Source organism: Bordetella sp. (assembly GCF_051960075.1).
In the GTDB taxonomy this organism is placed as follows: Bacteria; Pseudomonadota; Gammaproteobacteria; order Burkholderiales; family Burkholderiaceae_B; genus Bordetella.
The window spans coordinates 1-56062 of record NZ_JBQCER010000053.1; the positions used below are offsets into that span (position 1 = coordinate 1).

Consider the following 56062-nt stretch of genomic DNA (forward strand, 5'->3'; position numbering starts at 1 on the left):
GCCGCGCCGCGGCGGGGTCGCCGGCCGGCAGCGCCACGGCGCATGGTGCCTGGCCTATCCAGTGCACGTCCAGGCCTCGGTGTTCCAGCGGCAGGCTGGCCGCGCCCAATTGCACCGCGCCTGTCAGCACGGCATGCACCACGCGCTCGGGCGTCATGCCGAGGATCTGCGTGCTGCCCGGGCCGGTCCGCGCCTCGACGCGGCGCACCGCGTCGGGTATCAAGCCGACCGCCAGGGCCGACGTGGCGGCCACGCGCAGAGGCCGGCCCGCATCGCGGGCGATGTCTTGGGCGCGGCTGCGGATCTCGCGCAGGCTGGCCAGCGCGCGTTCGACGTCTTCGTAAAGCAGAAAGCCCTGGTCGGTGGGCGTGACGCGCGGCCCGCTGCGCTTGAAGAGGGCATAGCCGATCTCGTCTTCCAGTTCTTGGAGAAGGCGGCTGATGGCCGGCTGGGAACGGCCCAGCAGCCTGCCGGCGGCCGTGACGCTGCCGGTGGACATGACTGCCGCGAAGGCTTCGAGCTGGCGTAGTTCCATGGACGAGATGCGGGGATGTTTATCCGAAATTCGTATTCTTAATGCTTCATCATGCTTGGTTCAAATGATTAAAGGGGATATGCACAGATCAAGCAATCGGGTTTTCCCTTGCTGGGACGCAAGGGTTTCTCCTAGTCGAAGCAATATGATTTGGTCTCATTTTTGATACTAATATCAAAATTTGAACAAACCTCTCATTCCCAAGGAGAAATCGACGTGGATGCGAAAGTAACGAGCTATGGGTGGAAAACCCTGGCCGGGTCGGCCATCGGCTACGCGATGGATGGCTTCGATCTGCTGATTCTGGGCTTCATGCTGCACCTGATCTCCGTCGACCTGCATCTGACCGGCGGGCAGGCCGGCGCGCTGGTGACGTGGACGCTGATCGGCGCCGTCGCCGGCGGCATACTCTTTGGCGCCCTGAGCGACCATTTCGGCCGCGTCCGCGTGCTGACCTGGACCATCGTGATGTTCGCCGTGTTCACGGGGCTGTGCGCTTTTGCGCGCGGCTACGAAGACCTGCTCATCTACCGTACGCTTGCCGGGGTCGGCCTGGGCGGCGAGTTCGGCATCGGCATGGCCCTGGCCGCCGAGGCCTGGCCCGCCAAGCTGCGCGCGCGCGTATCGTCCCACGTCGCGCTGGGCTGGCAGATCGGCGTGCTCCTGGCGGCCTTGCTGACTCCCGTGCTGCTGCCTCACATCGGCTGGCGCGGCATGTTCCTGGTTGGCGTGATCCCCGCGCTGATCGCCTGGGTCATCCGCAGCAAGCTGCACGAGCCCGAAGTGTTCGTGCGCCGTGCCAAGGAACGCGGTACGCGAGGCAATGCCTTCAAGCTTCTCGTCAAGGACGGCCGCACGACGCGGACCAGCCTGGGCCTGGTGATCCTGTGCGGCGTGCAGAACTTCGGCTACTACGGAATCATGATCTGGATGCCCAGCTTCCTGTCGCACAAGCTCGGCTTCACCCTGACCAAGTCCGCGTTCTGGACCTCGGTAGCCATCGTCGGCATGATGATCGGCATTTGGGTCTTCGGCCAACTGGCCGACCGCATCGGCCGCAAGCCCACGTTTCTTCTATTCCAGGCCGGCGCGGTGGTCATGGTACTGACGTATTCGCGGCTCTCCGATCCGATCACGATGCTCTGGGCCGGGGCCGTCATGGGCATGTTCGTCAACGGCATGCTGGGCGGCTACGGCGCGCTGATGTCCGAAGCCTATCCCACCGAGGCCCGCGCCACGGCGCAGAACGTGCTGTTCAACATCGGCCGTGCCATCGGCGGTTTCGGGCCGGTTGTCGTGGGCTCGCTGGCCACGACCTATTCTTTCCACGTGGCCATCGCGCTGCTGGCGGTCATCTATGTCATCGACATGCTGGCGACGATTTTCCTGATCCCTGAACTGAAGGGTGTCGAGCTCGACTGACGAGCTACGATCGAGATTGTGGAGAACGCCATGGAGCGCACCATTCAGCCCCTCGGCTGCTTTCGGCGAAACGCCGACGCGGTTGCCTCGCACCGCTGCAAGGTCGAGGAGCACCGCTGGGTCAACGACCGCTACAAATACCTGCGCCTGAGTGCCGACGCCGATCTGGCCGGCACGACACGCCCTGGGCAGTTCTATCAGCTCAAGTGCCCGGCCACCAACGATCTGCAGCCTTTTCTGCTGCGGCCCATGAGCGTCTATGGGGTGGGTCCGCAGGCCGGCGCCATCGAGTTTCTCTACAACGTGGCCGGCGTCGGCACGCGCGCCCTGTCCGATCTGCCGGTGGGCGGGCAGATGGACATCGTCGGGCCGCTGGGCAACACGTTCGCGTTCGAGTCCGCCTTCACCCGCGTCATGGTGGTCGCGCGCGGCGTGGGTCTGGCCACCATGGCCCCTCTTCTGCAGCAGGCCGCCAAGGCAGGCGTGCAGATTACGGCCGTCATGTCGGCGCGTACGCCCAAAGACCTCATGCGCGACGAGTTTCTGCGCGGCGCGCAGGCCGATGTGCACTGTGTCTACGACAGCGACGGCACGTCCGCCGTGCCCGCCGTGGACGCCCTGGTTCGCGGCCTGCTCGACGCGCGGCATCACGATGCGGTGTATACCTGCGGCTCGCATCGCATTTTGATGATGCTGCAGGAGCTGCTGCGCGACTATCCCCAGACGCGCGGCGAAGTCGCCATGGAGCAGCGCATGGCGTGCGGCATGGGCGTGTGTCTGTCGTGCGTGCGTCTGTTCGACCAGAACGGCGACAAGCATTTCCTTCGCGTCTGCCGCGAAGGCCCTGTGTTTCCCATACGCGACGTCGTCGGGGAGGTGGAGTTTGGCTAATCTTTCCGTCAGGGTCGGCGACACCTGCCTGCGCAATCCCGTCATGCCCGCCTCGGGCTGCTTCGCGATCGAATACGCCGAGGCGCTGGATTTCAATCACCTCGGCGCGCTGGTGATCAAGAGCGTTTCGCCCAAGAGCCGCGCGGGCAATCCCACGCCGCGCGTGGCCGAGACGCACGGCGGCATGCTCAATTCCATCGGCATCCCGAGCAAGGGCCTGGACTACTATCGCCGCGAAGTGCTGCCCGCCTACACGCAATACGACACGCCCGTGGTGGTGTCGATCTCGGCGGACACCGTCGACGAGTTCGCCGACGCCGTGGCCGAGATGTCATTGCCCGAGGTGGCGGTGATCGAAGCCAATATTTCCTGCCCCAACCTGGAAGCGGACGGCATGGCCTTTGCCATGACGCCCGAGACCACCTACAAGGTGGTCAGCGCCATACGCCGCAAAACGCGCCATCCGTTCTGGGCCAAGCTCACGCCCAACGCCTCGCAGATCGCGGCGGTCGCCCGGGCCGCGGAAGAAGCCGGCGCCGATGCGCTGGTGATGGGCAATACCGTGCTGGGCATGTCCATCGACGTGCGCACGCGCAAGCCCAAGCTGGGCAATGTCATGGGCGGCTTGTCCGGCCCCGCGATCAAGCCCATCGCCGTGCGCATGGTGCACCAATGCTATCGCAGCGTGCGCATTCCCATCATCGGCTGCGGCGGCATCGCCAATGCCGAAGACGTGGTGGAGTTCATGCTGGCCGGCGCCAGCGCCGTTCAGGTGGGCACGGCATCGTTCATCGATCCGGGCGCGATGCAGAAAATCATCGACGGGCTCCACGCCTACTGCCTGGAAACAGGCGTGGAAGACATCCGCAGCCTGACTGGCAAAATGAAGATCGACCGGCAGCTTTCGGATCGCTGGCTGCGCTTTGCCCAGCAGTCGGGTTGAGCGCATGCGATTGCGCTCGGTCGTCCGCATTGGAGGCTTTATCTTATGGACTTGATCAAACTGCAGCCGGTGGCGCAGAAGATCTTCGACGATATCCGCGAACTGACCTTCGACGGCGTCGGCGTCACGCGTGAAAGCTATGGCCGGGGCGAGTCTGTCGCTGCCGAGTACCTCAAAGCCTACGCCGAGTCCGAGGGCCTGCTCGCCCGAACCGACCTGGCGGCCAATCTGGTTTTTAGCCAACCCGGCTCGGCGCCGGACGCGCCGGCCATCTGGACGGGCAGCCATATCGATTCCGTGCCCCAGGGAGGCAATTTCGACGGCCTGGCGGGCGTGCTCGCGGGTCTGCTGTGCCTGACGGCGCGGCAGCGGGAAAAGCGCCAGGCGCGGCTGCCGCTCGAAGTCATCGCTTTTCGCGGTGAAGAAAGCGCCTGGTTCGGCAAGGCCTATATGGGATCGGGGGCGCTGTTCGGCAAGCTGACCGAGGCCGACCTGGAACTGAGGCAGCGCGCCACCGGCCAGACCATGGCCGAATGCATGCGCGATGCCGGCGCCGACGTCGACGCCATTCGCGCCGGGCAGACGCTGTTCGACAAATCCCGCGTCAAGGCCTATCTCGAACTGCACATCGAGCAGGGGCCGGTAATGGTTGCACGCCATCTGCCGCTTGCCGTGGTGTCCGGTATACGCGGCAATGTGCGGCACAACCGCATCGTGTGCCACGGCGACGCCCAGCACTCCGGCGTGGTGCCGCGCTGGCTGCGCCACGACGCCATGTTCGCGGTCGCCGACCTGATCATGCGCCTGGACGAGCATTGGCGCGTCCTGCTCGAGCGCGGCACCGATCTGGTGGTCACCGCGGGCATCGTCGGCACCGACCCCGACGAGCACTCCATTTCGCGCATTCCCGGCAAGGTGCATTTCAGTTTCGAAGCGCGCAGCAAGAGCGAGGACACGATCGAGGCTTTTTATCAGCTCATGCGCGCCGAGTGTCGAGCCATCGAGCGCGAGCGCGGCGTGCGGTTCGAGTTCGACCGGCGCCTGTTGAGCGAGGCCGCCACCATGGATGCGCAGATATGCGACGTGCTGGCGCAAGCCTGCCAGAACGTCGGCGCCACTTTCGAGGTGATTCCCAGCGGGGCGGGGCACGACGCCTCGCTGTTCGCCAACGCGGGCATCCCGTCCGGCATGCTGTTCGTGCGCAATCAGAACGGTTCGCACAACCCGCACGAGGCCATGGAAATAGATGATTTCATGCTCGGCGTGCAAGCGATGAGCGACGCTTTCGACAAACTGGATATGCTGTGAAGAAATCGGCAGAAGCGTTTCAGTCTTCGATCGACTACGCATCGCTGGGCGACAGGCTGCGCGCCTATCGCATCGGCGCTTCGCTGCTCGCCGAAGACGTCGCCGAGCGGCTGGGCATCTCGCGCGCGGCGGTCTACCGCATGGAAAAGGGAGAGATCGTCAAGATCGAGACCCTCGAGAGACTGGCGCACCTGCTCGGCACCTCGGTCGCCTCGCTGCTGGGCGTCGAGGTCGAGTACTACGGATCGGCGCTGGCTTTGTTCGAACGCATGAGGCAGCTCGAGGCATCGTCGGATCGCATTCTTGCGCACTTCGAGCCCATCTCGGTGCTGCTGACGTCCGACGACTATCTGCATTTTTTGCGCGAGATGTTGAGAGAGGCATCGCCCCGCGAACCGGGCAAACGGGCCAAGGCATCCGACATCGACAAGATCGTGCAGATCATGATCGAGCGCAAGGCGTTCTTCGAGAAGCGCAAGCCGCATATCGTCAGTCTCATCGGGTTGCGTGAGATCGAGCGGTTCGTCCATATTGGCCTGGTCGGGCGCGTCGATCTGCCCGAGAAGATCCGCAAGGAGCGCGTCCAGGCGGCAAGGCGGGAGGTAAGCCGCATCGCCGACCTGCTGGAAAGCGAGCCGATGCATGTGCAGGTCGGCCTCATCGACGACGCCATGCCCGCGTCGACCTTCCAGGTTTTCTCGGGGGGCGAACGCTCGGCCCTGGTCGTCAGTCCTTTCCGTTTGGGCGAGTTGCCCAATGTGCACAACGGCATCGCGACCGTGACCGCCTCTGCCGAAGCGGTATGCATGCACCAAGAGATGGCCGCCCATTTATGGCAAGGGGCGTATAAAGGCGCCAAAGGGGCGCAAATCATACGCAAGCTTTTGTCGCGCATACACTGATCATCGAGGCTATATGAAGACGCATACCCCCGAACCCCATGAACGCCGCCTGGCGGCCCAGGCGCTGATCGACAGCGGCTGCGTCTCGGTGCGCACCGACGAGCCATTTCGTCTGCCCTCGGGTTGGGCCAGCCCGGTCTACATGGACTGCCGGCGTCTGATCTCTTACCCGGCTGCCCGCAAGGCGCTGCTGGCGCAGGGGCTTGCGCTGTTGCGCCAGTCCGGCGCGCTCGACGGCGTGGACGGTGTCGCAGGCGCGGAGTCAAGCGGCATCGCGCTGGCCGCCTGGCTCGCCGACGCGCTCGATGTGCCGATGCAGTACGTGCGCAAACGGGCTGCCGGCCATCGGATCATCGAAGGCGTCGTGCCGGAAAACGGCAAAGTCCTTCTGGTTGACGATATGATGGCGGTGGGTCAGTCGAAAGTGCGTTTTCGCCATGCCTTGTCCGATGCCGGCGCGCGGGTCGACAGCATTTTTGTCTTCTTCGCGTACGACACTTTTCCCGTCGCGGCAGAACTCGATGCCTCCGATGTGAACGTGTATGCGCTCGCGACATGGCAGGACGTGCTGGCGGCGGCGCGCGAGCTCGGCGAATTCCCCGACCAGGCGATCGCCGAACTGGAGGGATTCTTGCAGGATCCCGTCGGATGGTCCCAGATTCACGGGGGGCTGAACCCCGGGCATGGCGCCCGCTCCCTTACCTAGGAACGAATATGAGCTTTACTGATATTGCAAAACGTTTTGGCGACGCCAGCCCCGGAACCGACACATTCAAGGCTTTCTACAAAGACGCCTTCCAGCTGATGAAAACCGACGTGGACAACGCCGGCCTGTATTTCATCGTGGGCATCGTCGCCCAGTCCTTCGTGCGCAACTACGAAGACCAGGGCCTTACGCCCGAATTCGTCAATGCCGCCAAGGCGATCCTGGTGAGCTACAACGCAAAGGTCTGCCAGGCACTCGTAGCCCAGCCGGCCGAGCGCCTGCGCCTGATCGGCGAAGTCGCCTGCGACTACGAGTGGAACGTGCACGACTTCTGATCGGGCGCCATCGCGTCGGGCGTCGCTGCGCTCGGCGGCCGATGCTGCCATGAAAACAGGCCGCTCTTGCAAGCGGCCTCGTTGTTTTCTTCGCCCAGGCCTCAGGCCTTGAGCAGCAGCGCATTCATGCGTTTGACGAAAGCGGCGGGGTCGGCGATTTGCGCGCCCTCGGCCAGCATGGCCTGATCCAGCAGCAGCCGGGCCCAATCGCCGAACTCGTCGTCGGACGCCTTGCCGATGCGGCCGATCAGCGCGTGCTCGGGGTTGATCTCGAGCACTGGCTTCACATCGGGAGCATCCTGGCCCGCGGCCTTGAGCATGCGCAGCAGATGCGGGCTGAGCTCGTTCTGGCCGACCACCACGCAGGCGGGCGAATCCACCAGGCGCAGGGTGACGCGCACTTCTTTGACCTGCTCTTTCAGGGACTCTTGCAGGCGCTCGACCAGCGGCTTGAATTCCTCGGCTACCTCGGTCTGGCGCTTCTTTTCTTCCTCGTCGGCCAGATCGGCCAGGTCCAGGCCGCCCTTGGCCACCGATACCAGCGACTTGCCTTCGAACTCGCGCAGATACGACAGCATCCACTCGTCCACGCGGTCCGAGAGCAGCAGCACCTCGATGCCTTTCTTGCGGAAGATCTCCAGGTGCGGGCTGCTGGCGGCAGCGGCGTGGGTGTCGGCCGTGACGTAATAGATCTTGTCCTGGCCTTCTTTGGCGCGCGACAGATAGTCGGCCAGCGACACGGACTGCGCCGCGTCGCCCGTGTGCGTCGAGGCAAAGCGCAGCAGCGTGGCGATGCGTTCGCGGTTGGCCGGGTCTTCGCCGGTGCCCTCCTTGAGCACCTGGCCGAACTCGGTCCAGAAGGCCGCGTATTCGTCTTTCTTGTTCTCGGCCAGGTCTTCCAGCAGCGACAGGATGCGCTTGGCCGAACCCTCGCGGATGGCGCGCACGTCGCGGCTTTCCTGCAGAATCTCGCGCGAGACGTTCAGCGGCAGGTCGGCCGAATCGATCACCCCGCGCACAAAGCGCAGGTACGAGGGCAGCAGCTGCTCGGCGTCGTCCATGATGAACACGCGCTTGACATAGAGCTTGACGCCGCGGCGCGCGTCGCGGTCCCACAGGTCGAAGGGCGCGTGCTTGGGCAGGTAGAGCAGCTGGGTGTATTCGCTGCGGCCTTCCACGCGGTTGTGCGTCCAGGCCAGCGGATCGTCGAAGTCGTGCGAGATGGTCTTGTAGAACTCGCGGTACTGCTCGTCGGTAATGTCGGATTTGCCGCGCGTCCACAGCGCGCTGGCCTGGTTCACGGCTTCCCAGTCGTCTTTTTTCACCTGCTCGTTCTTTTCGGCGTCCCACTCTTCCTTGGCCATGCGGATGGGCAGCGAAATGTGGTCGGAATAGCGGCGCAGGATCTCGCGCAGCTTCCAGCCGTTGAGCAGCTCGTCTTCGTCGGCGCGCAGATGCAGCGTCACGTCCGTGCCGCGGCTGGCGCGCTCGGCCTCGCCGATGGTGAACTCGCCCTGTCCGTCGGACTCCCAGCGAATGGCGCTGTCCGAGCCCGCGCGGCGGCTCACCACCGTGACCTTGTCGGCCACGATGAATGAAGAATAGAAACCCACGCCGAACTGGCCGATGAGCTGGGCGTCTTTTTGCTTGTCGCCGGTGAGCTGCGAGAAAAACTCGCGCGTGCCCGAGCGGGCGATGGTACCCAGGTTGGCGACGGCCTCGTCGCGCGACAGGCCGATGCCGTTATCGGAAATGGTGAGGGTGCGCGCCGCCTTGTCGTAGGACACGCGAATGGCCAGCTCGCTGTCGCCGGCCAGCAGTTCCGGGTGGTCGATGGCCTCGAAGCGCAGCTTGTCGCAGGCATCGGATGCATTGGAGACCAGCTCGCGCAGGAAGATTTCCTTGTTGCTGTAGAGCGAGTGGATCATCAAGTGCAGCAATTGCTTCACTTCGGCCTGGAAACCCAGGGTTTCGGAGGGGGAGGCGGTCTGGCTCATGGTGCGAGATGTCGAATTTGCGTGAAATTACAGGGAAATCAAGCTTGCCTGCCCAAATGAGGGCGGTCGGCCCGATTTCAAGGGTCATATACTGAACAAGCTATCCATTTCGTACAAGCCGCCGATCCAAGCTCCCATGTCCGCCATACCTCTGCCCGCCGACGCGCCCCGCCCGTTCGCCAAATCCCTGCTCGCCATGCTGGGCATCTGCTGCGTCATGATGCTGGTCGGCCTGGATCAGACCGTGGTGGGCACGGCGCTGCCCACCATCATCGCCGAGCTGCACGGATTCGACCTGTATGCCTGGGTCGCCACGTCCTACCTGCTCACGTCGGTCATCACCGTGCCGGTATTCGGCCGTCTGGGCGACTACTACGGGCGCAAATCCTTCGTCGTGGCAGCCATCATTGTGTTCACGCTGGCGTCGGTGCTGTGCGGCCTGTCCACCAGCATGACCTTCCTGGTGCTGGCCCGGGCGCTGCAGGGGGTGGGCGGCGGCATGCTGGTAGGCACGGCCTTCGCGAGTGTGCCCGATCTGTTCCCGGACCCGCGCGTACGCCTGCGCTGGCAAATAATGATCACGTCGGCCTTCGGTCTGGCCAGCGCGATCGGCCCCACGCTGGGCGGTGTGCTGACCGAGCAATACGGCTGGCGTTCGGTGTTCTACGTGAACGCGCCGGTGGGCCTGCTGGGGGTGTATTTCGTGGCCTGGCACATGCCCACCATCCGCCATCACAAAGACGCCAAGATCCAGCTCGACTGGCTGGGCGCGCTGTTGATCGCACTGGCGCTGGGCAGCCTGCAGCTCCTGGTGGAGCTGCTGCCCGGACACAAATCGAGTGCGATGCTGCCGTGGCTGGGCGCCGGCAGCGCGCTGGCCTTCGCCGCGCTCTTCTTTTGGGAGCGGCGCTGCACGTATTCGCTTCTGCCCTTCGAGATGTTCCGCAATCGCACCATCTCGGTGTTGTTCCTGCTGGCTTTTCTCATGGGCACGGCCTCTTTCTCGGTCATGTTCTATGTGCCGCTGATGCTGCAGGGCGGCTTCGGCATGTCGCCGCAGGACGCCGGCCTGCTGGTCACGCCCATGATGGTCGGCATCCCCGTCGCCAGCCTGATCAATGGCCGCGTCATCCCGCGCCTGAAGCGCCCGCTGATCATGCTGTACATCGGCTTCGCCGCGCTGGCGCTGTCTTCGCTGGGTGTGATCGTCACGCAAGCCGATACGCCGCACTGGCTGTTCGGCGTCTACATGGCCCTGAGCGGCATGGGCGTGGGTTTCGTCATGCCCAACCTGACGATTTTCGGGCAACTAGCCGCGCCGCCGCATCATCTGGGCATCGCCACGGCCACCACCCAGTCGCTGCGCATGGTGGGCGGCATGATAGGCACGGCGCTGGTGGGCACCGTGGTGGGCCATGCCTATCAATCCCAGATGACCTTCGTGCTAAAGACCATGGCCGCCACGGACTGGCTGGATCGCCTGCGCAACCCGCAAGTGCTGCTCGACCAGGAAGGGCAAAAGCAGGTCATGGCGCAGCTCGCGGCGCAAGGGCACAACCCCCAGGCCCTGTTCGAAGGGATTCACGCGGTACTGGTGAACGCCATCCACAGCAGTCAGTACGTAGGCCTGGGCGTTTCGCTGCTGGGCCTGCTGCTGGTGCGGCGCGTGCCGCCGCTCAAGCTCAAGCAGCGCCAGCACGAGCCGGCCGAGCCGATCGAGCCGATCGAGCCGGCGGCATAGGCGGACAGGCCCGGCGAACCGCCCATTGCGCCCGATTCGCTCGGGGAACGAGGCGGCCTATCGGAGCCATATATAATGGTGGTCTGCATTCGTGCCCGAGTGGTGAAATTGGTAGACGCAGGGGACTCAAAATCCCCCGCCGCAAGGCGTGCCGGTTCGATTCCGGCCTCGGGCACCATCACGAAGTCTATAGCAGTCCAGGTTAGTCCCAAGACCCGCAGAAAACAACGATCTGCGGGTTTTTTGTTGTCTAAGGTTGTCCAATATGGGCTCTTGTCATCTACCGTCACCGGACGGTAGATTTGACGGTAGGCTGGCGAATTACCAAGCCAGCGCCAGCAAATACCGTCACGACATCCCATCCATGCCCAGCAACACTGAAATAGCGTCCGCGCCAACCAGCCGTGCCGCCCTGAAAACCGACCTGCAAGCTCGGCAGGCCAAGCCGGAAGCCAAGCCCTATAAGCTGCGTGTAGAGGGCAGTGGGCTAGCCCCTGGCATGTACTTCCTGGTCAACCCCGATGGCGGCAAATATTGGCGCTGGGACTACCGCTGCGCTGGCAAGCGAAAAACCCTAGCGTTGGGGGCCTATCCCAAAACCGGACTGGCTGTGGCCCGCCGCCTGTACGAGCAAGCACGGGAAAAGCTGGCGTCTGGCGTCGATCCTAGCGAGGCAAAGAAAGCCGATAGGCGGGCAGCTAAGCTAGCCGCCTCAAACTCCTTCGAAGCGGTGGCTCGGTCTTGGATGGGTGAGCGCAAAGAAACCGTCGCGCCCGACCAGCACATCAAGACCTTGGCCCGCATGGAGAACGATACGTTCCCCTGGTTAGGCATGCGCCCCATTGCTGAAATCGACGCACCCGAAGTTTTGGAAGTATTGGAACGGGTTGATAAACGTGGCGCACGCTATACCGCTCATCGCCTACGCAGCGAGATCAGTCGGGTTTTCCGTTTTGGCATCAAGAAGGGATACTGCAAATCCGATCCTGCCCGTGACCTGATCGGTGCTATTCCTGCCCCAGTAGAAACACACTTCGCTGCGATCATCGAGCCAGCCAAGGTTGGCGAAATGTTGCGGGCCTTCGACGGCTTTGCAGGAACTTTCATTGTGCAGTGCGCCCTTAAGCTCGCCCCTATATTGTTTTGTCGGCCTGGCGAACTGCGCACGGCAGAATGGGCTCACATCGACTTGGATCGAGCTGAGTGGCGGTACCGCGTTGGCAAAACCGGCACTGACCATCTGGTGCCTCTATCCATCCAGGCGCTAGCAATCCTGCGCGAAGTGCAGGCGCTAACTGGGCATGGCCGATATGTATTTCCCGGTGCACGTGACCATGCCCGCCCGATGTCCGGTGCGACCATAAACGCGGCGTTACGCAGACTAGGTTACGACACACGAGAAGAGATCACTGGGCACGGTTTTCGAGCGATGGCCCGAACCATCTTGCATGAAGAACTGGAGCAAGACCCAGTAGTCATCGAACACCAACTCGCCCACTCTGTATCTGATAACTTAGGAACAGCCTACAACCGGACCAAGTTCATCAAACAACGCCAAAAGATGATGCAAATATGGGCCGATTACCTAGACGTGTTGAAAGTTGGTGCCAAAATTTTGCCTTTGACCAACAAAGCCTGACCGCACAGCGTCTTGAATAGACGAGAGGAAGTCAATGATGAAAGACGAATACCTAGAAGAAAATGAATGGATCGAACAGTTCCAAAAAGTACGACAGGAATTAAAGGAAGAAATGCTTACCGAAGATCAATTGCTCGACAGGTTGGCTTGGTACAAAGTCGAAATGTCTGAGGTTTTGAAGGACGCGGTAAAGCACGTAAAAGATAAAGCTAGACGTATCGCCGGGGCACAAGCGAGATGGGGAAAAAGCCCTATATCAAGGATAAAAAATCAAATAAAAAGCGAATGGTTAATTTGGCAGAAAAATCCTACAGGTAGGCAGGCGGGTTTCATTGGAGATATGCTTGAAAAATACCGAGAGGAGGTAAAAGACCAGAAAACAGTTGAGCGATGGTGTAGGGAATGGAAAAAAGAAATCGCCTCGATTCAAGATTAGAAAATTAACTGGCTAGGGTAGCGGCATGTTGTCACCTGCCCGAAGCGATTTCATCATGAGCACGGGCCGTGTTATAGCGGATGGACTTTTCAACAGCAGATAAGACCTGCTTCCGACTCCAAGTGGTCAGTTAGAATTCCAGAAAGTGATCGTTCGGTGATGGGCGTGCATTCCAGAATTAAGATCAAATGCTGCTCCAGAAAATGGCGTCGTGCAAGGCGAGGGAGATGATGGCGTTATCAAGTGGTCTTAGACAGCACTTAACCCGATCTGGCCGGCATTCTGATCCATGGGGGCGGTACTACACATCGCCTGACGTGAGCCGTTCACTGATCGAGCGCATTGAAGTGCACAAGCCCACTCTAGTGGTCGAATTGGGTTCTGGCTCGGGATCTCTATGTTCGGCCGCTGCCGACCGATGGCATGACGCCCAACTCGTCACAGTGGATGTTGATCACCGAGCCTCCAATCGACTGGATGCGAAACGTGCTGGCCCAAGGGTGAGGCACAGCCACTATGTTCATGACGCACTTGATGCAGCGCTCTCCGAGAAGATCGGGTTGCGCCTGGGCACAGTGGATGTTGCCGTCTGTAACCCTCCTTATATCCGGCCGCGATGGCGCTCTGACTTTGGCAAGATTCTGGAGGATGCTGGTCTTTCCGGTGTTCTCACCTCAATTCATGACGCAGGAGCCGACCTGCTCTTCTTGGCCCAAAATCTACGCCTGTTGCGCCGCAACGGCAAACTTGGCTTGATATTGCCTGACGGCCTAATTGCGGCCGAATGCTACCGTGGGGTACGCCAAGCGCTGATGCGCCAGCACATGGTCGAGCAAGTTGTGCAACTACCGCGCCGTGTGTTCAAAGGCACGGAAGCTCAAACCTACCTTGCTGTGCTTTCCAAGATGGCCGGCGAGACCCATCAGGTGAAGCTGCGGCAGATGGGAAATGACGGAAGTCTGAGCGAAATTATCGAAGTTCCCCAGGACCTGGCAGCTAAACGGCTCGACTACAGCTTTCACGCGCGCACGGGCCTCCAAGAACGCCGAGGCACCTATCAACCGATCTCTGTAGGCATGGCGGTAAAGGAGATCGTCCGTGGGACGATTTGTTCATCAGCGATTGCAGCGTTCCCTGCGCCGATATTCCATCTTGGTGATTTTGTGGCGCCTGCTGGCGAGCAGGCCGTCCGCATCGTCTCAAAACGCTTCGCCCTCGGTGAGCGTGCAGCCAGGATAGCAGTGCGCGATGCGCGCCTGGCGCTACCAGGCGATATCTTGCTGGCGCGGGTAGGCCGGGGGCTTGAGAATCGGCTCGCACTCGTGGTCCACGGGCCATGCGTTATTAGTGACTGCATCTTCGCCCTGCGCACCACCGATGAGTACCGAGAGAGGCTCTACCGGTTTTTTGAAAGCGAAGCGGGTCGGCATGCCAGAGCAACATCAGCCCACGGCGTTGCAGCCCGGTTCCTGTCGAAAACCAATCTTTCTGAAATTCAGTTCTGAACGGGCCGGGCGATGTCGCAGATTCCCCAGATCGGAGGTTTTGATCAACTTGGCGTGGAACGAGCTGTACATGCACTCAGCCGTTCGAACGTGCGCGCCCCACTGTCCATCGAGCGCATCAAGGTGTGGGTCAAGCAATTCCGGGGAGACGAAGAAAAGACATTGGCCTGGCTGATTCTGCGCAACCTGATTTTCCGAACCAATGAGCAGCTTCAGTCGTCAATGCGACAGGCTTTGAAGCAGGCCACACTGCATTTCCTTGACGAGATCGGTCAGCGGAGGACAGTTGCTTGGACGGATGCCCTGAAGGGCGCCGCTGGTCTTGAGTTCTGCTGTGGACCGCCGTCGCTCGTGCAGTATGGCATGGGACAGCCCGGTAAAAGTGGTGACCTGATCGCGCGGGCGATCAATCAGAGGTACGGCATCAAGAAGGAGTTTCCGTCAGGCATTAACGTGCTAAGCGAAAAGGAGCGGTTCATCGTCGTAGACGACGGCACCTACACCGGCGTGCAGCTCGAAACCTTCCTTCGCAATTGGGACTTGGACTATTCCAGCGGTCGCGTGGCCATCGCTGTTGGCATGGCGCACCAGACAGCTTGTGGTTACCTGCACACCCAATTTCCCCAGGTTCGGTTATTTCACGGTGAGCTGCTGACGCCAGAGATTTGCTTCGCTGCGCTTTCTCAAAAGTGGGTCGACACCAAGCAGTGGCAATACGACAAGACGCCAATCGAGGTCTACGCTGAAGTCCACAAACGCGCCCAGCCATTCAATGGGGGTAACGAAGGTAATGGCTTCGGCGGCATCGGGGCATTGGTTGCGTTTAGCCACGGCGTCCCAGATGACTCGATTCAATTGCTATGGGGTGTTTCCGAAACTTGGAAACCTCTGGTAGAACGGTAGGCCTAATTATGCATATTGATGCTTCGATGCTTGCGCGAACTCGCGCAGAGGAACACAGCGCTGACGTATGGGGCGAATTTTTCATTCCTCCCTACTTCGATCGGTTGGAGCTGACGTCGGCCACACGCTCGGTTTACATCACCGGTAAGCGTGGGTGCGGTAAGACCATGTTGCTGAAGTACTTCGACTACCACACCGCGTTCTCCACTCGTCGTAAGGAGATCCCGCCCGATGCCATCAATCATGTCGGCATCTACTGGCGCGTCGACACACAGTTCTGCAGCTCGCTAAAGCACCGAGGCATCGAGGACAACGAATGGAGCGTGGTGTTTGAGAGCTACTTCGGCTTAGTGATCGCCACAGAGCTGCTGCATTCCGTAGAGACCATTGCCGAGAGCGCTTTCCCCGGGTTCAACCGTGAGGATCTGGCGGCCCTGTGCTTGTCCAGCGCAACGGACTACTTGACAGAGGCGCCCACTGGCGTGCGCGAGCTTGCTAAATACCTCGAATCGCTGCGCCGCAGGTTCACGACTTGGGTGTCCAACGTAAAGGCCATGAATTGTCCAACTCTGCCACCGGGGCGCGAGTTCATCCTGTCCTTGATCGAGGATCTGCAGGCCAATGTGGCGCTTTCGACGCTCGCCGTGTTTGTATACGTCGACGAGATCGAAAACCTTGTGCCCTATCAGCGCCACGTATTGAACTCATTTTTGAAGCACAGCCAACGTCCTCTTATCGTCAGCTTTACGTCGAAAGAACATCCTTCTAATAACGATACGACAGGAGCCGAATCGATCAGTGCGACCCACGATTACCGACTGTTGGACCTAGATTACCTCTTGACCCTTAGCGAGGCTGCGATGCCTTTTTTTGCGGAGGTGTTCCTCGGCAACCTAGACATCGCCGCTGGCCGATCGGAGAGTGAGCGATTAGAGATCGTCAGATCGCACGCCCGATTGGCTGAGCGCCAGACCCCGGCATATCAAAAGGCGGTGCTAGCGGACATGCGCCAGCGTTTCCCAAACATGACGGACAAAGAGGTTGCCATTCACGCGTTGCAGCAAACACCTCTGCGCAAGGGCATCTATGACCGGATTAGCAAAGCCCTGAAAGACCGTAGAAGCAGCCTGACCGTTGATGATTTTTTGTTTGAAGGTGCACCCGCAGAAGCCATCGTGACGCTGCCCGCGCTGCTTAACCGGGAAACACTTCACCCCGACAAGGTATTAGCTGAATTAAAGAGCTTTGCCGTTGATCAGAAAGGCCAATTCAGTAGCAGCTGGGTGCACAACAACTTGTTTGGAGCCTTGCTAGAGTTATATCGGCCATTTGGGCGCGAATGTCCGTTGTATAGCGGCTTCGAAACCCTGTGCACGATGTCGAACAACAACCTTCGTAATTTCCTGATCCTCTGCTACAAAACACTTGAGGTCGCAGAATTGCGAGATCAATCGGATTCGCCCTATGCTGTTGAAATCCAATGTCGTGCGGCCTATGACGCCTCCGAACAGTTGATCAAAGAGATTCGAACCTTCGGACGTTTCGGAGAGCCACTGCGCATGTTCGTGTTGAGGCTGGGTAATATTTTTCGAGCGCTGCAGGCTAGCCCGCCCATGAGCGAACCCGAGCAAAACCAGTTCACGATTAACTCTGGCGACCGCTCGCTCAATAAAGAGGAGTCGGATTTCATCGCGGAGGCATTGCGTTACGGCATCCTGGTTGAGCAGTTAGAGACCAAATCAAAGGCCGGTGTTGGTCAGGATATTGTCGACTATCAGTTGAATCCGATCTACGCGCCTTATTTTCAGATCAGCTACAGGCGTAAACGTAAGATTGAAATCTCGGTGGAGCAGTTCCACACCCTCGTGATGGGCAACGAGAATGAATACAAGGAGCTGGCACGTGGGCTCGCGCGGCAACTATCGGATATCGATGCGCAGCAGTTGGGCCTCCAATTGTCATGAGAGTCAAGTTTTTCTCAGCCTTAGGAAAGAGTGCGGCGGATCTCCATTTGCCGGAGGACATAATTCTGCTGCACGGCGAGGAACTGGATGATCGAGGTGAATCAGCCTGTCGGAGCGCGCCGGACACTGCCCGGGTCCTACTCAGCTTCGATGCGGATGATATGTCGTTGACCGTAGGCGCGCAGAAGAAATCCAGCGACTCGGCTATAGAGCTACTGGGAAGATACGACTGGCGAAAGGTCGTGCTAGAAGCTACCACACTTGGTTTCGCCGAGCTATTCTGCGCCACCAACGCGCTGCTGGCCAGCGGTGCTACGTCGATTAATATCCTCTACGTGGAACCGGCTGAGTACACGCGTGAGGGCAAAGGCGCCGACCTGTTCGCACTATCCGAGCCGACGCGCGGCTACGCGGCTATCCCGAACGCTATCGTGGATCTAGCTAGCCAGGAGGTCGAAGCAGGTGTCTTTTTTCTTGGCTTCGAGCCAGAGCGGCTCGACCGTGCGCTCGAGGAATATCAGATGATTGCGTCCAAGTACGTAAAAGTAGTATTTGGAATCCCGGCATATCACCCCGGTTGGGAGCTCGACGCTATCATCCCGCACCTTACGGCCTTAGAAGCACACAAGCTCCAGCCCGATTACTGTTCGGCCAACGATCCTGAGGCGGCATTTGAATGTCTCGAACGCACGCGAGACACACTCGGCGTTGACAAGCGGATGTTCGTCGCGCCTATCGGTCCGAAGCCCTGCGGTATCGCAGCGGCGATTTTTGCAAGTGTCTATCCTGAGCAGGTTGGTTTGCTGTTCGACCACCCGCGTCGAAAGAAGAAGCGGTCCTCTGGCGTCGACCTTTGGCACCTGTTCACGGTGACAGTCGAGCGCAGTGACGAGTCAATGGCCGTGGCGCCTACTGCAACTTCCTGAGGTGATTTAGGCCTTGGTGATGGCAGCTTGCAGTAGTTCCTTGATTTTAGGCTCGGGTTTCCAGTAGTTCGGTCCCTTAAGAAACTTGCCGTTTCCGTCATAAATAGGCTTGCCATCTGCGCCGAGCTTGCTCTCGTTGCTGTCCATGATGATTGCCAAAACCTCTTCTAGCGGGATGCCGTACTTTAGTGCTTCGGAGCGGCAATAGACGATCACGTCGCCGAGAAGATCGGCTATCGCCACAAGGATATCCAAGGGTTCAGCGTGTCGTTCGACGGCAGTGACGATCTCATCGATCTCATTGACCTCATCGAGTAGGGTCGCTTTGAACTTTCGCAACCTGTCAGCAGGCTCGGCAGGCAGTACAGGGCTCGGCTGCGCCGGCAGTTTGTACATCGCGTTCATCGCGGCGATGCGCATGGCAAAGGTCGGGTCGCTCATCTTTCTCTCCAACAACGATTCAGCCATCAGCGTACCAGCAATATCCGGCGAGAACCGCAACGCGAATGGGCCGAAGGTTCTCGCGTGTTCAGGCAGCTCTGCCGCACCCAAGTCGGTGAAGCACGTCCGCCGTTACCTACTCTGCTAGCACAACGCCTTCTCTGCTAGCACGGCGGTATTGTTGCTTCCACTAGTCTGTCAAAGTGACTTCACCTTGTTAAAAAAGTGAGGTTGCACAATGTCGTTCGGTAGCACCAAATCGAAGTCTGTTCCTGCTTGCCCGGCTCGCAATGCGTCGGTTGCGGTTACCCCTAAAGCCGCTAGCAAGCGCAAGGATAAGTCTCCTTCTCTCACTGTAGGGCAGTCCCAGGATAGCCCGTACGAAAATCCACCAAGATTTCTGCGGCCTGCTGAAGTGGCGATGCTTTGTGGCATCGGGAAGAGCACCTTATGGCGATGGCTAAAGGTCCCGGAATTGGGCTTTCCCCAGCCGACCAAGCTGTCCACCCGCATTACGGTATGGACGATGGAGTCCATCCGCCAATGGCAGGCTGCCCGGTCGAGAAAATCTGGCACTTGACCTTACGGCTTATCTGATTGGGGGGGCGGGCCGGTATTGCTTGCGCCCGTACCTACCACTAGGTAACTACCCACCACTAGGTAAACGTTTTGGGTTTGCAGGGGGGGGCCAAACGGCCTTGTGGGTTAACAACTTAATTAGATATGGCAATACTGTGTGGGGTTCCCCCATGGCATTGCAGTGAAAAATATAGGAACTAGAATGGGAATCAAAATCTCAACCGATGCATGGGTGTCAGTGGATACCGTGAAGGTGGTTGCACCGCTGGGTGATCTATTGTCTGATCCATTTCCGGATTTTTCATATGGGCAGAAAACAAGCAACAAAATAACAATAGCTGTCTTCGGCATGCGAAATAAAGTAGAGGGAAGATACCTGCTACATAACCTTGCTATTAAGCACGATCCTGTCAAAAATGTTTTGATTGTTGAGGGATCTCCAGCAGGAATTCTACTAGGCCAAAATGTTTTTGGTGAAAGAAATCCAATGGTAGCTGGTTATGCCATGTTGAGGTATGCGTGCGAAAAGCTGAAGCTTCCCATCTCGGATCAGCTATACAGTCGATGGGCTGGTGGGGACTTTAAGTTGGAACGTGTCGATCTTGCTGTCAATTTCAGGCTAAGCAACCGGGAAAAGGTAACAGCGATATTGAAGCAAATGGGTCTTCAACTGGTGGTGCAAAATGTATTCATGCGAAAAGCCCGGACTGGCATCTATTACGCCCCAGGTAAAGGAGCGCCGTATTCTATCGTTTGCTATGAAAAGGGGGCAGAAATGCAACATAGACTGCGCTCAGTCCTAGCCCGGGGTGGGGCAATAGATCGCCCCTATCAGCGACTTGCCGCTAGATGTAGAAACGTGCTTCGGATAGAGCTCCGCTTGCAGCGGCAAGAACTTAAAAAGCTGGAACTAATCGAGGCAAATGCATGGGATGACGATATTGCGCATGAAGTATTCAAAGAATACGTCGAAAAAATGCCAGTCCATAAGGTACTTCGCGTCGTAGAAAGGAAGGAAATCTGGGCAAACGCCAAGACGGCTGGGAAACTTTTTATGATTGCACATCAATACTATCCCGGCCCCATGACCGATATTTACAGAGGAGACAGCTATAAAACCCTTCGATCCCGCTATGGGAAGAGTTGGGGCGTTGATTTAAAGGTTAGGCCGACTGCGTTGCCATCCTTCATTCCATCGCTCCAAATTTCGGATGTTCAAGGGAATGAAGCATATCCATTTTCATTCCGATGGGTAAATGCTATTGGATGGGATCGGTTGCCTACTCCACCGGATACAATTGTCGAAGGCGTTACCTTTAATATTTAGGTTACGTTTTGCTAAACATAAGTATTCCAATGGAATGGAAAAAACTCAAAACCATGATGCACGGGTTTTACCTAAATCGTCTCAAAATGCGTGTGTCGTGATCTTGCCTGTCGATGGCCAGTCCTGGGATCTCAGGCAAGTCCATTAAAATCCAGGAATAATCCATTCTTGCCCGCCCTGTGTCCAAGTCCTACGTGTTCCAAATTTCATGGCGAAAATGGATCCAAATTATTCAGGCAGGATCATGACTCCAGCCTTTCCAGGACAAGAGAGAGGGGGGGCTAAATTTTGTGTCTTGCCCCATACGAGTCGGTAAATCTCGCTATAGAAGAAAACCCTGTCCGACGTCTGGTTGGACAGGGTTTTCATTTATCGCTATTACAGGGCTGATAGGGCGTGCCAAGCTTAAACCTTGGTTACCCCTTCCAGCCAGCGTTTGTGAGATAAAAAGCAGCAAAAGCAGGATGAAGGCAACTCCTAATATCCATCTAGCCAACCATCCCAGAAAGGCTGCAATCCCAATCAAGACCAATATTATTAACAATATTGCTGCCATTTTTAAAAGCCAGAAAATAGGTTAGTTTATATTTAGATATTCCATTATCTCTTTTGGTGCAGATCCGGATTCCAAAACAAATTTTCCATGAACAGAGTGCCATATTGCTTTGAAAATCTGAATTCTACCGTCCGCCTTGCGTGTATAGGTAACGGGTACTCGATCGTTTTGGAGCCTTTTGAGATCGAACTTCCCATTGATAGAAATTATCTTCCTAGGGTCATCCGTTGTGCCACTGTTGTCCCACTCCGTTGGAATATACCCAAGAGACGCGATGCCGCCATTAACAAAAGTATAAAAAGACGAATGCTCCTCCCCAAAGCCCTGGCCGGAGGAACCCCCTTTGACCATCATGCCGTCATCGGACCCAAGTCGAACTGCTGTGATATTTCCTGTGCCACCCCCGCTCATTTCACCAGTGCCAAAATTACGATCGATACCGACGAATCTAAATGCGCCGCCCTCGTATCGCAAAATATATGCGGACAAATAGGAATCAGCACCACGCGGTTGAAATCCACCATCGGTATGCGAAGTAACAAGTACTTCAGCTCCGTCATATCGCAGCAGAGCCGCCAACGTTTGACATGGCGGCGCATCGTCTGCATCCGATTCGGTAGTTGATAGATATTTAGCATTGGGACCAAATACGGTAAGAATAGCCATTTCCACATCCAGGCTTCCCATCTGCCGCTTGACGCTGGCGCACAAGGGTATGGTTGAATTCCCCTCTGCTGCGAATGCCGAGGGTAAACAGAAAACCCATATCGATGCTAGTAACGCAGCTATGAAAGCCTTATGCAAAAATCCTCGGTTAGCTAATTGCAGCAGCGGAAGCTTCCATTTGGTTTTTTGGTTTGAAATAATCATGTGCATATCCCAAAAGGTGAAATTTTTATTATTGGAGTTCTTGAATGGCCCGATAGCAATTTGCCATTCCCCCTCCACCCATGACGGCGGCCATCATGTTGTTTTCTACCTTGGCAATTTGCTGCTTTCCCCAATCGCCAGCACAAATATTCGCTGCTTTGGTTTGAGCGGCGGTGACGGATAGGCCCTGATTTTTAGCCCATTGTCTAAAGGCTTTGGGGGTAGACGATTCTTTAATTTGATTAACTGTTTGACGAACAGTTGGCACGCCTTGTGGATAATGATATTGCATGGCATCAGCTGTATCATTGCCGCAGATTATTTGTAATCGATAAATCTGCATACAGGCAGGTGGCCATCCTTGTGCCAACGCGACGGTTTGCCCAATAAACGTTAGTAGGAGCGCACAAGCAATATTTATTGCTGGCCGCCTTTTAATAAAAGTAGATTTATCTGCCATACCCAAACTCCTTCGCGCAATGGTGAGCCCGCCACCCAATTAAAAGTTAAAAGTCATTAATTCCAACTATAGTTGGAAGACAATATTACAGCGCTCCTATGGAATTTCCAACAATAGTTGGAGAACTCATTGGACATTGCTACAGCTTTTGGGCGTGTTCTGCGCCAGTTGCGAAAAAAAGCAGGCCTAACCCAAGAGCAGCTAGGGTTCGAGGCCCACTTGGAGAGGAATTACATCAGCATGCTTGAACGAGGAGAGCGCCAGCCAAGCCTGTCGACCGTCTTCAAGCTCGCAAAGCCCCTTCATGTCGAACCCGAAAAAATCGTCGAATTGGTTGGGGCAATTTTGTTGGGGCATGCTGGTGAGACCGTTAAGGACGAGGCTGCAACTTCTGGCGATAGTTGACCTGTCAGCGTCGCTGTCTTGACGGTATTTTTGACGGTACCTATAGATCTAAAGGCACTTATTCCCTTTTTTTATGCGGCTTCTAGGCCACAATTTTGTGCCGGCCTCGGCACCATCAAAAATCTTCCAATAATTCAAACAAATAGAAGATTTCTCGACGTCGGGCTCACGCCGGGGCGTTCGCCAGAATTCAAGCTGGGCACCGTTTCGGTACAGTGATGGCTTGCCGTCTCACTTTCGCAGCCACATCATGCCCCCTGCCGCCATAGCGCCCGTGCGTCGAAACGTCGTTTTTCTCATCGTCGTTTCGGCGCTGCTCATGATGTCGCTCGATTCGACTATCGTCGCCACCGCGCTGGATGCCATTCAGCAAGGTCTGCATACCTCGATCAACCTGGCTGGATGGACGCTCACAGCCTATTCCTTCGGCTTCGTGCTGATGCTGCCCGTCAGCGGCAAGCTGGCCGAACGCTATGGGCGGCGCCAGGTCTTTCTGGCTTCGGTCGTCGTCTTTACGCTGGCCTCGCTCGGGTGCGCGATGGCCGGCAACATCTATGCCTTGATTCTGCTTCGCGCGTTGCAGGCCGGCGGCGGGGCGGGGTTTACGCCCACGGTTACGGGCATCATCGTGGAGCACTTTGGCGACGCGCGCGACCGCTACGTCAGCCTTTTCGGCAGCATCTTTCCGATCGGCGCGATGATCGGCCCGATCTTCGGCGGCTATTTCGTCGGCTATTGGTCCTGGCGCGACATCTTCTACGTCAATCTGCCTATCGGCCTGGTCATCGTCCTGCTCGCCTGGCGCTTCGTGCCGCACGACCCCGAGCGAGCCCGCGACAGCGCGGATCGCATGGACCTCGGCGGCGTGGCGCTGCTGGGCAGCGGCCTGCTTGCCGGCATGCTGGCGGTCGGCACGCTGGGGGCAAGGCATTCGTCGGAGGCGGTGTGGCCGTCCCTGGCCCTGCTGATTTTCGCGATCGGCATGGTTGCACTCTTCCTGCGCCACATCCGGCGCGCACAGGCGCCTTTCATTGCCCCGCGACTGATTTACGGCCGCGATTTCGGGGCGGTGAACCTCGTGAACATGACCTACAGCGGCATCGTCATCGGCGCGATGGCGCTGATTCCGCTGTATGCCATCAACCGGTACGACATCGGCGTGCTGCAGTCGGGCACGCTGCTCACCGCGCAGGGGCTGGCGGCGCTGATCTGCTCGCTGATCGCGGTGGCGCTGCTGCGCCGCACCGGCTACCGCATGCCGCTGTATCTGGGCAGCGTTCTCACCGTGATCGGGTTCGTGCTGCTGGCACTGCCGCCCGTGCCGGGCAGCTCCGCGTATGTGTGGCTGGCCTGCGCGGCGTGCTTCCTGGGCGCCGGCAACGGCGCCATCAATCCGGCGACGCGCAATGCGGGGCTGCAGCTCGCACCCGAGTCATCTTCGATGCTGGCGGCGCTGCGCACGCTGTCGCTGCAGATCGGGTCGATCGGCACGATCTCCATCGTGACGGCCGTCGTGTCGCACAACGGCGACACGGGCCGCACGCTGGCCTGGGTCTTCGCCTTTCTGGCGGCGTTCCGGGTGCTGGTCATGCCGCTGGCAAGACGCGTGCCGGAGCAGCGCGGCGCCTGGTAGCGCCGGCTTGCCCCAAGGCCTGCCGGCACGCCCTAGCCCTTGCCGTCGAAGTCGCTGGCGTCGTGGCGCTCGCGCACTTGCTCGGCCGGCTCGCCGCGTACACGGTTTACCATGCGCCCGCGTTTGACGGCCGGTCGTGCATAGACGGCCTCGGCCCAGCGCTGGACGTTCTTGTAGTCTTGAACCGACAGAAATTCGGCCGCATCGTACTGCCATCCCTTTATCAGGCCGCCATACCAGGGAAACACCGCGATGTCGGCGATGGTGTAGTCGTCGCCGGCGAGGTATGCGCTCTCGGCCAGGCGCCGGTCCAGCACGTCGAGTTGTCGCTTCACTTCCATGGCGAAGCGATCGATCGCGTATTCGATCTTGGTCGGCGCATAGGAATAGAAGTGGCCGAACCCGCCGCCCAGGTAGGGCGCGCTGCCCATTTGCCAAAACAGCCAGTTCAGCGCTTCGGTGCGGCCCGCGATGTCCTCGGGCAGGAAGGCGCCGAATTTTTCCGCGAGATACAGCAGGATCGAGCCGGACTCGAACACCCGGATCGGCTCGGGTCCGCTGCGGTCCAGCAGCGCCGGGATCTTCGAGTTCGGATTGATCGCAACGAAGCCGCTGCCGAACTGATCTCCCTCGCCGATGTTGATCAGCCAGGCGTCGTATTCGGCGCCGGTGTGACCCAGGGCCAGCAGTTCCTCGAGCATGACGGTGACCTTGATGCCGTTGGGCGTGCCCAGCGAATAGAGCTGGAGCGGGTGCCGGCCGACCGGCAGCGCCTTGTCGTGCGTGGGGCCGGCGATCGGCCGGTTGATGCTGGCGAAGTGGCCGCCGCTGGGCTTGGCCCAGGTCCAGACCTTGGGCGGTACATAGTCGATCGTATCGGTCATGCTGATCTCTGCGATGGGGAAATAAGGCCGGTTTACGCGGCCGCGGGATAGTTGGACGGGAAGAGCGCGCGCTTCGTTTCTTCGTCGTTGACTTTCTTGAACTCGTGATCCTTGCCCACCGCGCGTGCGCGGGCAACTGCCGGCCTTGCATCGACCGTCTCGAACAGGCGCTTGAGGTTCGGATACGGGCCGAGCGGATCTTCCTCGCCCTTGCGCACGCGCGAGGCTCTATCGAGCCAGCCCCAGGCCGAGATGTCGGCGATGGTGTAGGTGTCGCCGACCAGGTATGTGCGCCCTGCGAGATGATCGTCCAGAACCTGATAGTGGCGCTCCGCCTCGCGCCGATAGCGGTTCACGGCATAGTCCAGGCCCTGCGGCGCGGAGAACTGGAAGTGGACCGCCTGGCCCGAGAACGGCCCGAGCCCCGAGGCCAGGAACATCATCCAGGAGAGCAGTTCGGGCCGGTCCTGGGCCGATCCCAGCAGCTTGCCGGTTTTTTCGGCAAGGTAAAGCAGGATCGCCGTGGAGTCGAAGACGCGGGCCTCCTTGCCGTCCGGGCCCTGCGTGTCGACGATGGCCGGCACCTTGCCGTTGGGATTGATCGCGCGGAAGGCCGCCAGGTGCTGCTCGCCTTTGCTGGTGTCCACCGGGATCACCTCGTACGGCAGCTGCGTCTCCTCGAGAAAGAGGGCGACCTTTGCCGGATTGGGCGTGGGGTGGAAGTAGAAGCGAATCATGGGGACTCCTGGGTTGCGCAAGTGAATGAGGTGGCGGTCGCTCAGGCTGCGGCGCTTGTGCGCAGCGCGTCGAGCACCGGAAAGAGCACGGCCGGGTCGGGACGCTGGGTGTAGTCGGGATTGACCTCGGCATAGGCGATGACGCCGTCGCTGCCGATGACGTATCGCGCGGGCATCGGCAGCACCCAGGCCGGGTCGTCGTTGAACGCCGGCAGGTCGTTCTTGAAACCCTTATAAAGCACGACCAGGTAGTCAGGCAGGGAAAACCTTAGTCCGAACGAGGCTGCGACGCGACTCTTCTCGTCGCTGAGGATGGGAAAGCCCAGGCCGTTCTCGCGTTGTGACTTGCGGCTGTTGGGCGCGGTCTGGGGCGAGATGGCGACAACCTGCGCTCCCCGGGCCTCGATCTGCGGTAGCGCCGCCTGCAGGGCCTGCAGCTCCAGATTGCAGTACGGGCACCACACGCCGCGGTAGAACGAGACGACCAGCGGGCCTCGGGCCAGCAGTTCCGTGGAAGAGACCGGGTGGCCGTCGGGGTCCTTGAGCGTGAACTCCGGCGCCTTGTCGCCGGCCTTGCGGGCATTGAGCGCCTGGCCGGAGGCGATCAGCTCGGCCGTGGCGCGATGCATGACGTCCAGCACCTGCTGGCTGGGCTGGAAGGCGAGCTTGCCGCCTTCGAAATCGGCTTTGAGCGCATCCAGGCGATCTTGCAAAGACATGGCGGGCATTCCTGAGTCGAAAGTGGAACGATTTTGATATATCCACCCATACGAAGCTATGCTCTGAAGCGGACAACATTTATTCAAATGGCAAATGAATGATCGCCTTCAAGCGCTGACTGTCTTCGCCCGGGTCGGCGAGAGCGGCAGTTTCACGCGCGCTGCCCGCGACATGAACCTGTCGCAGCCTTCGGTATCGCGTATCGTCGGCGAACTCGAGGCCCGGCTGGGCGTAAAGCTTCTGCTGCGCACCACGCGAAAGCTGACCTTGACGGCGGCGGGAGAGAAGTTCCTGGACCGGGCGCGCGCCGTTATTGCCGATCTGGACGAGGCCGAAGATGCCGCGCGCGGCATCGATTCGCTGCGCGGTGCCATTCGCGTGGCGCTGCCGGTGGTCTTCGGCATGCGGGAGGTGATTCCGCGCCTGCCCCCATTCCTGGCGCGTTATCCGCTGCTGCGGGTGGATCTGCGCGTGTCCGACGCCTATCAGGATCTGGTCGCCGAGGGGGTGGACGTCGCAATCCGGCTGGGCAGGCTCGCGGATTCGACTTTCGGCGCGCGCAAGCTCGCGACGCTGCCTCGGCTCGTCGTCGCGGCGCCCGCGTATTTGAAGGCCCGCGGCATGCCCGAGCACCCTTCCGATCTGGCAAACCACGACTGCATCGTCGGTTCAGACGGCGTCGGCAGGCAGAGCTGGATCTTCAAACGGCGCAGCACGGTCATTTCGGTCGACGTGGCCGGCCGCATCCAGACGGACTCGGCGCCCGGCCGCCATGCCAGCGCGCTCGCCGGGCTGGGCATCGCCCAAGTGTCGGCCGCCATGTGCGCAGCGGAGCTGCGTTCGGGTGAGCTGGTCGCGCTCCTGCCAGACTATGCGTTGGAACCGGTGGAGGTGCATGCCGTGTTTCCCGGGGGTCCGAGGCCTTCGTACAAGGTGCAGGCATTCACGGACTACATGACCGCAGCGCTCAATGGCGAGGCGTCGCCGCCTCAGCCCTGACCGGCGCCGCCCCGGCCGGCGGCCTACCCTTTATTTCAGCGGCAGCGTCAGGATTCCCTGCACTGCGGGCCGCATCATCAGGCGGCGATACCAGGCCGACAATGCCGGCGTGGCGGGGCGCTCCATCGGTATGCCCAGCCAGCGGTGCGCCGCGCAGCCCAGTACGATGTCGCCCATCGTGATCTGCGAGCCGCCGACGAATTCCCGGTTCTGCAGGATGCCTTCGAGCATCAGCGCCTTGGCGTTGGACTTGGCGGTCGAGGCCGCAATGGCGGCGTGGTCGCGCTTTTCTTGCGGTGTGCGGATCAGACCCAGGAAGGCCTGCACCATGGCCGGCTGCCACTCGGTGGCCTGCCAGTCCATCCAGCGGTCGGTGTCGGCGCGGGCGCGGGAGTCGGCAGGCCACAGCGAACCCTCGCCGTAGCGCGAACTCAGGTAGCGCACGATCGCATTCGATTCCCACAGCACGAAGCCGCCGTCGTCGATGACGGGGATTTGCCCGTTGGGGTTCATGCGCAGGTATTCGGGAGTGTCGACGACGCCGAACTGTCCGCCGGCCTCGATGCGTTCGTGCGGCAGCGCCAGTTCGCGCACGGTCCACATGACTTTCTGCACATTGACCGAACTCAGGCGGCCCCAGATCTTCAGCATGATGATTTCCGATGAATGGCCGCGCACGGCGGCGGATGTTTAAAACGAAGGCATGGACCGGCGAGCGTAGCCGCTCTCATGGCCGAAGCGCCGCCAGTCGAAGGCGGGGCCGGGGTCCGTCTTGCGGCCGGGCGCGATGTGTTCGTGACCGCGCACGTGGGCCAGAGGGTAGCGGCTGCGCAGCAGCGATGCCAGCCGCGACAGCGTACCGTATTGCCGGTCGTCGTAAGGCACGGTGTCCGCGCCTTCGACTTCGATGCCGATAGAAAAATCGTTGCAGCGTTCGCGGCCCCTGAACTGCGATACGCCCGCGTGCCAGGCCCGGTCTTCGGTCGAGACGAATTGCAGCACGCTGCCGTCGCGCCGCACGAAGAAGTGCGCCGACACGCGCAACCCGCGCAGACGTTCGAGCCAGGGGTGCGAGCCGTAATCGAGCCGATTCAGGAACAGATCGGCTACGCATGGGCCTTCGAAGCGGTTGGGCGGCAGACTGATGTTGTGGATGACCAGCAGCGACACGACGGCTCCCGCCGGTCGCGCGTCCGAGTTGGGCGAGCGCAGGCATTGCACCGAAGGTCCGGGCCGCAGCCAGCCGTGGCGATCGAGCGCGAGGGTCATGTCAGCTCCGTGTGCTCGGTGAGCGAAGGCTCAAGACCGCCGATCGACGCCGGGCCCCAGCCGCGCATGGTCTTCGCAGCACCAGATGCGCTTGCCGATGAGCAGGGCTTCTGAGCGAGGCATGTAGATGCCGCAATGGGCGCAACTGACCATGGCCTCGACGGCATTGGAGGACGGGGTCCTGCCCGGTTGCGCCGCCGGGCGGCGGGCCGCCGCATTGCGGGCGTTGATCATGCGCGAGACCGTCATGGCCGCGAGGATGATGAGGAGCCAGGTGATGAATTTCATTTCAGCCTCCCTCGGATCGAGAGGTGGACAGCGAACGTTGTGGGCGTGGGAGTCTCATTTCAAGCCTCGATGCAGAATCATTTCGAGCACGAACCGGCTGCCTGTGTAGGCCAGAATCAGGAACACGAAGCCGGTCAGCGTCCAGCGCAGCGCCACGCGGCCGCGCCAGCCGTGCAGATGGCGGCCCGCCAGCAGGCCGCCGAAGGTGATCCACGACAGCACGGTGAAGACGGTTTTATGGTCGAAGGGTAGGACGCGATGTATCAACTGCATCGACGCGACCGAGCCCGTGGCCATCGCCAGCGTCAGCACCACGAAGCCCACGCCGATCAGGCGGAACAGCAGCCTTTCCTGCGTCAGCAGGGGCGGCTGCACGTCGAGCACCAGGGCCAATAGGCCGCGCTGCTCGCCTTCGGCCTCATGCAGGCGCAGGTGCCGGTCGAGCAGGGACATGAGCATGGACTGCAGGGCGGCGACGGTGATCAAGCCGTAAGCCGCCAGCGAGATGACCAGGTGGGTGCGCAGCCAGGCGTTGCCGGCGTGCGGCACGATGAAGCCTTGCGGGAACACGGCCGCCAGCAGCGTGGTCAGAAAGCCCGCCGGAATCAGCAGCAGTTGCAGGCCGTCCAGGCGGATGAAAAACCCTTCGATCCAGTAAATCACCAGTCCCAGCCAGACGGCGGCCGACAAGGCCAGCGCCCAGCCTATGAAAAGCTGACCGTCTTTTTGCAGGCTCAGGAACAGCGCGACCGCGTGCAGCGCCAGGGCGCCTAGCAGGCACATGCGAGCGGTCTGGCCGACGTGTTCGGCGTTGCCGTCGCGCAGCAGGCGGCGGGTGTGGCCGGCGCCCAGCAGCGCGTAAACCAGGGCCGAGATGGCGTGAAATACAATACCCAACGACATAAAGAGAAGTACCCCGCGCTGCGCCTCTGGCTTGCTGCCCCCCAAGGGGCGGCTCGCCTCGGGGCGGCCCGGCGGTAAAAAGGTTCCGGTTCAGCCGGTTAGTGTAAGCGTAACGCCTCTATTCCCCATGCTCGACAATCTGACTCAACGACTTTCGCGCGTCGTCAAGACGCTGCGCGGCGAAGCGCGCCTGACCGAAGCCAATACTCAGGAGATGCTGCGCGAAGTGCGCATGGCTCTGCTGGAGGCCGACGTATCCCTGCCGGTGGTGCGCGATTTCGTGGCCAGCGTGAAGGAAAAGGCGCTGGGCGAGGAGGTGGTGGGCAGCCTGACGCCCGGCCAGGCCCTGGTGGGCGTGGTGCACAAGGAACTGGCCAGCCTGATGGGCGCCGATCTCGGCCCGGCCGCGGCCGAGCTTTCCCTGGCCATGCAGCCGCCGGCCGTCATCCTCATGGCCGGCCTGCAGGGCGCGGGCAAGACCACCACCACCGGCAAGCTGGCGCGCTGGCTGGCCGAGGGTGGGCACACCAGCAACGGGCGGCCTACCGGCAAGAAAAAAGTTCTGGTGGTGAGCGCCGACGTCTATCGGCCGGCCGCCATCGACCAGCTCAAGGCCGTGGCGGCACAGGCGGGTGTGGACTTCCTGCCTTCCGATCCGAGCCAGAAACCCGAGGACATCGCGCGCAATGCGGTGGATCACGCCAAGCGCCATCACTACGACGTGCTCATCCTCGATACGGCTGGCCGCCTGGGCATCGACGAAGCGATGATGCGCGAGATCCGCGCGCTGCACGATCTGGTTCGGCCCATCGAAACGCTGTTCGTGGTGGACGCCATGCAGGGCCAGGACGCGGTCAACACCGCGCGCGCTTTCGCCGATGCGCTGCCGCTCACGGGTGTGGTGCTCACCAAACTGGACGGCGACGCGCGCGGCGGCGCCGCATTGTCGGTGCGCCACGTCACCGGCAAACCGCTCAAGTTCGTGGGCGTGTCCGAAAAGCTCGACGGCCTGGAGCCTTTTCACCCCGACCGCATGGCGCAGCGCGTGCTGGGCATGGGCGACATCGTGTCGCTGGTGGAGCAGGCACAGAAAAACATCGACATTGCCGAGGCGCAGAAGCTCGCGGCCAAGATCAAGTCGGGCAACAAGTTCGACCTCAACGACTTCCGCGACCAGATCGCCCAGGTCAAGAAAATGGGCGACATGAGCTCGATGCTCGAGAAGCTGCCGGCGCAATTCCAGCAGGCGGCGGGCCAGCTGCAGGGCGGCCAGGCCGAGAAACAGATGCGCCGCACCGAGGGCATTCTCAACTCCATGACCCCGGGCGAACGCGCCAAGCCCGAACTCATCAAGGCCTCGCGCAAGCGCCGCATTGCCACGGGTGCCGGCGTGCCGGTGCAAGAAGTCAACAAGCTGCTCAATCAGTTCGAGCAGATGCAGGGCATGATGAAGATGATGAAAAAGGGCGGCATGGGCAAGATGATGCGCGCCATGGGTGCCATGAAGGGCATGGGGCGCTTCGGCGGGCGCTGAAGCGCTCGATGCGACGACCGCCGTGTCGGGCGCGTCGCATCTCACCCGAAAACCGGTTCAGCCCCCGCCGACGGCCGCCACGATCTCGATCTGGTCGCCGTCCTGCAAGGGGGTATCCGCGTGCCGGCTCTTGGGCACGATCTCGCCGTTGCGTTCGACGGCGACGCGCTTGCCGATATAGCCCAGCTGTTCGATCAGGCCGGTCACGGTCAGGCCGGCAGGCAATTCGCGCGCGGCGCCATTGAGGGTGATCTGCATCATCGGCTCGCGTAGGTGTCGGTGGCTTCGATCAGGCGCGCCAGTATGCCGGGCTCGTCGAAGGCATGGCCGGCGTCGGGCACGAGATGAAAGGCAGCCTGCGGCCAGGCCTTGTGCAGCTCCCAGGCGGTGCGCGCCGGCGTGCAGGCATCGTAGCGGCCCTGGATGATGGTGCCGGGTATGCCGTGCAGCTTGTGCGCATCGCGCAGCAGCTGGCCGTCGCATTCCATGAAGCCGTCGTGCACGAAATAGTGATTCTCGATGCGGGCGAACGCCAGGGCGTTCAGGTCGTCGGCATGGCTTTGCTGATGTTTGGCGCTGGGCAGCAAGGTGATGGTTCTGCCTTCCCAGAGGCTCCAGGCCTTGGCAGCGCGCAGTCGTTCGACCGGGTCGTCGCCGGTGAGCCGCTTGCGGTAGGCTGCGATCAGGTCGCCGCGCTCTTCGGCCGGGATGGGAGCGAGATAGTCTTCCCAGTAATCGGGGAAGAGCCACGAGGCGCCCTCCTGGTAGAACCAGCGCAGCTCGGCGCGGCGCAGGCCGAAGATGCCGCGCACGACCAGTTCGCTGACCTGCTCGGGATGCTGTTGCGCATAGGCCAGGGCCAGCGTCGAGCCCCAGGAACCGCCGAACACCAGCCACTTCGGCACGCCCGAAACCTCGGTGCGCAGACGCTCCATATCGGCCGTCAGGTGCCAGGTCGTGTTGTTGTCGAGGCTGGCGTGCGGCCGCGAACGGCCGCAGCCGCGTTGATCGAAAAGCAGGACGCTATAGCGCGCAGGATCGAAGAGTTGCCGATGCGACGGCGTGCAGCCGCTGCCGGGGCCGCCATGCAGGAATACGGCGGGTTTGCCTTGCGGATTGCCGCACAGCTCCCAGTAGATCTGGTGGCCGTCGCCGGTATCCAGCATGCCTGTGCGATAGGGTTCGATAGGCGGGTACAGCATGGGCCTTCCTCGATGGATGACAGCGGCGCGCTCAAACGCGCTTGAAGATCAGATCCCACACGCCGTGGCCCAGGCGCAGGCCGCGGGTTTCGAATTTGGTCTGCGGCCGATAGTCGGGGCGCGGCGCGTAGTCGGCGCAGGTGTTGCGCAGCAGCGGCTCGGCGCTCAGCACTTCGAGCATCTGCACGGCGTATTCCTGCCAGTCGGTGGCGCAGTGTATGTAGCCGCCGGGGGCGATGCGGCTGGCCAATAACGCCACAAAGGCCGGTTGTATCAGGCGGCGCTTGTGATGGCGCTTCTTGGGCCAGGGGTCGGGAAAGTACACGTGCACGCCGGACAGTGTGGCGGGGGCGATCATGTCGCGCACGACTTCCACGGCGTCGTGCTGCACGATGCGCAAGTTGGAAATGGCCGAATCTTCGATGCGGCGCAGGAGCGAGCCCACGCCGGCATTGAAGACTTCCACGCCCAGGAAGTTGTCGTCGGGCCGGGCGAGCGCGATTTTTTCGGTGGTTTCGCCCATGCCGAAGCCGATTTCGAGGATCAGCGGCGCCTGGCGGCCGAAGGCGGCCGCCGCGTCGAGCGCTCGGGGCGCATACGCGATAGACCACTTGCCGAGCAGGTGTTCGAGCGCGTCGCGCTGGCCTTGGGTGATGTGCCCGCGGCGATGCACGAAACTGCGGATGTGCGTGGCGCCCGGGCTGGCGGGCGCATGGCCGGACTGGGCCAGCGCCGCCTGCACGCCGTCGGACAAGGCCGCCGGCGGTTGGGAAGTTTCGGGGGTATTCGTACTCATGGGGTCGATTGTAGTCGGCCGGGCCTTCCCCCGTCGGGCGTCAGGACGCCGGCATCAGCCACTTTTGGATGGCTTGCAGCACCGAGTCTTCGATGCCCAGATAGCCGTGCGGCGATTGGGGGCCGCATTGATCCCCCTTTGCCGCCGAGCTGGACGCGGCGATGAAGTCGAAGCGGTTGGCGGCGGCCATGGATTTTGCCGCGGCGAACGGCGACACGAAGCAGCCGTCGTGCTCGTTGGAGACGACCAGCACTCGCGCCGTGTTGCCGGGCCAGCTCATGCCGGACAAGCCGGGTTGTTTGACGGCCTGTGTCACCGGGGACGTGAGCACGTAGGCATCGGCCAAGGCCGGGCTGCGCTTGAGCACGTTGCCGACGGTGACGGTGCCGCGGCTGGTGCCCAGCAGCGCGATTTTTGCGCCGGGGTAGCGCTGGCGCGCCTGTGCCACGGCGGCCGCGACGTCCTGCGCGGCTTGCCGGCTCAGCCGGAACGTATCGCCCATGCCGGCGGCGGCGTGGTCCGAGGGGGCGTCGAACATGGCCACGGCCTGCCCTGCCTTGAGCCAGTAGGGCGCGGTCTTGATGACGAAGTTTCCTTTTGCCTTGCGCGGCCCGGATGGCGCCAGGGCGAGGTTGCCGTTGCCGCCTGAGAACAGGATCAGAACCCACGAAGGATGGGACGCGTCAGAGTCGAAGTACACCCCCTGAGTAACCCCCGGGCGCGTGGAAAGCTCGACCCGTTCGCCTGCGGCGACGGGGCCGGCGCCAACGAGGGTCAGGCACAGGCCTGCAAAAAACCGGATTGCGATCGTCATCGATGTCTCCGCGGGCTCGGGCATTGTTGCCGGGTTGACAGGAAGCTTTCAGTCTGTGGTGATGATAGGCCCTAAAATCGCGAAATAAAGCCCATGCGCCCGTGCGTTCGACGCATTTAAGCGCGAAATCGCACGGCAAAATGGCATCAGGCCGTGCGAGGTACGCGCGGCAAGGAAATTTCATGACCGGAAACGCCGTCGGCGCCGTTCCCAACCAAGACTCTCTGGACCCCGCCGATTGGACGGCCCTGCGACGCCAGGGCCACCGGATGCTCGACGATATGTTCGACTATCTGGCCACGCTGCGCGAACGCCCCGTATGGCAGCCGGCTCCCGATGCCGTGCGCGGGCGCTTTTCCCAGGACCTGCCGCGCGGGTCCTCCGACCTGGGCGAGATTCACCAGCGTTTCATGAGCGAGATCCTGCCCTACGGGGTGGGCAATGTGCACCCCGGTTTCATGGGCTGGGTGCAGGGCGGCGGCACGGCCGTGGGCATGCTGGCCGAGACCCTGGCCGCCGGACTCAACGCCAACGTGGGCGGACGCAATCAGATTCCGCTCGAAGTCGAGCGCCAGATCACACGCTGGATGCGCGACCTCTTCGGTTTTCCCGCGTCGGCCAGCGGCGTGTTCGTCACCGGCACGTCCACGGCCAACCTCATCGGCGTGCTGGTGGCCAGCCGCGCGCGGCTGGGGTCACAGGTGCGCAGCAAGGGTCTGAGGGCGCAGACGCAGCAGCTGACGGCCTATGCCGCGGTAAGCGCGCACGGATGCGTTTCGCAGGCCATGGATCTTGCGGGCCTGGGCACCGATGCGCTGCGCCTGATTCCGGTCGACGCCGACTTCCGCATGCAGACCCAGGCCCTGCGCGCCGCCATCGCCGCCGACAGGCAGGCGGGCTGCACGCCGTTCCTCGTCGTCGGCAGCGCCGGCACGGTGGACGTCGGCGCCGTCGATCCCTTGTCCGACCTGGCCGACATCGCCAGGCAGGAAGGCCTGTGGCTGCACGTGGACGGCGCTTTCGGCGCAATGGCCATGCTGTCGCCCGAACTGGCGGCCAGGCTGGACGGCATCGCGCGCGCCGACTCCATCGCTTTCGATTTCCACAAATGGGTGCAGGTGCCCTACGACGCGGGTTTCGTGCTGGTGCGCGACGGACAGCAGCATCTGGACACGTTCGCCGCCGATGCCGCTTATCTGAAGCGCGAGACCCGCGGCATCGCCGGCGACTCGCCCTGGCCCTGCGATTTCGGGCCGGATCTGTCGCGCGGCTTTCGCGCCTTGAAGACCTGGTTCACCTTGCAGGTGTATGGCGCCGATGCGCTGGGCCGCTCCATCGCCAACAGTTGCCGGGTGGCCCGCCATCTGGAGGCGCGCGTGCGGGCCGAACCGGTGTTCGAGCTGCTGGCGCCTGCAAACCTGAACATCGTGTGTTTTCGTTATCTGCCCGCGGGCTTGGGGTCCGATCAGGCCGATGAGCTGAACGCGGCCATCGTCGTGGCCCTGCACGAGTCGGGCGTTGCCGCGCCCTCGACCACAATGGTGAACGGCAGGCTGGCGATACGGGCGGCCATCGTCAACCATCGCACGGGCACGGCCGATGTCGATCGCCTCGTCGACGCGGTGCTCGAGATCGGCGCGCGCATGGCGGCCCGGGCGGACTATTGAACCTTCTATGACCAACACCTCCAATTCGCCGCTCATCGGCAAGGCCGAGCTCATTACCCGCGCCTTCCGCAAGCAAGACCTGATGTCTTTGCAGCAGGAACTGGTCAGGCGCCTGGAAGAAACGCCGAATGACGCGCACGCCATGCTCGACCTGTCCATGGCGCTGCTGCTCAACGGCCAGCGCGAACAATCGCTGGCCATGCAAGGCTATGCCCTGAAGGCCCAGCAGATCTACCTCATGCCGGCGAAGCGGCAGCCGGTCACGCTCAGGCTGCTGGTGTTCGTGGGACCGGGCGATTTCATGGCCAATACGCCGCTGGAATTCCTGCTTGCCGATTCCAGCATCGACCTGTATCTGCTGTACCTGGGCCCGGGCATTCCGGTGCCCAAGTCCTTGCCGCCGCACGATCTGGCCATGGTTGCCGTGGGCGAGAACGTCGGCAACCGCAAGCTGCTTCAGGGCCTGGTCGAGCCGTTGGGCAGGTGGCACACGCCGGTGCTCAACCATCCCGAAAAAGTGCTCAAGACATCGCGCGACGGCCTGCACGCGGCCTTGCGCGGCGCGCCAGGCATCGTGTCTCCCGCGTTGGCGCGAACCGACCGGCTTGCGCTCGACGAACTGGCGCGCGGCGCAGCGAATCTGCAGGACGTGCTGCCCGACGCGCAGTTGCCGATCCTGGTGCGGCCCGTCGAGTCCAACGCCGGCGAGAGCCTGTCGAAAATCGACGCGCCTGCCGAGCTGGCGGCCTATCTCGACGCGACGCCTGGCGACGACTTCTTCGTGTCGCAGTTCGTCGATTACCGCGATCGCGACGGCCTGTACCGCAAGTATCGCGTCGTGCTGATGCGAGGCACCCCTTACCTGGCGCACCTGGGCATCTCGCAGCGCTGGATGGTTCACTACCTCAATGCCGATATGCAAGAAAGCGCGGCCAACCGCGCCGAGGAAGGCGAGGCCATGCGCAGTTTCGATCACGGCTTCGGCGCGCGCCACGCGCAGGCCTTCCGCACCTTTCACGAGCGGGTGGGCCTGGACTACGTGATCATCGACTGCGGCGAGACGCCCCGCGGCGAACTGCTGGTGTTCGAGGCCGATACCTGCGGCATCGTGCACGACATGGATCCCGAAGACATTTACCCCTACAAGAAATCGCAGATGCACAAGGTATTCGCGGCCTTCCAGGCCATGCTCGCCGACTGCGCCGCGCGAGCCTCAGGAGCTTGACCATGCTGGAAGCCGTACGACTGCGCAATGCCCGAAATTTCTCCGGTGGTCCGGGGGCCTTGCCGGAAAAAATTCTCCTGCAGCTGCACGAGTCCATGCTGTGCGTGCCCGAGGTCGGCATGTCGGTGCTGGGCATCAGCCACCGCTCGGCGTGGTTCGCCGAGGTCGTGGCCGAGGCCGAGCGCAATGTGCGCGCATTGCTGGGCCTGTCCGAGGGCTATCAGGTGCTGTTCCTGCAGGGCGGGGCGACCCAGCAATTCTTCACGTTTCCCATGGCGTTCGCCAGCCCGCAAGGACCGGCGCCCGAGTACCTGCACACCGGCTATTGGAGCGGCAAGGCGCTTGCCGCGGCCGCCGAGCATCATCGCATCGACGTGGCCTGGAGCGGCAAGGACGCCGGTTTCAAGGTGCTGCCGCGCGCGCAGGACCTGACGCTTTCGCCCGAGGCGCCGTATTTCCATTACATCTCCAACGAGACGGTGGACGGCGTGCAGTTTCAGCAGACCATGGGCCGGGACGATGTGCCGCGCCTGTGCGACATGTCCTCGGATTTTCTCTCCCGGCCTTGCGAGGCGCAGCGCTTCGACCTCATCTATGCCCACGCGCAGAAAAACCTCGGCCCGGCCGGCGTGACCGTGGTGGTGGTGCGCGATGCGCTGATGAACAAGGTGCCGGACGGTCGTCTGCCCGAGTTCATGGATTACCGCACCCACGCTGCGGCGCATTCCATCTACAACACGCCGCCCGTCTTCGCCATCTACGCCGTCATGCTGGCCACGCGCTGGCTGTGCGAAGACGTGGGCGGGCTGGACAAGATGGACGCGATCAACCGCCGCAAGGCCGAACTGCTTTACGCCGCGGTAGACGGCAGTGACGGTTTCTATCGCGGCCGTGCCGATGCGGCCCACCGTTCGATCATGAACGTTGTCTTCAATATGGCCACGCCCGACGCGGAACAGCAGTTTCTTCAGGCCGCTTCGCAGGCGGGGTTTTCCGGACTGAACGGCCATCGTTCGGTCGGCGGCATGCGGGCCTCGCTCTATAACGGCGTGACGATCGAAGCCGTCGAGGCGCTGGTTGAATTCATGCACGATTACCGCAAGCGGCATGCTTGATCCCATGAATTCCGATCGGCGCGAGCACGCGTTCCGGCGGGCATGCCTGCTGCAGGAAAGCGGGCAATTCCGCGAGGCCGCGCAGATCTATCGGCGCCTGCTGGACGAGCATCCCGATCATGTCGGCGGCCACAATAATCTGGGTCTGGCCTTGATGGCGCTGGGCGAACTGGACGAGGCCGTCGCCTGCTTCGGGCGGGCCGTGGCGCTGCAGCCGGCCCACGCCGAGGCTCACAACAATATGGGTGTGGCCTACAAGCGCCTGGGCAATGCGCAGCAGGCCCTGGACTGCTATGCGGCGGCGCTCGGGTGCCGGCCCGCATACGCCCAGGCCCTGCTCAACGTGGGCACGATCTATTTCGACCTCAAGCATTACGACGAAGCGCTGATCTGGTACCAGGCGGCGCTGGAGGTCGACCCCGGCCAGATCGAAGTCCACATGAACCTGGCGTCCATCTTCGAGGCGCGCGGCGATGTCGCCGCGGTGAAAAAGCATCGCGATGCAGTCTACGGCAGCAAAGCCGTCTATGTAGATCACGCGAGCGACCCGCGCATGACAGTGCTGGTTCTGTGGGGCGCTGGGCTGGGCAATATTCCCATCGAACATCTGCTGCCGCGCAGATCGGTCACGCGCATTGTGTGCGTGATCGAATATGCTTGGCCCGAAGCGCTGGCGCGCCTGCCCGATTACGACCTGGTCTTCAATGCGATCGGCGATCCGGACGTGATGGATCCCGTTGGCGAACCCATGGCGCGTTTTCTGCAGACCTGCAGCAAGCCCTTGATCAACCCTGCGCACGCCGTTGCACGCACGGCCCGCCATCGGGTGCCCGATTTGCTGGGCGGCCTGGAGCACGTCGTCGTGCCGCGCACCGATCGCGTCGAGTTCGCCGCTTTGCGCGATACCTTGAACGCCTTGCCGCACGACCGCTTTCCCATTTTGCTCAGGCCCATCGGCTCGCACGGCGGAGACCACCTGGGAAAGCTCGATTCGAAGGCGGATGTCGCCGGTTTCGAACCCTGGCCATCGCCTTATTACTACCTGACCGATTACGTGGACTACGCGTCGGCCGACGGCGGTTTTCGCAAATACCGCGTTCTGTTCGTCGACCGCCAGCCCTACGCGTATCACATGGCCGTCGGCAGCCACTGGATCGTGCATCACGATACCGCGGGCATGCAGTACGACGCCTGGAAGCGCCGCGAAGAAGAGGCCTTCCTGGCCGATCCGCAGCGGGTCCTGGGCGAGCAGGCCATGGCGGCTGTCCAGTCCATCGGGCGCGCGCTGGATCTGGACTATGGCGGGGTGGATTTTTCCGTTCTGCCCGACGGCAGGGTGCTGGTGTTCGAAGCCAACGCCACCATGCTGGCGCATCCGGAAGAAGCGGGCGGAGTCTACGACTACAAAAATCCCTATGTGCGCAAGATCTGCGACGCATTCGACGCCATGCTGGCGCGCCGCGTCGCCGCCGCGCGGGCGTCTGCCTGAGCGGCCGGCCGTGTAGACTGTTTTCGACTGCGAATGGTCGCGTGACGCAAGGAGTTGTCGTTGAACGAGGGTGACATGCCCGCCGCCGTGGATCCGAATCGGATCGACGAAGTGATAGCGCTCGTCAATCAAGGCGTTCGGCTTGCCGGACAGCAGCGCCTGGACGAGGCGCTGGCGAGCTTCGACCAGGCGATCGCGCTCGAACCCGGCCTGTTCGAGGCGTGGTACTACCGCGGCACGGTGTTATACCGGCTCGGCCTGCTCGACGAGGCAGTGGCCAGCTACGATGGCGCGCTGGCGCTCAGGTCCGATGCCGAGGCGTTTCGCAATCGCGGCGCGGCCTTGTACGATTTGCGCCGGCTCGACGAGGCCGTGGCCAGCTACGATCGCGCCCTGGAGATCAAGCCGGATTACGCGCCCGTCCACCTCGGCCGCGCCATGGCGTTATTGCGCGGCGGCGACCTGCCGCGCGGCTTCGAGGCCTTTCGCGGGTATTTCAAGCGGTATGTGAAACGCGACGAACTGGCCGCGATATCCTGCCCCGACTGGGAAGGCGAGCCGCTTGCGGGCAAGCGGCTGGTGATCTTCGCCGACGACGGCTACGGCGACAGCCTGCAGTTCGCCCGTTATGTTCCGATGGCGGCCGCATGCGGTGCGCGCGTCACGCTGCTGGTTCCGTCTCCGCTGCTCGAATTGCTGCGCGCTTCGCTGCCGGGCATCGCGGTGGTCGATCGCCTGCTTGCGACCGAGGTGTTCGACTTTCAGGCGTCGATGCGGTCGCTCCCCGGCTTGTTCGGCACCACGCTGGACACGATACCCGGACAAACCGCGTACCTGTTCGCGGATGCAGCCGCAACCGCGGCCTGGTCGCGGCGGCTGGCGGCCCTGACGGGACTCAAGGTGGGGCTGGCGTGGGCCGGCGCCCGAGGCAGGCCTTTCGATGCGCGCCGCAGTCTGACGCTGGCTCAGCTCGCGCCGCTCTCGGCCGTCCCGGGCATCCAGTTCGTCAGCCTGCAGATCGGCGAATCGGACGCGCAGGCCTCGGCGTCGTTCGACGACTTGCGCCTTGTCGATTGGACTGACGAGATCCGCGATTTCGCCGATACTGCGGCTCTGGTCGCCAGCCTGGATCTGGTCATCACGGTGGATACGGCGGTGGCGCATCTGGTCGGCGCGCTGGGCCGGCCGGTCTGGATACTATCTCGCCACGACGGCTGCTGGCGCTGGCTGATCGATCGGGTGGACAGCCCGTGGTATCGGAGCGCGCGTCTTTTTCATCAGCCCGCCCGGGGTGCGTGGGAGCCTGTCATCGCCGATGTCGCAGCGGCGCTGGCGCAGTTTTCGTCGAATGCGGCACGAACTTTTTCTCACGAGGAGCAGCACATGGATAACGATCAGGCAGAACTGCAGGCCATCCTGGCCAGCTATACCGAAGCGCTGCCGCTGACGGCGCAGCCGCTGCAGGGCAGCACCTGGAAATTCTTCGACCTCAAGGGACGCCTGCTGTCGCCTTTGCTCGAGCTGGCCGAGAACGGCGTGCTGCAGAGTCCCGGCACCGCCTCGGTGGACCGCTGGCAGACCGTCGACGGATTCCTCTGTTTTGCGGCCGGCAATGGCGCTCCTGCGGTTATTTTCAAACTCGCGCGCACCGACGAGCAGGGCCGCCTCATCAGTCTTGCCGGCCAGGGCACGATCGATGGCGTACCGACGTTCTATTTCCTGCGTCTGGCCTGACTCGCGGACCGCCAGCGGGGCTGCACGGCGCGTTGTTCAATAAATTTCATTTATTCCGCTCACGACGACGAGGATTCACGATGGAAGAGCTGGCGCACGAACATATCGAGCACGCCGAGCATGCTCAGCATGCGGTGCACGCCGGCGACAACTTCATGGTCAAGGTGTCGGCCACCATTGCGGTGCTGGCCGTGGCGGCGGCCGTGATCGCCAGCCTGGAAACCATCGAGACCGGGCAGGCGATTTCCGAGAAGAACGAGGCGGTGCTCCTGCAGGCCCAGGCCAGTGACCAATGGGCCTATTACCAGGCCAAGAGCATCAAGCAGCACCTGTACGACATTGCGGCGGGCACGAGCTCGGAGCGTGCCGGCGATTATCGCAAGCAGGCTGCGCGCTATGAACAACAGACCCATGAGCTCCAGAAAAAAGCCGAAGAGCTCGAGCACAAGCGCGACGAAAAACTCGCCGCCAGCAACAAGCACGAAGAGAAGCACCATGGCCTGACCTTGGCCGCGACGCTGGTGCATATCGGCATCGCGGTGGCGACCATCGCGATCATTGCCAAGGGGCAGAAATGGCCCTGGTACGCGGCGATCGCCCTGGGCGTGGTGGGTGCGGGCAAGGCGGCCTTCAGCTATCTGGCCTGAGGCCGGGCGCGATCGGGCCTGGTCGCGGGCTCGATAGCCGCAGAGTCAGGAGCCTTTGCGCGGCACGGCCGATTCAGTGCCCGATGACGATCCGGTCGCGCCCCGTCTGTTTGGCCTGGTATAGCGCCCGGTCCGCCCGGCGCAGCCAATCGCTGTAGCTGGTGTCGCCGGCCTGCAGTTCGGCGATGCCGATGCTTACCTGGCAGCCGATGGACTGCGCTTCGTATGCGGCCGGCGTCTGCGCCACGAGGCTGCGCAATCGCTCTGCCAGAATCACCGAGTCGCCGATTGCGGTTTCCGGCAGCAGAATCAGAAATTCCTCGCCGCCATAGCGGGTGGCCGTGTCGCGTTCTCTCACGATCTGGCGTATCAGCGCCGCGATATGGCAGATGACGGCGTCGCCCGCAGGATGTCCGTGCTGGTCGTTGATGCGCTTGAAATGGTCGATATCGAGCAGCAGCAGCGACGCCGGGCGGCTCGTGCCGTGATGCCGGTCGAAAGCCGTCTGCAGCTGTTCGTCCATCGCGCGGCGGTTCAGCAGACCGGTCAGCACATCCGTGCGGGCGAGCGTCCGTGATTCCTGCAATAAACGATCATTCGTTTCTTTGTAGTACCGGTAAAGCTGATAGCCCATCATCGAGATGAATACGATGATGATCGCGAAAACCCAGAAAAACGCCCACAAAGTCTGCTGTATCAGGCTGAGCGCGTGTTGCAGCGCGGCCAGATCGTCCGGCGACGCCAGTTCCGATTCATGAACGCTGAGCTGCATGGTTTGAAAGCCGTAAAGCAGCACGCCGACCGTTACCGCAGACAGCATATAGACGATGCGCCGCCTGACGTCTTTTTGGGCGTTCAGGATGGGCTTCGAGTAGCGTTGCTGCCATGCCAGCATTCTCGGCCACAGCAGGGCCACCAGCGGGCCGCCGATAAAAACGCTCTGCAGAAAAATGCCGAACCACCAGCCGTACCAGATCGCCAGAATGCTGCTGTGGTCGATGTGATTGGTGTAGCCCCAGATGAGGGCGCCGGTCGAACTGCAGACCGAGGCGGCAAAGCTCAGCTGTATGTAAAAAAGCCACGAGAACCAGCTCGACAGATTGCGCCGCGTCGGAATGGCCCGGTAGCCCAGGGCCATGACGGCGAAACCCAGGGGGTCGGCGCACGCGAACACGGCTGCCCACTGCCAGGGCATCCCGGCATAAAGCGCCAGCGAGAGCGTCGATGCGTAGGCGGGTATGGCTCCCCATACCCATCCCACGCCCAGCACCAGCAGCGTGCAGATGATCTGCGGCGCATACAGCGTCAGGTAGAAATGAACGCCGCCGAAGGTCATGGGCATGCCATACCACCCCTGGCTGGTCGTGAGCATCCCGCTGAAAATGCAGATGACTCCCAGTGCAAGCCATACGAGCAATGCGCCCCATCGGTCGCGGGGCGTGCCGTGGCGCAGAAGCATCGCTACTGAGAATGCACGATAGGAAACGGCAGTATCGGAATTTGTCGTATCCATGCTTTCAGGTGATCCTCAGCCTCGACGATGCCGCAATCATAGTATGGCCGACGTGGCGAGCGGCCATGGGTGTTGATCTGACGGGGGCGTTCGACGGGATGCCGTCGTGAGTTGGCGCGCGGCGGCGCCCGGGAATGCCTGGAGCGGGCGAAGGGAGTCGAACCCTCGTCTTTGGCTTGGGAAGCCAAGGTAATAGCCGTTATACGACGCCCGCACAGGAGAGGCCGCATTCTAGGTCTTCACGGCGTGTTCAGCAAATACGCCGGCAATCGTTCAACACCATGTCAGGTTTGCGCCGGCCGTGGCACGCACGCACGGGGAAATCGCAAATTGCGTCCAATCAAGATCGCTTTTCTTACCTAGGCCGTGCGGCTTTGCGGTCTACCATTGCCGAAAACTTAGTGGCGGCCGCAAGATTGCGCGATCGCCCGTCGGTGCCTTGCACGCGGAGACATGGCATGAAAATGCGTACCCGGATTCTTTCCATCGTGGCCGTGGCCCTGATCGGCATCGTGCTGATCAGCGGCTTTGCGCTGCAGGCCTTGCGGCAAAACCTGCTCGAATCCCGGCGAGGTGAGATTCTCAAGGCAGCGCTGCTGGCCGAAGGCATCATGCAGCGCTATTACGCGCTCGAGCAAAGCGGCAAGCTCACGCGCGAGCAGGCGCAGAAGCAGGCCGTGGAGGCGCTCGCGGGCTTGCGCCACAAAGACGACTACATTTTTGTGCGCACCATGGCGGGTCTGATGCTGGTGCATGCCGATGCCAAGCGGGTCGGCACCATGGACAAAGGATCCAGGCTGCCCGACGGGCGCATGACATCGGACATCTACGCGCAGGACCTGCCCAGGGACGGCACGGCCTATATGGTTGCCGCCGTCGCGCGCCCTGACGACCCGGCCCGCAAGCCCGTGCCCAAACTGCTGTGCGCCGTGCTGTTCAAGCCCTGGAACTGGGTGGTCGGCAACGGCGTGTTCATCGACGACATCGACACCGCGTACTGGTCCTATGCCTGGCGCTTTTTGCTGATCGGCGGCGGGCTGTTCATCGTGCTCGGCGGTCTGGGCCTGTGGCTGACACGCTCCATCCTGCGCCAGCTCGGCGGCGAGCCGCAGGACGCGGCCGAGGTCGTCAATGTGATCGCCTCCGGCGACCTGAGCCGGGAGCTGCGCGCCGACGGGCGATCCGACAGTCTGCTGGCATCGATGCGGGTCATGCAGAGCGGCCTGCGCGACATCATCCGCCGCGTGCGCCAGGGCTCCGAAGAGATCGAGACCGCGGCGGCCGAGGTCGCCAATGGCAATGCCGACCTTTCGAACCGCACCGAGCAGGCCGCCGCCGCCCTCGAGCAGACCTCGGCATCCATGATGCAACTCTCGGACGTGGTGCGCCAGAGCTCCGAAGCCGCGCGTCAGGCCAATCAGTTCGCCGAGAACGCGTCGGACGTCGCCAATCGCGGCGGCGCGGTGGTCTCGCAGGTCGTCGACATGATGAGCGAGATCAGCGCCAGTTCCAGCAAGATCGTCGACATCATCGGCACCATCGACGGCATCGCTTTCCAGACCAATATTCTGGCGCTGAACGCGGCGGTGGAGGCGGCGCGCGCGGGCGAGCAGGGCAAGGGCTTTGCGGTGGTCGCCGGCGAAGTGCGTACGCTGGCCCAGCGCAGCGCGCAGGCCGCGCGCGAGATCAAGGCCTTGATTTCCGATTCCACGACCCGCGTCGATCAAGGTTCGGTTTTGGTGCAGCAGGCCGGGCAGACCATGCAGGACATCGTCGGCGCCGTGCAGCGCGTGACAGGCTCGATCGCCGAAATCTCGGCGTCGGCCGAGTACCAGTCCAGCAGCATTTCCGAGATCGGCACGGCCATCTCGCATATGGACCAGATGACGCAGCAGAACGCTGCGCTGGTCGAGCAAAGCGCAGCCGCGGCCGAAAGCCTCAAAGAGCAGGCGCTGAAACTGAACCAGGCGATCGGCACGTTCAAATTGCCGTGACGGCGGTAGCCCGCGTTATCGTTAACGCATGATCTATCTGCTGTGGTCGCTGCCCGCGCTCGCCGTCATTGCCGCCATCGGCAGCGGGCGCCTCGATACGATCAGGGCGGCCGTCCTGGGCTTGTCGATCGCCGTGCCCGTGGCCGTGCTGACCGGGCCCGCAGCCTTCGGCGCGGCGCAGCTGACCCGGGCGCTGGCGCGCGGCCTGTGGATCGGCGCGACGATCGCGCCTTACATTTTGGGCGGTCTGCTGTTCTGGCAGATCGCGGCGCACGGCGCGGCCTCTCCCGCGGACGCTAACGCCCCGGGCCTGCAGGCGCCCGGCGCATCGCCCGTCGCGCGCCGCCGGCTACTGTTCTTCGCCTGCTTTCTCATCGGCCCGTTCGCCGAATCCGCCACGGGATTCGGCGTGGGCATGCTGGGCACAGTGACGCTGATTCGCCGGTTGGACATCGCGCCGCGCCCGCTCATGATCTTTGCGCTGCTCAGTCAAACCATGATCCCCTGGGGCGCGATGGGCAGCGGCACCATGCTCGCCGCTGCCCTTGCGCATATTCCGGGCGCCGAACTGGGCCTTTACGCCATGGTGCCGGTCGGCCTGCTGATGCCGGTGTGGCTGGCCCTGTTCTGGCGGACCGCGCGCGACGCGGGTCTGGGCGTTTCGGCCGCAGAATGTCTGCGCGAGGCGTTGTGGGTCGCGGCGGGGTTGGCCCTGCTGGCTCCCGCCACGGCCTGGCTGGGCCCGGAATCGGCGCTGCTGGCGGCCTATGGCCCGCTCATCGTGCTGCGCTATCTCAGGGATGCGCGGCCCGATCGGCGCACCGCCTGGGCGACGGCGCGCAGGGCCTGGCCCTACGTCGCGCTGATCGCCGTATTGGTCGCAACGCGGCTGCTGCCCGCGCTCGAGCACGCGCTGCAGGCCCTCTGGAAGATCGCGCCCTTTGACGACCTGCCCGCATGGTCGCCGTTTTTTCACGCGGGAAGCTGGCTGGTGGCCGGCGGCATCGCAACTGCGCTGGCACGCCGTCAGGGGGGCAGGCTCGTGCAGGAGGTGCGCTCGGCGTGCAAGATCGGCCGGCCTGCGGTCCTGGCGGTTTTCCTGTTCGCCATGATGGCCGAGGTCCTGTCCGGCGCGGGTATTTCGCGCGCCTGCGCCCAGGGCATGTTCGACGCGCTGCATCGGCAGGCCGTGCTGGCGACGCCGTTCCTGGCGAGCGTGTTAGGCATTCTGGCCAATAGCGGCAATGCGCCGAACAGTCTTTTCATGCCATCGCAGATCGCGCTGGCGGTGCAGGCAGGCCTGAGCATTCCCGCCGTGGCGGCCCTGCAGCATGTGTCGGGCACGTCCATGAGCCTGTTCTCGCCGGTCAGAATGTCGATGGCGGCGGGTCTGGCTCGCGGCATCGGGCAGGAACGCGCGGTCTATCGCGCGCTGCTGCCCTATGCCGCCTGCTGCCTGATCCTGCTGCTGTTCGGCGCGATCGGCATCGTATTGGCAAAGTAGGCCGCGGCGCTCGGCCCGGGCGCCTATTTCCCCGCGCCGCCCTGCTGCAATCGTTCCAGCAGCCACAGCCCTGCCGGCCCCGGCGGCTTGGGCCTGGACCACACGGCATCCATCGAAATCGGCCTGGGCCAGCCGCGCAGCGTGAGCTCGACGAGATGGGTACGGCTGAACTGCGCCACCATGCCCCGGGGCAGTTCGGCCCAGCCGAAGCCGTATCCCGTCATTTCCAGCAGCATCAGATAGTCGGGCGCGGACCAGACCCGGCCTTGCGGCGCGCGGGCGCTGCCCTCGTAGGTGTTGAGGTAGAGCTGGCGATGGCCTGCCAGCTGCGCGCGCGTGACGGTCTTTTGCCGCGCCAGCGGATGATTCCTGGCCACGTACAGGCCCATCTCGGACTGCTCGGGAAGACGCGCCACGCCGATGTCGGGCGGGTAAGCCGATTGCGACACCAGGATGCCCAGATGGGCCCGGCCGCTTTGCAGCAGGTCCAACACGTCGCCGGCTTCGCTGGCCATGCATTCGAGCTCGATGTCAGGGTAGCGCTGCTCGAAGTCCCGCAGCATCGCGTTGTCGGGATTGAATTGATACGCGTCTGACAGCACGACGGTCAGCCGCGGCTCGATATTGTCGGCCAGGCGTATGCTCAGCGCATCGAGCCGCTCGCTGGCAGCGAGGATCTCCTGCACGTATCCCAGCACTTTGCGGCCGGCTTCGGTCAACACCGGCTGGCGCGCCTGGCGATCGAAGAGCTGCAGCCCCAGGTCGGCCTCCAGGTTTGCGATCGCCATGCTGATGGTCGATTGCCGCTTGCCCAGCTTGCGTGCGGCGGCCGAGAACGAACCCAGGGCGGTCGCCTCGACAAAGGCCTGCAGTCCTTCCGGCGAGTAGCGCATGATCATCAATTTAATCGATGGATAGTATTTTCAATATACGCAAAAAATCGATCAAAATCAGCGCATCGACATCGCAACATAACCGTCGCAGACCGAGCGCATCATGCCATTGCAGAACAAATCCCTGATCGAACGCATTCTCCACGCCTTGGGCTTCGAGGCGCTGCTGCTGGCGCTTTCCGCGCCGCTCGGGGCCTGGCTGCTGGATCGATCCACGGCGCAGGTGGGTCTGTTGTCGCTGATCATTTCGCTCACGGCGATGCTGTGGAACGTGATCTACAACGCCGCCTTCGACCGCCTGTGGCCGGCGACGCGCGTCGTGCGCACGGTCTGGGTGCGCGCGCTGCATGCAAGCGGGTTCGAAGGCGGGCTGGCGCTCGTGTGCATCCCGCTCACGGCCCTCATGCTGCGCATGTCGCTGACCGAAGCCTTCATGGTGGAAATAGGCCTGGTGCTGTTCATCCTGCCTTATACGATGGCGTACAACTGGATCTACGACGTGGCGCGCGAGCGCTGGATAGCGCCGCGCCTGGCGGCAAGGCCGCGCGCCTGACCGCATTTCGCTGCAACAAAACAACAGGGCCTCGCCACGCGAGGCCCTGCGCATGAGCGAACCCTGCGCCTGTCATACAAACTTTTCATGACTGTCACTGCGCAGTCATGCGCGCATGGCGCAATGCCGGGTAAGCAAAAAACGGCACGAGTCATGCATGAGCGATAACGCGTCCGAACCGAGCCACCGATACCGCGCCATCTGGCTGTCCGACATTCATCTGGGGTCGGCCGGCTGTCAGGCGGAATATCTGCTCGATTTTCTGCGGCACAACGAATCCGAACACCTGTATCTGGTCGGAGACATCATCGACGGCTGGCAGCTCAAGAAGGGCTGGTATTGGCCGCAGTCGCACAACGACGTGGTGCAAAAGATTCTGCGCAAGGCGCGCAAGGGCACGAACGTCGTCTACGTCCCGGGCAATCACGACGAAGCTGCGCGCCAATTCAAGGACATCGCGTTCGGCGACATTCACGTGCGCGAAGAGACCTTCCATACGACGCTCACGGGCAAGCGCCTGTGGATCGTGCATGGCGACCTGTTCGACGGCGTGATCCAGCACGCGAAGTGGCTGGCGTACTTGGGCGACACGGCCTACACGATGATCCTCGCGCTCAATCGCTGGTTCAACCACATTCGCGCCAAGTTCGGCTTCGACTACTGGTCGCTGTCGCAGTATCTCAAGCACCAGGTCAAGAACGCGGTCAATTTCATCTCGTCGTTCGAGCACGCCATGATCGCGGAAGCGCGCCGCCGCGACTGCGACGGCGTGGTGTGCGGCCACATTCACAAGGCGGAGATCCGCGAGATCGACGGCACGCTCTATTGCAACGACGGCGATTGGGTGGAGAGCCTGTCGGCGCTCGTCGAAACCTACGACGGCCAGCTCAAGATCGTCTACTGGACCGCGATGCGCTCCACGCAGGCGGCATCCGTGCCCGAACCCGAATCCGAAGCCCTGGCCTAGCCATGAACCCGGCCGCGCGCCGTCACGAGGAACCCCCGATGAAGATCATGATCGTCACCGACGCCTGGGAGCCGCAGGTCAACGGCGTGGTGCGTACGCTCAAGAGCACTTCGCGCGAGCTGCGCGCTCTCGGGCATGAGGTCGAGCTCATCACGCCGCTGGAGTTCCGCACGCTGCCGTGCCCCACCTATCCCGAAATCCGCTTGTCCATCCTGCCGTACCGGCGCTTGAGCAAGCGCATCGACGCCTTCATGCCCGATGCGCTGCACATCGCTACCGAAGGCCCGCTCGGACTGGCCGCGCGCCGCTACGCGCACAAGCACGGCCTGCCTTTCACGACGGCCTATCACACGCGCTTTCCCGAATACGTGCAGGCGCGCTTCGGCATTCCGCTTGCCTGGACCTACCGCTTTCTGCACTGGTTCCACGGCGCCTCGCAAGCCGTGATGGCCCCCACGCCCGTGGTCAAGCAGGACCTGGAGAAATTCGGCTTCGACAACGTCGTGCTGTGGACGCGCGGCGTCGATCTGGACATCTACCATCCCATGGAGTCCAAGGTGCTCGACACCACGCGGCCCATCTTCCTGTATGTGGGCCGCGTAGCGGTAGAGAAGAACGTTGAGGCCTTCCTGGCGCTGGATCTGCCGGGCTCGAAATGGATCGCAGGCACGGGCCCCGTGCTGGAGAAACTCAAGGCCCAATACCCCGACGCCAATTATCTGGGCGTGCTGTCGCAGGCGGAGCTGGCCAAGGTCTATGCCGCGGCCGATGTCTTCGTGTTTCCCAGCAAGACGGATACCTTCGGCCTGGTGTTGCTCGAAGCGCTGGCCTGCGGCACGCCGGTGGCGGCCTATCCGGTCACCGGGCCCGTGGATGTGCTGAGCGGCGGCAACGCCGGCGCGATGAACGAAGATCTGCGCCAGGCCTGCCTCGATGCGCTCAAGATCGAGCGTCGGGCTGCGCGCGCCTGGGCCGAGCGGTTCTCGTGGCGCGCGGCCTCCGAACAGTTCGCCTCGCATCTGCGGCCGCTGCCCAAAGCGGCGCAGGCGCACACCGAAAAAGCCGTCGTTTGAAAAAAGCCGAACACTCTTCGCTGCCGCCCAACCCGTACAAGGGCAATCGCGGCATCACGCGCGCCTGGCATGCGCTCAAGTACTCGCTGAGCGGCTTTCGGATCGCGATTCGCGAAGAAAGCGCGTTTCGCCAGGAGCTCACGCTCGCGGCCATCCTGGTGCCGATCGGCTTGTTCGTTCCGGTCGCCCCGGTCGAGCACGCGGTGCTCGTCGGCGTCGTGCTGCTGGTGCTGATCGTCGAGCTGGCCAACTCCGGCATCGAGGCGGCGGTCGACCGCATCTCGCTCGAGCGGCATGAACTGTCCAAGCGCGCGAAAGACCTGGGCAGCGCCGCCGTCACGGTCGCGCTGGTCAATTGCGTGCTGGCCTGGGGCTTCGTCCTGGGCCCGCATCTGAGGGGTTGGTTCGGCTTCTGATTCGCGTGCAATGCGGCTGGCAAGGCAGTCGCGGTATTCTTAGCCTCTTGATACAAGGGGGCAGCCGTGCGCGATTTCGAATTCCAGACCGTTCCGCATATCACCCTGTCTTATGGCGCCGCACGCCGCCTGGGCGAGCTGCTGCGCGCCCGCCATGCCGGGCTGGCGCGGGTGTGCGTGGTCACCGATCGTTTTCTCAACACCTCCGGCCTCATCCGGCCCGCGCTCGACAGCCTCGCCGCCCAGGGCTGGCAGGTCACGCTCATCGACGACGTGATCGCCGATCCGCCCGACCACGTGGTGCTGGAGGCGGCGCAGCGCGCGCGCCAGGCACGTATCGAGGTGGTGGTGGGCCTGGGCGGCGGCTCGTCCATGGACGTGGCCAAGCTCATCGCGGTGCTGGCCGCGTCCGACCAGCCCCTGGGCGACATGTACGGCGTGGGCAAGGTGCGCGGGCCGCGCCTGCCGCTGGTGCAGGTGCCCACCACGGCGGGCACGGGCTCGGAGGTGACCTGCGTATCCATCGTGACCACCGGCGCCACGACCAAGGCGGGCGTGGTGTCGCCGCACCTGTACGCCGACATGGCCGTGCTGGACGCCGAGCTCACGCTGGACCTGCCCGCGCCGGTGACGGCGGCCACCGGCATCGACGCCATGGTGCATGCCATCGAGGCCTATACCAGCGCGCACAAGAAGAACCCGCTGTCGGATAACCTCGCGCGGCAAGCGCTGGCACTGCTTTCTGCGAATCTGCTGCGGGCCTGCCGCGATCCGCACGACCGCCAGGCGCGCGAGGCCATGCTGCTGGGCGCGATGCTGGCCGGCCAGGCCTTCGCCAATGCGCCGGTGGCGGCGGTGCATGCCCTGGCTTACCCGCTGGGCGGGCATTTTCACGTGCCGCACGGTTTGTCCAACTCGCTGGTGCTGCCGCACGTGTTGCGCTTTAACGCAGACGCGGCACGTGAGCTGTACGCCGAGCTTGCGGCCATCGTCGTGCCGAACAGCACGGGCAGCAGTGCGCAACGCTGTGCGGCCTTCATCGACTATTGTGCCGAACTGTCGCCGCAGACCGGCATCGCCTCGCGCTTGTCGGAAGTAGGCGTGACCCCGGGCGACCTGGACCGGCTAGCGGACGATGCGATGCTGCAGACGCGCTTGCTCGTGAACAACCCGCGCGAGGTGACGCGGGCCGACGCGTTTGCGATCTACCAGGCGGCGTATTGAGCCCGTGCCGCAGTCATTGCTGCTCGCGCGGTACGTCGGCATATTGAAGAACGGACGCCATGCATATCTGGGTTGATGCCGACGCCTGCCCCGTCGTGATAAAGGAAATTTTGTACCGTGCGGCGCAGCGATGGCAGCGGCCGTTGACGCTGGTGGCCAACCAGATGCTGCGTACGCCGCCCTCGTCTTTGATTCGCGCCGTTCAGGTGCCGCGCGGATTCGACGTGGCGGACGACTATATCGTCCAGCATGTCGTTGCCGGCGACCTGGTGATTACGGGAGACATTCCCCTGGCCGCGCAGGTGATCGAGGGGGGCGCATGGGTGCTCAGCCCGCGCGGCGAACGCTATACCGCCGACACGATACGCGAGCGCCTGTCGTTGCGGGACATGATGGAAGAGCTGCGCAGCGTGGGCGTCGATACGGGCGGCCCCGCGGTTTTCAGCCAGGCGGATCGCCGGGCGTTTGGCAATGCGCTGGACCGGTTGATGGTTGGTGCGGGTCGGGGGTGAAACGCAGGTGTTTTTTTAAATGCGATTTTTCGCGGTTGGCGGTTTTCGACCCATTTCAGCCGCTCGGATATCTTTGTTCAGTGTCCCTTGTGCAGCGGGAAGCAGTCGTTCGCCGCTTCATCTAGCGATTGAATTCAGCGGGAGCTTGGTGGAACAGGACCTCTCACGTATCCAACACCGTTAGCTGGGCTTCGGCTATGGTTTGACTGCTCGCTGGAGCAAAGAACAATCGCCTGAAACGGCCTGGTTCCTGCCATAGAGCAGTCTTTTCGGAGTCTTCGCACCGTGGAACCTAAAGCAACTCGAAGTGAGCTAGAGGTCATTGCCGACTTGCGGGCACTTACCGCGTCGCCGGGCTACGTGCACGCAGTCGCGGCCATCTGCGTACGTGACAATCTCGTCGTATATCAGAACAAGTTGAAAGCTGAGGATCTCCAGAAGTTTCATCAACCGGAGCATCTGCTGCGGACCGAACTGACAACCGTACTTGGCTTGATGTGCCAAAGCCCGCTGGACTTCACGATTCCTTCGGCAGCCGAATTAGCGAGCTATGTGTCCCGCACCGATTCGCTGTTGAATGAATTCCACGAGGCCATGTTGGCACCAGCAGCGGCAGCGTTTTCCAAGGCGTTCGCAAATGGGACGGTTGAAGACCTTGCTGAAGGGGCGTCCCTGCGGGAGGCCATCTTTTACGGTACTGAAGGCGCGCATCACTTCCAGTACCGCGATTTAGTGCCGGAGAAGTACGGGCACGACGATGCGTGGCTGGTGGCAAACAAGGGATTCACTTCCAATCAGGCGCGGAAAATCGCGCGCTGCATGTGCGATGAGACCAGCGCGCGAGGCGCTGACCTCTACAACACGGCGGTGGAATCGGGAAAACAGCCTGAAACCTGGCTCTCCATGTTCGAGTTTCGCGCAGAGTACGTTGCGCATCGCAGTGGCGTGGCGCTAGACGTCGTCCGAGCTTTTTTCCGGGCATTCACACTGCCCGGTCGGAACGCAGGCTTCAAGATCGTGGGGGATTTCAACGAAATTGCGGCGACCCCGCTAATTTCTACCGGCGACGAAAGCGTCTTGCTTTTCGACTCTCCCTTGCTGTACGAGGCATTGTATGAATCGCCGTTCTACTGGATGTTTGCCGACGAGAGCTATAGGCCGACGGCGAATGCGCACCGTGGAGCGTTCACTGAGGACTTCGCGGCGCGGCGCTTGGCACTGGTCTTCGGAAGGAGGAACGTCCACACGAACGTAAATTTCCTCAAGGGAAAACAGGTCGTGGGCGAGGCAGATGTATTGGTCACGTTTGGCGACCGCATCGTTGTGGTTCAAGCCAAAGCGAAGAAGCTGACTCTGGAGGCTCGCAAGGGGAATGATGGCCAGCTTCAGAAGGACTTCGCGGCTGCCATCCAGGATGCGTGTGACCAGAGCTGGGAATGCGCCAACTTCTTGGTGGCGGGAGGATGCCGCCTTGAGGATGCACAGGGCAAAGAGATTGCCGTCCCGGCGTCCATCAAGGAGGTCTTCACGTTGAGCCTGGTCGCCGAGCATTACCCGGCTCTTGCCCATCAGGCTCGGCAGTATTTGAAGCCACAAAGCACTGACGTCATCATGGCGCCACTGGTGATGGATGTCTTCCTGCTGGATGTGCTCACCGAGTTCCTCTTCAGCCCACTTCGATTCTTGCACTACTTGCGGATGCGTGTGGCCGCAGGAGAGAAGATTCTGGTGAACCATGAACTCACATCGCTTGCTATCCACTTGCGAACGAACATGGGCCCTCAACGCGATGTGAACATGGTAATGCTGGACGACTCGTTCACCATGGACATGGATGCGGCTCTGCTGGTCCGGCGCGAAGGGCATACTGGCGACCGCGACCCACCTGGAATCCTGACGAAGTTCAAGGGAACTCCTTTCGAGTCGGTAGTTGCCCAACTCGAAGGGCAAGCAATACCCGAGGCAATTGAGTTCTGTCTGCTGCTGCTCTCCCTAGGCGAGGAGGCCGTGAGAGGATTTAACCAGGCGTACGAGGCGCTGGTGAGGAAGGGGCGTTCAGACGGGCGACGACATGACGTCACCTTTCACTTTGGAGAGGGGCAAGCAGGGGTAACTCTGCACTTCAACACCGTGCACGACGACGATGCGATGGCGCACTTGCAAGCTCACTGCGAGGCCCGCAAGTATTCGTTGCGGGCGATGCGCTGGTTCGGCGTATCAATTGGGCCAGACGGTCAGATTCATGCAGCGATAGCTAAAGATTCGCCTTGGGAACATTCTGACGACCTGGACAAGCTCACCGCGCAGATGGGCGACGGCCGAGATTGGCGCAACGCTTTGCATGCGTTTGCCCGCGACACGCGCAAGCTCAAGGTGGGCCGAAATTCGCCATGCGCCTGCGGCAGCGGGAAGAAGTACAAGAAGTGCTGCCTGCAGTATGGGCGTGCTTGAGCGACTGGGGACAAAGTGACCGCTTCTGCCGATAATACGAGGTACGTCGTGAGCGGCCGCTCACGGAGGCGAAGCGGTCGCAAGAGGTCCGATCGGCGGCCTAGACAAATGACCGCTTCTGGCCGCACTCCGACCGATAAGGCCAGCTAGATGTTCGTCGACGCGGGTAGGCCGCAGTCCGACCCGGAAACGACATTAGCTTTATCTACAAACATCGTTTGTTGCTAAGTTCGAATATTTCTGCTCGTCAATCAGTGGTCCCGTAAATATCGAGATCCAACTCGATGCGCCGTGCCCCCAACGCTAACAGCAATGCAGCGGAGATCGATTGACCATCGTTCCACTGATTCATAAAGAGACCGCAAAATAGCCTGGTCCTGTAACGAGCGGCGATTGATTGCCAAGCGTCAAGATCATCAGTTACCGCCGTCATAAGCCAGCTGATCTGTGCGTTAAGGTTGCCCGGTTGCTGTTCCGGAGCTCTCAACGACCAGCTGCCAAATTCGGCGATGTAT

54 protein-coding genes and 2 tRNA genes (1 of these 56 cut by a window edge) are annotated in these 56062 nt (G+C 62.0%); 36 read left to right on the top strand and 20 right to left on the bottom strand.

The window, feature by feature from the left end; translation table 11 throughout:
• Positions 1 to 535 (bottom strand): LysR family transcriptional regulator (locus tag ACTHJ1_RS07555; RefSeq protein ID WP_440190055.1); only part of this gene is annotated, 535 nt, incomplete at its 3' end.
• A 216-nt stretch (positions 536 to 751) separates the two neighbouring features.
• Here ACTHJ1_RS07555 and ACTHJ1_RS07560 point away from each other — a divergent pair.
• From ACTHJ1_RS07560 to ACTHJ1_RS07590, 7 genes are read left to right on the top strand one after another with little or no spacing between them, the layout of a single operon-like run.
• A complete protein-coding gene (locus ACTHJ1_RS07560; protein ID WP_440190058.1) occupies positions 752 to 1957 on the top strand; it encodes an MFS transporter in 1206 nt (401 codons plus the stop codon).
• Positions 1958 to 1987: 30 nt separating this feature from the next.
• On the top strand, positions 1988 to 2848 hold the full coding sequence (locus ACTHJ1_RS07565) for a dihydroorotate dehydrogenase electron transfer subunit (protein WP_440190061.1): 861 nt from the start codon (positions 1988 to 1990) through the stop codon (positions 2846 to 2848).
• Complete coding sequence (locus tag ACTHJ1_RS07570) at positions 2841 to 3791, top strand: dihydroorotate dehydrogenase (RefSeq protein WP_440190064.1); 951 nt, start codon at positions 2841 to 2843, stop codon at positions 3789 to 3791. The genes ACTHJ1_RS07565 and ACTHJ1_RS07570 overlap by 8 nt, the downstream gene beginning before the upstream one ends.
• 45 nt (positions 3792 to 3836) lie before the next feature.
• Positions 3837 to 5099, top strand: a complete 1263-nt coding sequence (locus tag ACTHJ1_RS07575; protein ID WP_440190067.1) for a hydantoinase/carbamoylase family amidase — start codon at positions 3837 to 3839, stop codon at positions 5097 to 5099.
• Positions 5096 to 6001, top strand: a complete 906-nt coding sequence (locus ACTHJ1_RS07580) for a helix-turn-helix domain-containing protein (RefSeq protein WP_440190070.1) — start codon at positions 5096 to 5098, stop codon at positions 5999 to 6001. The genes ACTHJ1_RS07575 and ACTHJ1_RS07580 overlap by 4 nt, the downstream gene beginning before the upstream one ends.
• A gap of 13 nt (positions 6002 to 6014) precedes the next feature.
• Positions 6015 to 6707, top strand: a complete 693-nt coding sequence (locus tag ACTHJ1_RS07585) for an orotate phosphoribosyltransferase (protein ID WP_440190073.1) — start codon at positions 6015 to 6017, stop codon at positions 6705 to 6707.
• Positions 6708 to 6715: 8 nt separating this feature from the next.
• Complete coding sequence (locus tag ACTHJ1_RS07590; RefSeq protein WP_440190076.1) at positions 6716 to 7042, top strand: hypothetical protein; 327 nt, start codon at positions 6716 to 6718, stop codon at positions 7040 to 7042.
• Positions 7043 to 7143: 101 nt separating this feature from the next.
• On the opposite strand, the gene htpG is transcribed toward ACTHJ1_RS07590, so the two are convergent.
• Entirely contained in the window at positions 7144 to 9039 is a 1896-nt protein-coding gene (gene htpG, locus ACTHJ1_RS07595; protein ID WP_440190079.1) for a molecular chaperone HtpG, read from the bottom strand.
• A 136-nt stretch (positions 9040 to 9175) separates the two neighbouring features.
• Between htpG and ACTHJ1_RS07600 the strand changes: the two genes are divergently transcribed.
• The 8 genes from ACTHJ1_RS07600 (at position 9176) to ACTHJ1_RS07635 (ending at position 18153) form a co-directional block, all read left to right on the top strand.
• Positions 9176 to 10780 (top strand): MDR family MFS transporter, encoded by a 1605-nt coding sequence (locus ACTHJ1_RS07600; RefSeq protein ID WP_440190082.1) that lies wholly within the window; start codon positions 9176 to 9178, stop codon positions 10778 to 10780.
• Between the two features lie 93 nt (positions 10781 to 10873).
• Positions 10874 to 10958: transfer RNA gene (locus ACTHJ1_RS07605), tRNA-Leu, on the top strand.
• Positions 10959 to 11144: 186 nt separating this feature from the next.
• Positions 11145 to 12419 carry a tyrosine-type recombinase/integrase gene (locus ACTHJ1_RS07610; protein ID WP_440190085.1) on the top strand — a complete coding sequence of 425 codons (1275 nt, stop codon included), beginning with the start codon at positions 11145 to 11147 and terminating at the stop codon, positions 12417 to 12419.
• Between the two features lie 34 nt (positions 12420 to 12453).
• Positions 12454 to 12855: a hypothetical protein gene (locus ACTHJ1_RS07615; protein ID WP_440190088.1), complete on the top strand. Its 402-nt coding sequence runs from the start codon at positions 12454 to 12456 to the stop codon at positions 12853 to 12855.
• 230 nt (positions 12856 to 13085) lie between these two features.
• Positions 13086 to 14360: an N-6 DNA methylase gene (locus ACTHJ1_RS07620; RefSeq protein WP_440190280.1), complete on the top strand. Its 1275-nt coding sequence runs from the start codon at positions 13086 to 13088 to the stop codon at positions 14358 to 14360.
• 12 nt (positions 14361 to 14372) lie between these two features.
• Positions 14373 to 15263 carry a phosphoribosyltransferase-like protein gene (locus ACTHJ1_RS07625; protein ID WP_440190091.1) on the top strand — a complete coding sequence of 297 codons (891 nt, stop codon included), beginning with the start codon at positions 14373 to 14375 and terminating at the stop codon, positions 15261 to 15263.
• Positions 15264 to 15271: 8 nt separating this feature from the next.
• Positions 15272 to 17227, top strand: coding sequence for an ORC-CDC6 family AAA ATPase (locus ACTHJ1_RS07630; protein ID WP_440190094.1), 1956 nt, complete (start codon positions 15272 to 15274; stop codon positions 17225 to 17227).
• Positions 17224 to 18153, top strand: a complete 930-nt coding sequence (locus ACTHJ1_RS07635; protein ID WP_440190097.1) for a hypothetical protein — start codon at positions 17224 to 17226, stop codon at positions 18151 to 18153. The genes ACTHJ1_RS07630 and ACTHJ1_RS07635 overlap by 4 nt, the downstream gene beginning before the upstream one ends.
• A gap of 6 nt (positions 18154 to 18159) precedes the next feature.
• Here ACTHJ1_RS07635 and ACTHJ1_RS07640 read toward each other — a convergent pair whose 3' ends face one another.
• Entirely contained in the window at positions 18160 to 18594 is a 435-nt protein-coding gene (locus ACTHJ1_RS07640; RefSeq protein ID WP_440190100.1) for a pyrophosphatase, read from the bottom strand.
• Positions 18595 to 18832: 238 nt separating this feature from the next.
• Here ACTHJ1_RS07640 and ACTHJ1_RS07645 point away from each other — a divergent pair, with 238 nt between their 5' ends.
• Together ACTHJ1_RS07645 and ACTHJ1_RS07650 are read left to right on the top strand one after the other, a co-directional pair.
• On the top strand, positions 18833 to 19174 hold the full coding sequence (locus ACTHJ1_RS07645) for a helix-turn-helix transcriptional regulator (RefSeq protein ID WP_440190103.1): 342 nt from the start codon (positions 18833 to 18835) through the stop codon (positions 19172 to 19174).
• A 201-nt stretch (positions 19175 to 19375) separates the two neighbouring features.
• Positions 19376 to 20500: a phage/plasmid replication protein, II/X family gene (locus tag ACTHJ1_RS07650; RefSeq protein ID WP_440190106.1), complete on the top strand. Its 1125-nt coding sequence runs from the start codon at positions 19376 to 19378 to the stop codon at positions 20498 to 20500.
• Between the two features lie 577 nt (positions 20501 to 21077).
• Here ACTHJ1_RS07650 and ACTHJ1_RS07655 read toward each other — a convergent pair.
• Both ACTHJ1_RS07655 and ACTHJ1_RS07660 read right to left on the bottom strand, forming a co-directional pair.
• Positions 21078 to 21926 (bottom strand): hypothetical protein, encoded by an 849-nt coding sequence (locus ACTHJ1_RS07655; RefSeq protein WP_440190109.1) that lies wholly within the window; start codon positions 21924 to 21926, stop codon positions 21078 to 21080.
• A 28-nt stretch (positions 21927 to 21954) separates the two neighbouring features.
• Positions 21955 to 22386, bottom strand: a complete 432-nt coding sequence (locus ACTHJ1_RS07660) for a hypothetical protein (RefSeq protein ID WP_440190112.1) — start codon at positions 22384 to 22386, stop codon at positions 21955 to 21957.
• A 129-nt stretch (positions 22387 to 22515) separates the two neighbouring features.
• Here ACTHJ1_RS07660 and ACTHJ1_RS07665 point away from each other — a divergent pair, with 129 nt between their 5' ends.
• Positions 22516 to 22791, top strand: coding sequence for a helix-turn-helix domain-containing protein (locus ACTHJ1_RS07665; RefSeq protein WP_440190115.1), 276 nt, complete (start codon positions 22516 to 22518; stop codon positions 22789 to 22791).
• 250 nt (positions 22792 to 23041) lie between these two features.
• On the top strand, positions 23042 to 24424 hold the full coding sequence (locus ACTHJ1_RS07670; protein ID WP_440190118.1) for an MFS transporter: 1383 nt from the start codon (positions 23042 to 23044) through the stop codon (positions 24422 to 24424).
• Positions 24425 to 24456: 32 nt separating this feature from the next.
• Here ACTHJ1_RS07670 and yghU read toward each other — a convergent pair whose 3' ends face one another.
• The 3 genes from yghU to ACTHJ1_RS07685 are packed head-to-tail and all read right to left on the bottom strand — an operon-like array spanning position 24457 to position 26764.
• Positions 24457 to 25308 (bottom strand): glutathione-dependent disulfide-bond oxidoreductase, encoded by an 852-nt coding sequence (gene yghU / locus ACTHJ1_RS07675; RefSeq protein WP_440190121.1) that lies wholly within the window; start codon positions 25306 to 25308, stop codon positions 24457 to 24459.
• A 32-nt stretch (positions 25309 to 25340) separates the two neighbouring features.
• Entirely contained in the window at positions 25341 to 26045 is a 705-nt protein-coding gene (locus ACTHJ1_RS07680) for a glutathione S-transferase family protein (protein ID WP_440190124.1), read from the bottom strand.
• Positions 26046 to 26086: 41 nt separating this feature from the next.
• Complete coding sequence (locus tag ACTHJ1_RS07685; protein ID WP_440190127.1) at positions 26087 to 26764, bottom strand: peroxiredoxin-like family protein; 678 nt, start codon at positions 26762 to 26764, stop codon at positions 26087 to 26089.
• A 94-nt stretch (positions 26765 to 26858) separates the two neighbouring features.
• On the opposite strand from ACTHJ1_RS07685, the gene ACTHJ1_RS07690 reads away from it, so the two are divergent.
• A complete protein-coding gene (locus ACTHJ1_RS07690; protein WP_440190130.1) occupies positions 26859 to 27764 on the top strand; it encodes a LysR family transcriptional regulator in 906 nt (301 codons plus the stop codon).
• Between the two features lie 30 nt (positions 27765 to 27794).
• On the opposite strand, the gene ACTHJ1_RS07695 is transcribed toward ACTHJ1_RS07690, so the two are convergent.
• The 4 genes from ACTHJ1_RS07695 to ACTHJ1_RS07710 are packed head-to-tail and all read right to left on the bottom strand — an operon-like array spanning position 27795 to position 30224.
• Entirely contained in the window at positions 27795 to 28415 is a 621-nt protein-coding gene (locus tag ACTHJ1_RS07695; RefSeq protein WP_440190133.1) for a glutathione S-transferase family protein, read from the bottom strand.
• Positions 28416 to 28454: 39 nt separating this feature from the next.
• A complete protein-coding gene (gene ampD / locus ACTHJ1_RS07700; protein WP_440190136.1) occupies positions 28455 to 29033 on the bottom strand; it encodes a 1,6-anhydro-N-acetylmuramyl-L-alanine amidase AmpD in 579 nt (192 codons plus the stop codon).
• Between the two features lie 30 nt (positions 29034 to 29063).
• On the bottom strand, positions 29064 to 29321 hold the full coding sequence (locus tag ACTHJ1_RS07705) for a PP0621 family protein (RefSeq protein WP_440190139.1): 258 nt from the start codon (positions 29319 to 29321) through the stop codon (positions 29064 to 29066).
• Between the two features lie 54 nt (positions 29322 to 29375).
• Positions 29376 to 30224, bottom strand: coding sequence for a cytochrome C assembly family protein (locus ACTHJ1_RS07710; RefSeq protein WP_440190142.1), 849 nt, complete (start codon positions 30222 to 30224; stop codon positions 29376 to 29378).
• A gap of 127 nt (positions 30225 to 30351) precedes the next feature.
• Here ACTHJ1_RS07710 and ffh point away from each other — a divergent pair, with 127 nt between their 5' ends.
• On the top strand, positions 30352 to 31758 hold the full coding sequence (gene ffh / locus ACTHJ1_RS07715; protein ID WP_440190145.1) for a signal recognition particle protein: 1407 nt from the start codon (positions 30352 to 30354) through the stop codon (positions 31756 to 31758).
• Between the two features lie 57 nt (positions 31759 to 31815).
• Here ffh and thiS read toward each other — a convergent pair whose 3' ends face one another.
• The 4 genes from thiS to ACTHJ1_RS07735 are packed head-to-tail and all read right to left on the bottom strand — an operon-like array spanning position 31816 to position 34570.
• Positions 31816 to 32016, bottom strand: a complete 201-nt coding sequence (thiS, locus tag ACTHJ1_RS07720; RefSeq protein WP_440190283.1) for a sulfur carrier protein ThiS — start codon at positions 32014 to 32016, stop codon at positions 31816 to 31818.
• Positions 32016 to 32960, bottom strand: a complete 945-nt coding sequence (gene pip, locus ACTHJ1_RS07725) for a prolyl aminopeptidase (protein ID WP_440190148.1) — start codon at positions 32958 to 32960, stop codon at positions 32016 to 32018. Before pip ends, thiS begins: the two co-directional genes overlap by 1 nt.
• Positions 32961 to 32991: 31 nt before the next feature.
• The gene (gene trmB / locus ACTHJ1_RS07730) at positions 32992 to 33756 is read right to left on the bottom strand and encodes a tRNA (guanosine(46)-N7)-methyltransferase TrmB (protein WP_440190151.1); all 765 of its coding nucleotides are present in this window, start codon (positions 33754 to 33756) and stop codon (positions 32992 to 32994) included.
• Positions 33757 to 33796: 40 nt separating this feature from the next.
• A complete protein-coding gene (locus ACTHJ1_RS07735; RefSeq protein WP_440190154.1) occupies positions 33797 to 34570 on the bottom strand; it encodes a serine aminopeptidase domain-containing protein in 774 nt (257 codons plus the stop codon).
• Between the two features lie 182 nt (positions 34571 to 34752).
• Between ACTHJ1_RS07735 and ACTHJ1_RS07740 the strand changes: the two genes are divergently transcribed.
• From ACTHJ1_RS07740 to ACTHJ1_RS07765, 6 genes are all read left to right on the top strand, one after another.
• A complete protein-coding gene (locus ACTHJ1_RS07740) occupies positions 34753 to 36237 on the top strand; it encodes a pyridoxal phosphate-dependent decarboxylase family protein (protein WP_440190157.1) in 1485 nt (494 codons plus the stop codon).
• 7 nt (positions 36238 to 36244) lie between these two features.
• Positions 36245 to 37462: an ATP-grasp domain-containing protein gene (locus ACTHJ1_RS07745; protein ID WP_440190160.1), complete on the top strand. Its 1218-nt coding sequence runs from the start codon at positions 36245 to 36247 to the stop codon at positions 37460 to 37462.
• 2 nt (positions 37463 to 37464) lie between these two features.
• On the top strand, positions 37465 to 38577 hold the full coding sequence (locus ACTHJ1_RS07750) for a phosphoserine transaminase (RefSeq protein ID WP_440190163.1): 1113 nt from the start codon (positions 37465 to 37467) through the stop codon (positions 38575 to 38577).
• Positions 38570 to 40066, top strand: a complete 1497-nt coding sequence (locus tag ACTHJ1_RS07755) for a tetratricopeptide repeat protein (RefSeq protein WP_440190166.1) — start codon at positions 38570 to 38572, stop codon at positions 40064 to 40066. Before ACTHJ1_RS07750 ends, ACTHJ1_RS07755 begins: the two co-directional genes overlap by 8 nt.
• Positions 40067 to 40126: 60 nt before the next feature.
• Positions 40127 to 41800: a tetratricopeptide repeat protein gene (locus ACTHJ1_RS07760; RefSeq protein WP_440190169.1), complete on the top strand. Its 1674-nt coding sequence runs from the start codon at positions 40127 to 40129 to the stop codon at positions 41798 to 41800.
• Positions 41801 to 41880: 80 nt separating this feature from the next.
• Positions 41881 to 42447, top strand: a complete 567-nt coding sequence (locus tag ACTHJ1_RS07765) for a DUF4337 family protein (RefSeq protein WP_440190172.1) — start codon at positions 41881 to 41883, stop codon at positions 42445 to 42447.
• Between the two features lie 73 nt (positions 42448 to 42520).
• Here the strand turns inward: ACTHJ1_RS07765 and ACTHJ1_RS07770 are convergent, their stop codons facing one another.
• Positions 42521 to 43960, bottom strand: coding sequence for a GGDEF domain-containing protein (locus tag ACTHJ1_RS07770; protein WP_440190175.1), 1440 nt, complete (start codon positions 43958 to 43960; stop codon positions 42521 to 42523).
• A gap of 139 nt (positions 43961 to 44099) precedes the next feature.
• Positions 44100 to 44174: transfer RNA gene (locus tag ACTHJ1_RS07775), tRNA-Gly, on the bottom strand.
• 244 nt (positions 44175 to 44418) lie between these two features.
• Here ACTHJ1_RS07775 and ACTHJ1_RS07780 point away from each other — a divergent pair.
• Both ACTHJ1_RS07780 and ACTHJ1_RS07785 read left to right on the top strand, forming a co-directional pair.
• Entirely contained in the window at positions 44419 to 45954 is a 1536-nt protein-coding gene (locus tag ACTHJ1_RS07780; protein ID WP_440190178.1) for a methyl-accepting chemotaxis protein, read from the top strand.
• 28 nt (positions 45955 to 45982) lie between these two features.
• Positions 45983 to 47458 carry a hypothetical protein gene (locus tag ACTHJ1_RS07785; protein WP_440190181.1) on the top strand — a complete coding sequence of 492 codons (1476 nt, stop codon included), beginning with the start codon at positions 45983 to 45985 and terminating at the stop codon, positions 47456 to 47458.
• Between the two features lie 23 nt (positions 47459 to 47481).
• Here ACTHJ1_RS07785 and ACTHJ1_RS07790 read toward each other — a convergent pair whose 3' ends face one another.
• Positions 47482 to 48351: a LysR family transcriptional regulator gene (locus ACTHJ1_RS07790; RefSeq protein ID WP_440190286.1), complete on the bottom strand. Its 870-nt coding sequence runs from the start codon at positions 48349 to 48351 to the stop codon at positions 47482 to 47484.
• 103 nt (positions 48352 to 48454) lie between these two features.
• Between ACTHJ1_RS07790 and ACTHJ1_RS07795 the strand changes: the two genes are divergently transcribed.
• The 7 genes from ACTHJ1_RS07795 to ACTHJ1_RS07825 all read left to right on the top strand — a co-directional run bounded on the left by ACTHJ1_RS07795 (position 48455) and on the right by ACTHJ1_RS07825 (position 55547).
• Positions 48455 to 48904 (top strand): multidrug/biocide efflux PACE transporter, encoded by a 450-nt coding sequence (locus ACTHJ1_RS07795; protein ID WP_440190184.1) that lies wholly within the window; start codon positions 48455 to 48457, stop codon positions 48902 to 48904.
• A gap of 157 nt (positions 48905 to 49061) precedes the next feature.
• On the top strand, positions 49062 to 49871 hold the full coding sequence (locus ACTHJ1_RS07800) for a UDP-2,3-diacylglucosamine diphosphatase (protein WP_440190187.1): 810 nt from the start codon (positions 49062 to 49064) through the stop codon (positions 49869 to 49871).
• Between the two features lie 38 nt (positions 49872 to 49909).
• Positions 49910 to 50944, top strand: coding sequence for a glycosyltransferase family 4 protein (locus tag ACTHJ1_RS07805; protein WP_440190190.1), 1035 nt, complete (start codon positions 49910 to 49912; stop codon positions 50942 to 50944).
• On the top strand, positions 50857 to 51360 hold the full coding sequence (locus tag ACTHJ1_RS07810; RefSeq protein WP_440190193.1) for a diacylglycerol kinase: 504 nt from the start codon (positions 50857 to 50859) through the stop codon (positions 51358 to 51360). The genes ACTHJ1_RS07805 and ACTHJ1_RS07810 overlap by 88 nt, the downstream gene beginning before the upstream one ends.
• A gap of 66 nt (positions 51361 to 51426) precedes the next feature.
• Positions 51427 to 52584, top strand: a complete 1158-nt coding sequence (locus ACTHJ1_RS07815; protein ID WP_440190196.1) for an iron-containing alcohol dehydrogenase — start codon at positions 51427 to 51429, stop codon at positions 52582 to 52584.
• Between the two features lie 59 nt (positions 52585 to 52643).
• Positions 52644 to 53096 (top strand): YaiI/YqxD family protein, encoded by a 453-nt coding sequence (locus tag ACTHJ1_RS07820; RefSeq protein WP_440190199.1) that lies wholly within the window; start codon positions 52644 to 52646, stop codon positions 53094 to 53096.
• Positions 53097 to 53381: 285 nt separating this feature from the next.
• Positions 53382 to 55547 (top strand): YecA family protein, encoded by a 2166-nt coding sequence (locus ACTHJ1_RS07825; protein WP_440190202.1) that lies wholly within the window; start codon positions 53382 to 53384, stop codon positions 55545 to 55547.
• A gap of 247 nt (positions 55548 to 55794) precedes the next feature.
• On the opposite strand, the gene ACTHJ1_RS07830 is transcribed toward ACTHJ1_RS07825, so the two are convergent.
• On the bottom strand, positions 55795 to 56062 hold the 3' portion of the coding sequence (locus tag ACTHJ1_RS07830; protein WP_440190205.1) for a DUF4279 domain-containing protein. 146 nt of this gene lie beyond the right edge of the window; 268 of the gene's 414 nt are visible here — the last part of the coding sequence; the start codon falls outside the window, past its right edge; its stop codon occupies positions 55795 to 55797.

Bases quoted from the DNA above. Each gene is read 5' to 3' on its own strand.
- ACTHJ1_RS07565 (WP_440190061.1), top strand. From the start codon at position 1,988: ATGGAGCGCACCATTCAGCCCCTCGGCTGCTTTCGGCGAAACGCCGAC.
- ACTHJ1_RS07575 (WP_440190067.1), top strand. From the start codon at position 3,837: ATGGACTTGATCAAACTGCAGCCGGTGGCGCAGAAGATCTTCGACGAT.
- ACTHJ1_RS07585 (WP_440190073.1), top strand. From the start codon at position 6,015: ATGAAGACGCATACCCCCGAACCCCATGAACGCCGCCTGGCGGCCCAG.
- ACTHJ1_RS07590 (WP_440190076.1), top strand. From the start codon at position 6,716: ATGAGCTTTACTGATATTGCAAAACGTTTTGGCGACGCCAGCCCCGGA.
- htpG (WP_440190079.1), bottom strand. From the start codon at position 9,039: ATGAGCCAGACCGCCTCCCCCTCCGAAACCCTGGGTTTCCAGGCCGAA.
- ACTHJ1_RS07600 (WP_440190082.1), top strand. From the start codon at position 9,176: ATGTCCGCCATACCTCTGCCCGCCGACGCGCCCCGCCCGTTCGCCAAA.
- ACTHJ1_RS07610 (WP_440190085.1), top strand. From the start codon at position 11,145: ATGCCCAGCAACACTGAAATAGCGTCCGCGCCAACCAGCCGTGCCGCC.
- ACTHJ1_RS07615 (WP_440190088.1), top strand. From the start codon at position 12,454: ATGATGAAAGACGAATACCTAGAAGAAAATGAATGGATCGAACAGTTC.
- ACTHJ1_RS07620 (WP_440190280.1), top strand. From the start codon at position 13,086: ATGGCGTTATCAAGTGGTCTTAGACAGCACTTAACCCGATCTGGCCGG.
- ACTHJ1_RS07625 (WP_440190091.1), top strand. From the start codon at position 14,373: ATGTCGCAGATTCCCCAGATCGGAGGTTTTGATCAACTTGGCGTGGAA.
- ACTHJ1_RS07630 (WP_440190094.1), top strand. From the start codon at position 15,272: ATGCATATTGATGCTTCGATGCTTGCGCGAACTCGCGCAGAGGAACAC.
- ACTHJ1_RS07635 (WP_440190097.1), top strand. From the start codon at position 17,224: ATGAGAGTCAAGTTTTTCTCAGCCTTAGGAAAGAGTGCGGCGGATCTC.
- ACTHJ1_RS07640 (WP_440190100.1), bottom strand. From the start codon at position 18,594: ATGAGCGACCCGACCTTTGCCATGCGCATCGCCGCGATGAACGCGATG.
- ACTHJ1_RS07645 (WP_440190103.1), top strand. From the start codon at position 18,833: ATGTCGTTCGGTAGCACCAAATCGAAGTCTGTTCCTGCTTGCCCGGCT.
- ACTHJ1_RS07650 (WP_440190106.1), top strand. From the start codon at position 19,376: ATGGGAATCAAAATCTCAACCGATGCATGGGTGTCAGTGGATACCGTG.
- ACTHJ1_RS07655 (WP_440190109.1), bottom strand. From the start codon at position 21,926: ATGATTATTTCAAACCAAAAAACCAAATGGAAGCTTCCGCTGCTGCAA.
- ACTHJ1_RS07660 (WP_440190112.1), bottom strand. From the start codon at position 22,386: ATGGCAGATAAATCTACTTTTATTAAAAGGCGGCCAGCAATAAATATT.
- ACTHJ1_RS07670 (WP_440190118.1), top strand. From the start codon at position 23,042: ATGCCCCCTGCCGCCATAGCGCCCGTGCGTCGAAACGTCGTTTTTCTC.
- yghU (WP_440190121.1), bottom strand. From the start codon at position 25,308: ATGACCGATACGATCGACTATGTACCGCCCAAGGTCTGGACCTGGGCC.
- ACTHJ1_RS07680 (WP_440190124.1), bottom strand. From the start codon at position 26,045: ATGATTCGCTTCTACTTCCACCCCACGCCCAATCCGGCAAAGGTCGCC.
- ACTHJ1_RS07685 (WP_440190127.1), bottom strand. From the start codon at position 26,764: ATGTCTTTGCAAGATCGCCTGGATGCGCTCAAAGCCGATTTCGAAGGC.
- ACTHJ1_RS07690 (WP_440190130.1), top strand. From the start codon at position 26,859: ATGAATGATCGCCTTCAAGCGCTGACTGTCTTCGCCCGGGTCGGCGAG.
- ACTHJ1_RS07695 (WP_440190133.1), bottom strand. From the start codon at position 28,415: ATGCTGAAGATCTGGGGCCGCCTGAGTTCGGTCAATGTGCAGAAAGTC.
- ampD (WP_440190136.1), bottom strand. From the start codon at position 29,033: ATGACCCTCGCGCTCGATCGCCACGGCTGGCTGCGGCCCGGACCTTCG.
- ACTHJ1_RS07705 (WP_440190139.1), bottom strand. From the start codon at position 29,321: ATGAAATTCATCACCTGGCTCCTCATCATCCTCGCGGCCATGACGGTC.
- ACTHJ1_RS07710 (WP_440190142.1), bottom strand. From the start codon at position 30,224: ATGTCGTTGGGTATTGTATTTCACGCCATCTCGGCCCTGGTTTACGCG.
- ffh (WP_440190145.1), top strand. From the start codon at position 30,352: ATGCTCGACAATCTGACTCAACGACTTTCGCGCGTCGTCAAGACGCTG.
- thiS (WP_440190283.1), bottom strand. From the start codon at position 32,016: ATGCAGATCACCCTCAATGGCGCCGCGCGCGAATTGCCTGCCGGCCTG.
- pip (WP_440190148.1), bottom strand. From the start codon at position 32,960: ATGCTGTACCCGCCTATCGAACCCTATCGCACAGGCATGCTGGATACC.
- trmB (WP_440190151.1), bottom strand. From the start codon at position 33,756: ATGAGTACGAATACCCCCGAAACTTCCCAACCGCCGGCGGCCTTGTCC.
- ACTHJ1_RS07735 (WP_440190154.1), bottom strand. From the start codon at position 34,570: ATGACGATCGCAATCCGGTTTTTTGCAGGCCTGTGCCTGACCCTCGTT.
- ACTHJ1_RS07740 (WP_440190157.1), top strand. From the start codon at position 34,753: ATGACCGGAAACGCCGTCGGCGCCGTTCCCAACCAAGACTCTCTGGAC.
- ACTHJ1_RS07745 (WP_440190160.1), top strand. From the start codon at position 36,245: ATGACCAACACCTCCAATTCGCCGCTCATCGGCAAGGCCGAGCTCATT.
- ACTHJ1_RS07750 (WP_440190163.1), top strand. From the start codon at position 37,465: ATGCTGGAAGCCGTACGACTGCGCAATGCCCGAAATTTCTCCGGTGGT.
- ACTHJ1_RS07755 (WP_440190166.1), top strand. From the start codon at position 38,570: ATGCTTGATCCCATGAATTCCGATCGGCGCGAGCACGCGTTCCGGCGG.
- ACTHJ1_RS07765 (WP_440190172.1), top strand. From the start codon at position 41,881: ATGGAAGAGCTGGCGCACGAACATATCGAGCACGCCGAGCATGCTCAG.
- ACTHJ1_RS07770 (WP_440190175.1), bottom strand. From the start codon at position 43,960: ATGGATACGACAAATTCCGATACTGCCGTTTCCTATCGTGCATTCTCA.
- ACTHJ1_RS07780 (WP_440190178.1), top strand. From the start codon at position 44,419: ATGAAAATGCGTACCCGGATTCTTTCCATCGTGGCCGTGGCCCTGATC.
- ACTHJ1_RS07785 (WP_440190181.1), top strand. From the start codon at position 45,983: ATGATCTATCTGCTGTGGTCGCTGCCCGCGCTCGCCGTCATTGCCGCC.
- ACTHJ1_RS07790 (WP_440190286.1), bottom strand. From the start codon at position 48,351: ATGCGCTACTCGCCGGAAGGACTGCAGGCCTTTGTCGAGGCGACCGCC.
- ACTHJ1_RS07795 (WP_440190184.1), top strand. From the start codon at position 48,455: ATGCCATTGCAGAACAAATCCCTGATCGAACGCATTCTCCACGCCTTG.
- ACTHJ1_RS07800 (WP_440190187.1), top strand. From the start codon at position 49,062: ATGAGCGATAACGCGTCCGAACCGAGCCACCGATACCGCGCCATCTGG.
- ACTHJ1_RS07805 (WP_440190190.1), top strand. From the start codon at position 49,910: ATGAAGATCATGATCGTCACCGACGCCTGGGAGCCGCAGGTCAACGGC.
- ACTHJ1_RS07820 (WP_440190199.1), top strand. From the start codon at position 52,644: ATGCATATCTGGGTTGATGCCGACGCCTGCCCCGTCGTGATAAAGGAA.